This is a genomic window from Nonomuraea gerenzanensis (assembly GCF_020215645.1).
Taxonomy (GTDB): Bacteria; Actinomycetota; Actinomycetes; order Streptosporangiales; family Streptosporangiaceae; genus Nonomuraea; species Nonomuraea gerenzanensis.
In genome coordinates, this window is the sequence record NZ_CP084058.1 from 10,466,261 (window position 1) to 10,522,475 (window position 56,215).

A 56,215-nucleotide genomic window follows, 5' to 3' on the forward strand; every position below is an offset into this window, starting at 1 on the left:
GCCGGCTTCGAGAAGCTGACGCACGTCAAGAGCGTCTCGGGCGACGTCGTGCTGGACGGGGTCAGCGGCGACGTCTCCGCCAACACCGTCTCCGGAGCCGTCGAGAGCCGGGCCATGGACGGCGACCTGTCGTTCGTCAGCGTCTCGGGCGACCTCACCGTCGCCGACGGCACGCCTCACCGGCTGAAGGCCAACACCGTCTCCGGCCGCATCACAGCGGATCTCGCCCTGCGGCCGACGGGTCACGTCACCTTCAACAGCGTTTCCGGTGACATCCTGGTCAGGCTGCCGGAGAACGTGGAGGCGGACGTCAGCATGAGGTCCACCTCCGGCAGGCTGGTCAGCACGTTCGAGGAACTGTCCAACGCGAGCAGCCCCGGCGCCAAATCGTTGTCGGGGCGGCTGGGTGGCGGCATGGCCTCACTGTCGGCCATCACGGTCTCGGGTGAGGTCACGCTGCTCAAGGGAGAGAAGGAATGAGCCCTGTCTTCGGTCACGGCCGGCTCCGGCTGTACCTGCTCAAGCTGCTGGAAGAGAGCCCGCGCCATGGCTACGAGGTCATCCGGCTGCTCCAGGACCGCTTCCTCGGCGTGTACTCGCCCTCTCCCGGCACGATCTACCCGCGCCTGGCCCGCCTGGAGGAGGAGGGGCTCGTGACGCACCAGGTGGTCGAGGGCAAGAAGGTGTTCTCGATCACCGACAAGGGCCGCGAGGAGCTGAACGCCCGGCTCGACGAGCTCGACGACCTGGAGCAGGAGATCTCCGCCTCCGTCCGCGACATCGCCCGCGAGGTCAAGGAGGACGTGCGCGACACCGTCAAGTCGCTGCGCGACGAGCTGACCCGGATGGCCAAGGACGTGCGCACGGGCGCGGCCGAAGACAGCCGGCGGCTGCGCGACCAGCAGAAGGAAGAGCTCAAGCGGCTGCGCGACCAGCAGAAGCGGCAGTGGATGGAGCACGCCTACCACTGGCAGGACGAGGGCGAGCGGATCTCCAAGGAGTGGCGCAGGATCTGGTCCCAGGTCTGGGCCACGCTGGGCGGCCCGCCCTCCAGCCGCGCGGATCTGGATGCCGAGCTGGGTGAGCTGCTCGCCGACTTCGTGGCCCAGGCGCGTGAGGAGGCTTCGGAGGCTCGGTTGACGGTGGAGAAGCTGGCGGAGTTGCGTACGACGTTGGATGACGCGGCGCGCCGCATCCACGACATCCTCGACCGCTGACCTCCGGGGCGGCACCGCGCCCCGGCCCGCCGCGGCGCCGCCACACCGGGGGCGCCATCCCGCCCCCCCGCACCACTACGCCGGCATGCGCTCCATCCGGCGGCGGTGCGAGTTCCGCACCGCCCTCCGGGCGTGGTAGGCGATCGGCATGTACCGCAACCGCTCAGGCAACCGCGGTGTCACCATCGCCACCGCATGCCCGAGATGCCGCAACCGCCGCTCCTCCCTGGCGGTCCACCGCAACCCGAGCTTCTCCCGAACGGCAGGCGGCAGGGTGCCAACGGTGACGAAGTAGTTGAACTCCCCCGCCCCAAACCCAACCGGCGTCCACAACCGCCGCAACGGAGCGGGCAGCCGGGGCGGCGCCGGGGTGCCGCGCATCACCGACAGCACGTCGAGCGCGGTCGCGTGCGCCTCCAGCCGACGGCTGACCATCTCCTCGAAGTACCGCCAGAACGCGTCCAGATCCGCGGGCATCTCCCGCTGGGGCACCCGCAGAATCGCGCCGAGCTGCCGCGACTCGGCATAGAGCCGCCGCTCCTGCGCCCGGGTGAAGGGCGTGCCGAAGTACCGGTTGAGCGCGATGAACCGCTCGAACAACGACAGGTGCACCCACGCCCAGGCCTCGCCGTTCAGCGCGTGGTAGTGCCTGCCCTGCTCGTCCACCCCGCCGATCGGCTTGTGCAGCTCCCTGAGCCGCCGCCCCTCGGCGGGCCCGTCGTCTCCGCCGTAGACCCACTTCTGCACGGAGGCGAGCGTGCGCTCCAGCCGCCCCCACGGGTCGTCCTTGTACGTGGAGTGCTCGGCGACCGCGGCTCCGACGGCCGGATGCATGGTCTGGAGGACCAGCGCACTGCCGGCCACCAGCAGGTTGCGGTACTCGCCGGCGGTGTCCCAGTGCATCGAACCTGGGCCGAAGGGCTCAACGTCCATGACTGCCTCCCGGGTGATACAACCCAATTCCTTTTGTATCACCCAGGAGGGCCGGAAGTAACCCTTCACTTATTCAGACGGTGAAGACGACCTTTCCGAAGATCTCCCCGGCGTGCATCGCGGCGAACCCGTCCCGCGCCTCGGCCAGCGGCAGCACCCGATCGATCACCGGCCGCAGCCCGGTCTGCTCCAGGAACACCGCCAGCCGCCCCAGCTGCTCCCGCGTCCCCATTGTCGTGCCGATCACGGACAGCTGCAGGAAGAAGACGCGGTTCAGATCGGCCGGCGGCACCGCACCGCTGGTGGCGCCGGAGACGACGATCCGGCCGCCGGGCTTGAGCGACTTGAGCGAGTGGTCCCAGGTGGCCTGCCCGACCGTCTCCATCACCGCGTCCACCCGCTCGGGCAGCCGCGCGCCCGGCTCGAACACCCGGTCCGCGCCCAGCTCCCGAGCCCGCTCCCGCTTCTCCTCGGAGCGGCTGGTGGCCCACACCCGGTATCCGGCGGCCCGCCCGAGCGCGATCAGCGCCGTCGCCACGCCGCCGCCCGCCCCCTGCACCAGCACAGTGGAGCCGGGCTGCAGCCCGGCCTTGTCGAACAACATCCGGTACGCGGTCAGCCAGGCCGTCGGCAGGCAGGCGGCGTGCTCGAAGTCCAGCCCGGCGGGCTTGGGCACCAGGTTCCGGCGCGGCACGACCACCCGCTCGGCGAACGTGCCGTCGTACACCTCGGACAGCAGCGAGCGCTTGGGGTCGAGCGTCTCGTCGGCCCCGGTGCCGATCACCGAGTGCACGATGACCTCGTTACCGTCCTCGTCCACGCCGGCGGCGTCGCAGCCCAGCACGATCGGCAGCCGGTCCTGCCTGATGCCGACGCCCTTGAGCGTCCACAGGTCGTGGTGATTGAGCGCGGTCGCCCGGACGGAGACGGTCGCCCACCCGTCCGGCACCTTCGGCTCTGGGTGCTCGCCCAGCGTCAGTCCGGCGAGCGGGTTGTCGGGATCGGTCTGTGTGGCGGTTACGGCGAACATGGCCGCACCTTACTTCAGCCCTCGCCCCCACCCCCGAACCACGCCCACCCCCACCATCACACCGCCCCGCACCGCGCCACGCACCCCGCACCGCTCCGCGCCACCGCACCGCCAAAGCACCGCCGGACCCGCCCTGCCCGCCTTGCCGCTCGCAACACAAACCACCACCCACCCGCCGAGGCCCCGGCAAGCAGCACCCTCACTTCATCGTGACCCGAATCCCAGACATCGCCTGCCTCCGGAACGACGCCGGCCCAGTAGCAGCCACCAGCACATCCCCCCGACAGACCATCTCGCCCCGCCGCCCCCGCCCCTCGATCGTCCCCGGCATCCTGGCCTGCTTCTCACAATCCGGCGTCGGCACCAACGCAACCATCTCCCCCCACCCCACCCCCGAACCACAACTGCGGCCCGATCGGCTCCCCCTGCGCGTACTCCCCCGCCTCCGCGAGCCGCACCCCACCCCGCCCCGTCAGAACGAGATACCCCTCCTTGGTCACCCGCCCCCTGAGATCCCCAGCCAGCGCAGTCCGCTGCTCGAACGTCAGCCCCTGCCCCCGGTCATACATGGCCACCCGCCACGGCCCGAAAGCGAACAACAGCACCTGCCCGTACAGCCCGCTACCGGCCTGCCGCGGCCAGAGCGTCACGTTCGGCCCGTAGCTCCTGAGCGGCCGCCCCCCACGCGTGATCTCGACCTCACCCCCGTAAGGCGCGACGAACTGCCGGAACATGCCGTCCACCCACCCCGCCCTGAACGGCCGCGACCCCATCTCGGCAAGCCCCAGCTCAGCCGGATACCGCACCTCGGCCCGCGCCCCGTCCGGGAACACCACCTGGATGACCTCGTCGCCGCCCTTCTTCCTGGCAGGCACGGTCAGCATGTTGGGCGCGCTGTCGAGCGTCGTCAGCGACCTGATGGCCCCGGGCGTCCGGCTCGCGACAGCCGTCTCCGGCCCTGGCTCGGGCTCCCGGCTGGCGAGCAGGCCGACAACGGGGATCAGCAGGAGCGCCAGAACCACCACCAGCCCGACCCACCGGCGACGGCCGCGCTCGCCTGCCTCGATGACGTCGAACTGGTCAGCCACGACGTTCCTAGCCGAGTAGTGCCGGCTTGCGCCCTTACGTCTCAGTTCAATTGAGCGGCGACCGCCAGCGCAAGCCCTGGAACCTGGCGAAGTCCTTGTCGCAGGTCACGAATTCACAACCGTGCTCGATGGCGAGTGCGGCGAGGTGAGCGTCGGGGATGAGCTTTCTTCGCGCGTTCGTCTCCCGGCACAGTCGGGTGAAGATCTCCCAGTGACGCTCCCCCGGGTGACGACGATGGCGTGCGGCTGGTTGCGCACCTGGTCGGCGAAGGTGAGGATGCGCTCCATGGAAGGCGGATCCTCATGGATGGCCTCGACGCTGAGAACCGTCCGCGTGTGGCATAAAATGTCAACGCCGGAGAGTAGTCATCCGATCACAGGCTTTGCACCCACTTTACGTCACCAGACGGCCACATTGAGCTTGCCATCACTGGACACCCGCACCTCCTCCCCCACCAGTTCCCGCCCCTTCGCCTCCACCAGCAACCCCGGCTCCTCCACCACCGCATAAGCCCGGCCCCCCGGCACATCCACGACCAGGAACCCCTTCTCGGCCACACCGTCCCGCCCGTGCGCCACCGTGTACCCCGCCACCACCCCCACCCCTTCGTACGAGCTCAAGAGCGCGACCTCCTTGCCCACATGCACCGGCCCCGCATCCCCCAGCCGCCCCCCTGGCTCGCTCGACCACACCGCGTACGTGTGCTTCGTCAGATGCATCCCCACCCCGGTCACCAGCCCGTGCCCCGACTGCGCCCGCAGCAGCCCCGCCATCGTCGCCGTCGAGTGCAGCACGTAGTCGCTGGCCGGCCCGCCCGCGTACGGCAGCCCGCCGGTCACGGTCAGCCCGCGCGGGTCCAGCGGGTCGAGCCCGATCGCGTCGCACGCCTGCCGCAGCGCGATCGCGAAGCAGCTGTAGAGGTCCAGCGCGTGCATCTCCTCCAGCCCCAGCCCCGCCCGCTCGAAGGCGGCCTCGGCGGCCTGGGCGATGGCGGGCGAGGAGCCGAGCGCGGGCCGCGTCGCCACCTCCCAGGTGTCCTCCGCGTACGCCCACCCGCGCAGGTACACCCGCCGGTCCGGTGGCACCCCCAGCCGGTCGGCCAGCTCCGAGCTGGCCAGGATGACGGCGGCGGCCTGGTCCACCTCCAGCACGGCCACCGTGTCCCTGGTGTAGGGCCAGCCGACGAAGCGGTCGCCGAGCTCGTCGGGGGTGCGGGCGGTGCGGCGCCAGGCGTACGGGTTCGCGGCGGCGACCTCGGTCATCGGCGCCATGATGCGGGCCCGCTCGCGCATCTCCTCCTCGATCGTGAGCCCGGCCGCCGCCCGCCGCGCGGTCTCCATGATCGGATAGGTGTGCACCGGCAGGAACAGCCCGTGCGCGAGCGCCGACGGGTGCGGCGGCCGCTCCCATCCGTACGGGGGCTTGGGATCGGCGGCGTGGCTCCACGGCACGTGCTCGCCCGCCTTCCGGTGCGCCCTGCGCGTGGCGAGCGCCTCGGCCCCGGCGACCAGGGCGCAGTCCAGCTCGCCCGCCGCGATCGAGGCCGCCGCGGCACCGATGAGCAGCTGCGGAGCCGTACCGCCGACCTTGGAGTAGACCTGGTGGCGCGGCGTGGCGCCGAGGCGCTCTGCCAGGCGGCCGACGGGCGCGTCGTACTGCCAGGAGTCGGTCCAGACGAGCTGGATCGAGTCGAGCCGTCCGACGGGCAGCCGCGCGTCGCTGGCGGCCTCCCGCGCCACGGACTCCCAGAGGTCGAGCGGCTCGGGCCCGGGCTGCTCGCGAATCGTGCGTTGTGCGAGACCGATGAGACAGGGGGTGCGAGGGTCCATGTCACAAGTCAACCAGAACATCGCTCGGTTGATAAGGAGTGGCGTTTGATAATTGGCGTTACCGCTGTGACAAGAGAAATTCAACCCGTACGCTGACCTGGGAAGATGCCAATTCAGAATACATGCGATTTTGCTATCTCTATAACGGAATGGAACCGGACCATGCTTTTTCACGTCGTTTCCTGGCCGCCGGATCGAGCCGTTCATTAACGTTCCGATCGTTTTCCTGGCCCACCGGGGCGCAGTACCCCGCTCTGGGCCGCCGAAAGCTGAGAGGAGCTCCATGTATTCCCGAGCAAGGCGCATCGCGATCCCCCTCGCCGGCCTCGTGGCCATCGGGCTGGCGGCGGGAATGGTCAGCGGATCCGCGGCGACCGCGACGACCGCACCCTCGGACGTCGTCTCCAAGAACTCGGCCACCCCGGCGGAACAGGCCGTCCAGTTCTGGACGCCGGACCGCGTCAAGCTGGCCACCGACCACAATGACGGCCTCGCCCTGTCCACCAAGGGTGTCAAGGGCAGCAACGACGCCCCCGACGGGCCGGCCGGCTCGGTCCCGCCGATCGGTGCCGAGAAGACCACGGCCAAGAAGAGCAAGCACGTCAACCTGCCGAACACGGTCGGCCGCGTCTTCTTCACGCTGCCCAAGGCCGACCCCCGCGACCCGCGGAACTGGCGCTACTGCTCGGCCAGCTCCGTGCAGAGCAAGTACCGCAACCTCGTGGCGACCTCCGCCCACTGCGTGTACGACACCAAGAAGAACACCTTCTACGACAACTGGATCTTCATCCCGTCCTACTGGGACGGCGACAAGGTCTGGAACGGCAAGGCTCCCTACGGCATCTACGCCGCCAAGACGTTCAACGCGCACGACGACTTCGTCGTGAAGGAGGACTACGACTACGACTACGCGTTCGTCAACGTCTTCAACGGCATCAAGGTCAACTGGGAGAAGGTCGACAACCGCTGGAAGTGGACCGTCAAGAACGTCGGCCGCCTCGGCGACAACGTCGGCGGCCAGGGCTTCACCTGGAACCGGAGCACCAAGCTGAACGTGTTCTCGTTCGGCTACCCCGCCGGTGAGCACCCCGACGGCGACAAGCCGTACACCGGCCGCACGATGAAGTACTGCTACGGCAAGACCAAGGCGATGCCCGAGGCCAAGAAGTACAACCTGCAGGAGCACATCGGCTTCAAGTGCTCCTTCACCGCCGGCGCGAGCGGCGGGCCGTTCATCTACAACTACAAGAGCGCGTCGCGCACCGGCTACCTGGTCGGCGTCAACAGCGTCGCGTGGGACACGGACGGCAACGACCGCTACGACCACATCTCCTCGCCGTACTTCAACACCGACACCTACAAGGTCTACAAGGCCGCCGCCAACCGCTGGACCGGCAACTGGCGGTGATCGGCAGCACCCCCGGCCTCGGCTCCCAGGGGAGCCGGGGCCATCCCCTGGACGGAATGCGAGGGTGCGCGCCGACGTGGCGTACACCACTGGAACGAACGAATGCGGCCGCGAATGCACGCGAATTCCCTGTACACAGATCCTCCACAGATACGCGTCTGACCTGCGGAAACGTGACCGACTAATGATCATTTACACGCTTCTGCCGCGTTCGGCTGACGGCATCCTTATGGTTCACGATGCACTCTTGATCAGGTAACGAATCTCTATCCAAGCTGCAATACCGTCTGTACATCTGGAAAAATCCACCCTTACGACCCCAAGAAAGGCATTTCATGATCCCCCGAGCCAGGCACTTCGTGGCCGCTGCCCTCAGCAGCGCGCTGCTGATCGTGCCTGCCTTCACGGGGATCGCCCACGCAGCCTCCGCCGCCGCGGTCGACAGCAAGGTGTACGCCGTCCCGCTGGCCAAGACCATCGCGGAGGTCAAGCGGGTCGCCGACTACTGGAAGCCCGAGCGCCTGCAGAAGACCGATCTGTCCACCCCCGCCACGCCCGGCTCCGGCGCCGCCGCCTCGACGACCTCGTCGGGCGCCGCCGCGGGCCCCGCCGCGCCCGTCGCAGCCGTCAAGCGCACGACCGCCGCGGCCGGCGTCGCCCCCGCGCTGCCCCGCAAGGGCACCGCCGCCAACACCATGGGCAAGGTCTTCTTCCGTTTCGGGGACAAGGAGTACTGGTGCTCCGCCAGCGCGGTCGCGGCCAAGAACCGCAGCGTGGTGGCCACCGCCGGGCACTGCGCCTACGACTCGCGCACGGCCAAGCCCGCCGACTACTGGATCTTCGTCCCGAACCCGGGCCCCAACGGGAGCGCTCCCGACGGCATCTACGTCGGCGCCTCGATCAGCCTGCACGAGGACTGGTCGGGCAAGGGCGACTACGACTTCGACTACGCGTTCGTCACCGTGCACCGCGGCTTCACCTGGGCCGCCAAGGACGGCGCGTACGTCATGCAGGACATCGGCCGCCTCCAGGACAACGTGGGCGGGCTCGGCCTGGAGCTCAACAAGAAGCCCGGCACGTACACCGTCACAGCGTTCGGCTACCCGGCGGGCCAGCAGCCCGACGGGACGCACCCGTTCGACGGCAAGACCCTGCTGAAGTGCCGGCCCGGCAGCACTCGCTACACCGTCGCCCCCGGCCGGGACCTGCAGAAGGGCGTCGAGCTGACGCCGTGCGACTTCAGCCCGGGCGCCAGCGGCGGCCCCTGGGTGATCGGCTACGACGACACCCGCAGGCTCGGCAGCCTGGCCGGCGTCAACAGCCTGACCTGGAACAGGGACGCCAAGGGCCGCTACGACTCGGTGTCGGCGCCCTACTTCGACACCACCACCGGTGAGGTGTACCGACGCGCCGCCGGGCTCACCACCCTGCCAAATGTGACCTAAGTCATAGCAACCATTCGATCACTGGAAGTGATCAGGGGCTTCCAGGTCTCGGTAAGGTCACAGCGCGCTTTGGAACGCTGACAGGATCTACCGGTAATACACACGATCAGAGTCAAAGCTGTAAGTTCCGGGCTGTCCGTTTGCTGAGTTTGAAGGTGCACAACGCGCCTCATGTCAGCGCAACCTGGAGTTACCTTGAAGCGAATCCTTCTTCCCGCCGGCGGAGCCCTCCTGGCCACCGGCCTGCTCGCGAGCGGCCTGTCCGGCACCGCGCAGGCCGACGGCGACGTCGCCCACGACCCCATGGCCCGCAACAACTCCGCCGCCGTCTCCGTCGCCTCCTTCTGGCTGGCCTCCAACGGTGCCGCGCTCCGGTCCGCGACCCAGTACACGTGGGACTCCAACGAGGTGCGGAAGGTCGTCTCCAAGGGCGGCGCCGACCCCGACGGCCGTCCCGGCATGACGGCCCCGACCGGCGAGTCGAAGTCGACCGGCAGCGCCCAGAACATCAACCTGCCCAAGACCGTCGGCAAGGTGTTCTTCGTCGACGGCTCCGGCAAGTTCCGCTGGTGCTCGGGCACCGCCATCCAGTCGAACTACCGCAACCTGGTCGCCACGGCCGGCCACTGCGTCTACGACACCGACAGCAACAGCCCCACGATGGACAAGTGGGTCTTCGTCCCCGGCTACTACCAGGGCAAGGCTCCGTGGGGCATCTACGTCGGCAAGCAGGCCTTCACCCACTACGACTTCGACACCTACGAGGACTACGACCGCGACTACGCGTTCGTCACCGTCTACAACGGCATCACCTCGAACGGCGTCAAGCAGGTGGACCGCAGGGACTTCGAGCGCTTCACCGGCCCGAAGCGCTCCTGGGGCGGCCGCTACTACATCCTGCTGTCCAAGGACGCGGGCCGCCTCGGCGACAACGTCGGCGGCCAGGGCTTCGCCTGGAACCAGCCCACCGGCAAGCCCGTGCGCGCCTTCGGCTACCCGGCCGCCCCTCACCCCGACGGCAACAAGCCGTACAGCGGCGTGACGCCGAAGCACTGCTACGGCAGCACCACCGCCAAGACGGTCGGAGCCTCCTGGCTCAAGATCGAGGAGCACATCGGCCTCAAGTGCGCCGTGACCCCGGGCTACGACGGCGGCCCGTGGCTCCTGAACTACAGCAACGCCAAGCGCCTCGGTTACGTGAACGGTGTCACCAGCACCTTCGCCGACCAGGACGCCAACGACCGGATCGACTACATCACCTCGCCGTACTTCGACGGTGAGACCGCCGCTGTCTACAACGCGGCCAAGAACGTGTGGTCCGGCAAGATCGTGGGCCCGAACGGCGAGCTGTACAAGTAAGCCCTACCAGGGGAAAGGCGAGGGCCTCGGGTGCCGAGGCCCTCGCCTTGTTTTCTGACCAGGTGGCTCACGAAGATCTTTCTTGGTTCAACTGACAGACCGTGTTTGCCTTGTCACGATGGGCGCATGCGTCGCGATGATCTGACGGACGCCGAGTGGGAACGGGTGGCCACCCTCCTCCCCCAGACCGGCCTCCACAGCAACCGGACGACCGACGACCGCACCGTGCTCAACGGCCTGCTCTACCAGGCCCGCACCGGCGTCCGCTGGCGATACCTGCCCGACCGGTACGGCTGCTGGGTCACCATCTACAAACGCCATCGCGCCTGGCTCGCGGACGGCACCTGGCAACGCCTCGCCCTGGCCCTCCACACCGCCGACCCCACCCCCCGCCGAGCCGGCCCGGCCGCCCTGGACCCCATCCGCAGCCACCCCCTGGGCTCCCCCGGCTCACCCCCCGACCCCTCCCCGCTCAAGGACTCAGCGGTCCTGGCCAGCCTCCAGGCCCTGCTGGGGCACACGGTCAAGCCGAAGAACCACTGACCCGAACTCCACCTCTCCACAGCCCGCCGACGACATGTCGGCGGGCCTTTCTCGTGCGCCAGAAGCCCGATGAGACCGGGATTCTGAACGCTCTGAGGCCGAACCTGAAGATCTCCTGTGAGAAACGGGCGAAGTTAGACGGAGTTGGTTCCCATCTGGTTCCTGTGATCTGAGTCACGTTTACCCGACTACTCACAGTGCTCGCCCGCTAACGGCACTTTCGTCCCAGCAGCAACTTCCCCTACATACCCAGCAAAAACATCACGCGACGATCACGACGCGCGAATGTCTCTGACAAGTCACGGAAAGGTAACGGCGACAAGGGTGCCTTCCGGATCACCCAAAGCGGGTTTCACCTGCGGAGATCACCACGCTATGTTCCTTGCTATCCCTTTACTGACGCATGGGACGCAAGTTGCGACCCACGACAGAGCAAGGAGCAGTTCCCTTGAAGCGCATCCTCATCCCCGCCGGTGGCGCCCTCCTGGCCACCGGTCTTCTGGCCGCTGGTCTGGCCGGTACCGCTCAGGCCGACGACACCGTCGCCAAGGACGCGATGGCGACGAGCGCGGCCAACGCCAAGGCCATCGCCCAGTTCTGGGCGGAGAACAACGGTGCTGCCCTCAAGGCCGCTACCGAGTCGAACGTCTGGGACAAGGCTGACGTCGCCAAGCTGCAGAGCAAGGGCGGGTACAGCTCGGACACCAAGCCGGGCTCGACCGCTCCGACCGGCGAAGAGAAGAAGACGACCTCCAAGGTCCAGAACGTCAACATGCCGAAGACCATCGGCAAGGTGTTCTTCGTCAACAGCAAGGGCGAGAAGAAGTGGTGCTCCGCCACTTCGATCCAGTCGCAGTACCGCAACCTGGTCGCCACGGCCGGTCACTGCGTGTACGACACGGCTGCCAACACGGACGTCATGTCCAAGTGGGTCTTCGTCCCCGGTTACTACCAGGGCAAGTCCCCCTGGGGCATCTACGTGGGTAAGCAGGCCTTCACCCACTACGACTTCGACGTCTACGAGGACTACGACCGCGACTACGCGTTCGTGACCGTCTACAACGGCGTTTCCATCTCCGGCAAGACCACCAAGGTCACGCCGAGCGAGTACAAGTCGCACGTCGCCAAGGGCGGCGTCGGCTACGTCAAGGAAACGACGATCACGAAGGAAGAGTTCGAGGCCGGCTACGACAAGTACGGCGAGGCGGGTCCCTTCAAGTCGAAGGTCGCCGACCCCAAGGTCGAGACGGTCGCGAAGCCTGCCGACGTGACCGCGTCGAACGTCGACGACTACATCAAGGGCGAGGGCCCCACCAAGGGTGTCCAGCTCACTGGTGCGGAGGTCTACAAGTCGCAGTACAACGCGGCTGGTACGGGCTTCGACAACGGCGCGAGGTTCGAGCGTCTGAGCACCGAGGTGCCCATCAGCAAGGAGCAGTACGACGAGCTGAAGGCCGCCAAGGGCGACGGCAAGTTCATGGGCGAGGTCCGCGCCCAGCTTGACGCCAACAAGAACGAGATCGCTTGGTTCAAGCAGCAGTTCTTCATCAAGAAGTGGGTCAAGACCACCGTTCAGATGAAGTACTGGGTCGAGGACTACTACGTCGTCGACATCGCCGGCAAGGACGCGGGTCGCCTCGGCGACAACGTCGGTGGCCAGGGCTTCGCCTGGAACCAGCCGACCGGCAAGGCTGTTCGCGTGTTCGGCTACCCGGCCGCTCCTCACCCCGACGGCAACAAGAACTACACCGGCGTGACTCCGAAGTGGTGCTACGGCAACACCACGAAGAAGCTGGTCGGTTCGGCTGCCAAGAAGATCGAGGAGCACGTCGCCCTCAAGTGCGCCATGACCGAGGGCGCCGACGGTGGCCCGTGGCTGTACAAGTACAGCAACGCCAAGCGTCTCGGCTACGTGAACGGTGTCACCAGCACCTTCAACGACCAGGACAGCAACGGCCGCGTGGACTACATCTCGTCGCCGTACTTCGACGGCGAGACCAACACCGTCTACAAGGCCGCCGCGGCCTCGTGGTCCGGCAAGATTGTCTGAAGTAACGGATAGCGACCGGGCATAGCCTGTTCGTTAACCGCTACAAGCGAAGGGCCCGGCATCCTGCCGGGCCCTTCTGCGTTCCGCCCCGAATGTGAAGGCTTTTGGACGCATGGGACGCTCAGACGGTGCCATCAATCAGATGTGATCTGCGTCACACCCTATCGGCAGACGGAACCGAGAGGACGCCTCAGCCCCGAGAGCCACACTGACAACTTCCTTATGTTGATCAGGGCAAACGGCACGGAGGTCGGCTTTCCTCAGCTCCTGCGCATCAGCCACTTAAACATCACAGAACGATCACGACCGGCTTGTCCCATCTTTTCCTCTCAAAGCGGCTACCGGACTTCAAGATCGACACTGTATGTTCCTGGCTATCCCTTTACTGACGCATGGGACGCAAGAGGCGTTCCACGACAGCGCAAGGAGTTACCTTGAAGCGCATCCTCCTTCCGGCCGGTGGCGCCATTCTGGCCACTGGTCTGCTGGCCGCTGGTCTGGCCACCACCGCCCAGGCCGACGACACCGTCGCCTCGGACGTCCTCGCCGCTGAGGCGAAGGCCATCGAGACCCTGGAGTTCTGGACCGCGTCCAACAACGCGGCCCTGAAGAACGCCGTGGCCTTCAACCCCGACGCCCTCGAGGTCTCTCAGATCAAGAGCGGTGGCGGTTACAGCGCGGACACCAAGCCGGGCTCGACCGCGCCCATCGGCGAGGAGAAGAAGACCACCGTCAAGGTTCAGAACGTGAACCTGCCGAAGACCATCGGTAAGGTTTTCTTCGAGGGCCGTGACGGCAAGCTGTACTGGTGCTCCGGCACCTCGATCCAGTCGCAGTACCGCAACCTGGTCGCCACGGCCGGTCACTGCGTCTACGACATCGCCGGCAACGACGAGGTCGTGTCCCGCTGGGTCTTCGTTCCGGGCTACTACCAGGGCAAGGCTCCTTGGGGCGTCTACGTGGGTAAGCAGGCCTTCACCCACTACGACTTCGACGTGTACGAGGACTTCGACCGCGACTACGCGTTCGTCACCGTGTACGACGGCATCGGCGGTGTCCTGAACAAGGAGACCAAGGTCACCCCCAGCGAGTACCGGGCGCACGTCGCCAAGGGTGGCAAGGGTTACGTCAAGGAGACCCCGATCACCGCTGCGGAGTTCGCCGCGGGCTACGAGAAGTACGGCGAGGCTGGTCCGTACAAGTCGGCCGCTGCTGACCCCAAGGTCGAGTCGGTTGCCAAGCCGGCCGACGCTGCGCAGAAGATCGAGGACTACATCGCCACTGGCGTCAACGGCATCAAGCTGGTTGGCGTCGAGGTGACCGAGTCGGTCTACAAGAACGCCACGTCCGGCCTGGACAACGGGCAGAAGTTCGAGCGTCTCTCCAACGAGGTTCCGGTCTCGCAGGAAGAGTACAAGAAGCTCGTGGACGAGAAGGGGGACGGCAAGTTCCTCGGCTCCCTGCGCGTGGTCAAGGACGCCAACGGCACCGAGACCGCTTGGTTCAAGACGCAGTACTACGTCAAGAAGTGGATCAAGTCCACCGCTCAGGTGAAGTACTGGGTCGAGGACTACTTCGTCGTCGAGCACGCCATCAAGAGCGTCGGCCGTCTCGGTGACAACGTCGGTGGGCAGGGCTTCGCCTGGAACCAGCCCTCCGGCAAGTACGTCCGCACCTTCGGCTACCCCTACGGCCCGCACCTGGACGGCAACAAGCCGTTCACCGGTGTGACGCCGAAGTGGTGCTACGGCAAGACCGCCAAGAACGCCCTGCTGATCCCCTCCAAGAAGGTTGAGGAGCAGCAGTCGCTGAAGTGCACCGTCACCGCCGGTTACGACGGTGGCCCGTGGCTGTACAAGTACAGCAACGCCAAGCGCCTCGGCTACGTCAACGGTGTCACCAGCCTCATCGCCGACACCGACAAGAACAACCGCTACGACACGATCACCTCGGCGTACTTCGACGGTGAGACCGCTGCGATCTACAAGGCCGCTGCGGCCGTGTGGTCCGGCAAGCTCGTCAAGTAAGTACCTGACTGATCGTGAACGGCGACTTGTTCGACGTTCAAGAGCAGTAACCAAAGGGCTCGGCATCCAGCCGGGCCCTTTGGCCTTTCTGGTGAGAAATCTGGCGATTGCCCTTACCAGAGTGACCTAAGGGTCGATAGGGTCTTGACACCCTTTTTGACATACTGTGGAGCCTCCCTTTGAAGCGCCTGCTCATCCCCCTCGCCGCCGCCGGCCTGAGCGCCGCCGTACTCGCCTCCCCGGCCACCGCTGCCCCGCACTGGGCGCAGGACGACCTGCAGCCCAAGCCTGCCGACGCCTACGGTGCCGCGGCTTTCTGGCTCGACGCCAACGGAGCCGCCCTTCGCAAAGCGACCCAGTACAACCTCGACTCCAAGGACGTCCCCAAGCTCGTCACCTCGGCCGGCAAGGGCGCCACTGACGGCAAGCCGGGCATGACCGCCCCCACCACCACCGGCAAGGCCACCGCCAGCAAGAACGTGAATCTGCCCAAGACCATCGGCAAGGTCTTCTTCATCGACAAGGCGGGCCACTACCGCTGGTGCTCGGCCACGTCCATCCAGTCCAGGAACCGCAATCTGGTCGCCACCGCCGGGCACTGCGTGTTCGAGAACGGCAAGGACGAGGTCTACCGCAAGTGGATCTTCGTGCCCGGCTACTACCAGGGCAAGGCTCCGTGGGGCGTCTACGTGGGCGCCTACGCCTTCACCGCCTACGACCTCGACACCTACGACGACTACGACGGCGACTACGCCTTCGTCGCGGTGCACAACGGCTTCGCGCTGGCGGGTCAGAAGGAGGTCGTCAAGAGCGAGTTCCACGCTTGGGCCGGTGACAAGTGGGTCAAGCACGAAGAGATCAAGAAGGACGAGTACGACGCCGGCTTCGAGAAGTACGGGCCCGCGGGGCCGTACTGGTCGAAGGACTTCGACGTCACGCCCGAGAAGGTCGCGCACAACTACTCCGGCGAGAAGATCCTGACCAAGGTCGAGGTCACCGAGTCCGAGTACAACAAGGCGCCGAAGGACACCGCCGCCGACGTCAACGGCGAGCAGTACGAGAAGGCCGGCCCGAATCCCATCAGCCAGGAGGAGTACAAGAAGCTCGCGGCTGAGAAGGGCGACGGCAAGTTCCTCGGCAAGATCGAGGTCACCAAGGACGCCAACGGCATCGAGACCTCGTGGTTCGAGACCCGCTACTACGTCAAGCAGTGGGTGAAGGCGGGCAAGACGGTCCGCTACTTCCGTGACCACTACTACATCGGCATCGCCAAGGACATGGGCCGCCTCGGCGACGTCGTAGGCGGCCAGGGCTTCGCCTGGAACCAGCCCCTCGGCCAGCAGGTGACCGTCTTCGGCTACCCCAGCGCCCCCCACCCCGACGGTGACCGCCCCTTCACCGGTGTCACCCCCAAGTGGTGCATCGGCAAGACCGGTACCAAGAGCGTCCAGGTCAACACCTTCAAGGTCGAGACCCACCAGACGCTCAAGTGCTCCATGACCTTCGGCGCCGACGGCGGCCCCTGGCTCATGAAGTACAACAACAGCAAGCGCACCGGCTACGTCAACGGTGTCACCAGCCTGTTCGCCGACAACGACGGCAACGACAGGGTGGACACGATCAGCTCGGCCATCTTCGACGGCGAGACCGCCGACGTCTACAACAAGGCGAACTACGCCGAGACGAAGAAGATCGTCGGCCCCAACGGCGAGCTGCTGAAGTAACCCGCGATGGGCCCGGCAGGACCGGGCCCATCACCGGTGCTCACACGGCGGTCAGCTCACGCGTCCGCCCCCGCAACGCCGCCACGGTCTCACACAGCGGTCAGCTCACGCGTCCGCTCCCGCAACGCCGCCACCGACCGCTCATGCTTGTAAGGCTCCAGCCGCCGCCGCAGATCAGCCGCGTACGACCGCGACCGCACCGACTGAAGCTCAGCCGCCAACGTCAACGCGCTCCCCGCCACCGAGCACGCCTCCTCCAGCTCCCCGCACTGCAGCAGCCCAGCGGCCAGCAGCGACAGGTTGAACATGCGCCCCCGCACGTACCGGGAGTCCATGTCGAGCGAGCGCCGCGCCTGCCGCACCACCCGCTCCCCCTCCCCGAGGTCGCGGAAGCAGTGGGCGAACTTGGCCGACAGGTAGGCCTCGTCGAAGTAGCTGAGCCACTTGGGCTCTTCGGCGGGGTTGCGGGCGTCGAAGGCGCACTCGGCCTCGTGCAGGGAGTGGCCGCAGGAGCGGGCGTCGCCCAGGCCGGCGTGCGCGTGGGCCTCCAGGACGTGCGCGGAGGCCAGGAGTGTCTTGACCCCCGCCGTACGGGCCGCCATCTGGGCGGCTCTGGCGAGGTCGAGGGCGTGGGCCGGCTGGCCCATGTAGATGGCCTGGTGCGCCATGCCGGCCAGGATCTCGCCGCCCAGCGTCTGGTCGTCGGCGCCCCTGGCCAGGCGCAGGGCCTGGATCAGGTAGCGCTGGGCTAGGCCGTGCTGTTCCATGTCGTAGGCCATCCAGCCGGCCAGGCGGGTCAGCTCGGAGGCTGCCGCGGCGAGCTGCCTGCCGGTGGACTCGCCGTACGAGCCGTCCTTGAGGAGGGGGGAGACGGCGGTGTCGAGGTACTTGACCACGGACGACCGGACGCGTCCGCTGCCGAAGCGGTTGTCGAGCTCACCGAACGAGCGGGTGACCTCGTGGATGGCGGCGATGTCGGCGCGGCCCACCCGCCGCGTCCCTGTGCCGCTCGGGCGCCCCTCAGAGGGCGATGTCAGCCAGCGTACGGCTCCAACAGAGCCTGCTCCTATCGCGAACGTCGAGTCGATCAGGAACCTCCGTCTCTCCACATCGGCCCGCCACAGCGCCGTCACGGTCGCGACCCCCTCCTGCCAGGTGTGCGTGAACTCCTGTCCGAGATCGAGGGGTGTGATGACAGCCGGCATGCCCAGGTCCTCTGACGAGACGGGCCTGCCGAGCCGGAGCGCGAAGATCTCGGTGAGCAGGCACGGCACGGGATCGCGCGGCCGCTGACCTCCGATCCATCGCAGGACGGAGCTGTGGTCGTACTTCAGTCCCGGCGTGCCACGTGCGGCTCCCAGATCGTTGAGGCGCCTGGCCAATCCCTTGTGGGAAAACCCCGCCTCTGCGATGAGCTGCTGCAGCAGTCGATTCGGCTCGCGTTCCATCGCTCTCCTCGTCACAGGAGTCGGCGCCCACATCATTACAGAGAGCTACTGTTATAGCACCTTGCGTAAAGGATTTATGGCAGTTCCCAAAGGTCACCCGAACTCCATCCCACACCCCGGGCCCGTTCTGCGCATGATCAGGCGGACCCTGGCTCCTGGACGGGGATCTCAACTACCCGCGAAACGCCCGCGTAACCCGAAAGGCGGAGCGACCTGCCTCAGGACGGCGGAAATGGGTGAGCGCGGGCCGGAAAGGCACCGCGCCCGCCCTGCGGACCACTAGCGGCGCGCGACCCCGTCCGCCCGCGCCTGGGCGGCCACGGCGGCCGTCACGGCGGGCGCGACGCGCTCGTCGAAGGGGCTCGGGATGATGTACGTGGCCGAGAGATCGTCACCGACCACCCCGGCGAGCGCGTTGGCGGCGGCCACCTTCATGTTCTCGGTGATCGCGGTGGCCCGCACGTCGAGGGCGCCGCGGAACACCCCGGGGAAGGCCAGCACGTTGTTGATCTGGTTGGGGAAGTCGGAGCGCCCGGTGGCCACGACCTTGGCGTGCCTGGCGGCCACGTCGGGGTGCACCTCCGGCGTCGGGTTGGACAGGGCGAAGACGATGGCGTCGGCCGCCATGGACGCGATCGCCTGCTCCGACACGGTGGACCCGGACAGCCCCAGGAACAGGTCGGCGCCCGCCAGGGCCTCCTCCGTGGAGCCGGTGTGGCCCGCCCGGTTGGTGTCGCGGGCCAGCGCCTGCTTGACCGGGTTGAGGCCCTCTCTCCCCTCGTAGATCATGCCCTTGGAGTCGGAGACCGCGATGTCGCCGATGCCCGCCTCCAGCAGGATGCGGGTGACGGCGACCCCGGACGCGCCCGCGCCGGCCACCACGGCACGCAGGTCGCCCAGCGACCGGCCGGTCAGGCGGGCCGCGTTCTGCAGGGCTGCCAGCGCGACGATCGCGGTGCCGTGCTGGTCGTCGTGGAAGACCGGGATGTCGAGCAGGTCGCGCAGCCGGTCCTCGACCTCGAAGCAGCGGGGGGCGCTGATGTCCTCGAGGTTGATGCCGCCGAACGAGGGCGCCAGGCGCACCACGGTCTCGACGAGCCCGTCGACGTCGGTGCAGTCGAGGCAGATGGGCACGGCGTCGACGCCGGCGAACTCCTTGAACAGCAGGGCCTTGCCCTCCATGACGGGCATGGCGGCGGACGGGCCGATGTCGCCGAGGCCGAGCACGGCGGTGCCGTCGGAGACGACGGCGACGACGTTGGAGACCCAGGTGTAGTCGTCGGCCAGCGCGGGCTGGTCGGCGATGGCGGTGCAGACCCGGGCGACGCCGGGCGTGTACGCGAGCGCCAGGTCGTCGGCGTCGCGGACGGGAACGGTGGAGCGGATCTCGATCTTGCCTCCCCTGTGCAGGGCGAAGGCCGGATCGAGGTCGGACGTCTCGACGGATGCAGAAGCGGGCGTGGCAGCCACAGCGACCCCTGTAGTCATTGGTAGCGGAAGAAACCTTCGGCGGACGAGCGCGAGCGGGCTGGCTTCGGTAGCTGCCAGGATCCCCTCGCCGGTCGTCTGGTGAGGGGGTTCGGGGGTCACCCGTCTGTCCATAGTGCCACATGCTGAGATGCTGTTCGGTGTCGGTGATGACGCCGTTCTGTTGACGCATCGTTAAACGCCGAATGACGGAGCGCGGCAAAACCCCATCTAAACTGCACAAAACGCAAGTTTCATGGCATTTCACATCGAGGAGGCCGTACATGGCCCTCAGACCCCTGGGCCGCCGTGGGTACGCCGCCGGCGCGCTCGCTTTGACGGCTGCTCTCACGCTGACCGCGTGCGGCAGTGACACGGGCTCCGGCACCACCAGCGCCACCGCGTCCTCGGGCGCGGCCGCGGGTGTCAAGGTGGTGCAGCCCGGCAAGCTCACGGTCTGCACGAACATCCCGTACGAACCCTTCCAGTTCAAGGACGACAGCGGGAAGATCGTCGGGTTCGACGTGGACATCGTCGACCTCGCCGCGAAGAAGCTGGGCCTGACCCAGAACATCGTGGACATCGACTTCGCCGTGATCAAGAGCGGCGCGGCCATGGCGGCGGGCAAGTGCGACGTCGCCGCCGCGGGCATGACGATCACCGACGAGCGCAAGCAGAACATCGACTTCTCCGAGCCCTACTTCGACGCCACGCAGGCCCTGCTGGCCAAGAAGGGCACCGGCGCCACCTCGCTGGAGGACGTCAAGACCAAGGGACTCAAGCTGGGCGCGCAGGCCAGCACCACCGGCCTCGACTACGTCAAGAAGCAGGGCTTCGACCCCACCGAGTACGCCGACTCCGCCAAGGAGCTGCTGGCCCTGCAGGCCGGCCAGGCCGACGTGATCGTCCAGGACCTGCCCGTCGTGCTCACCTGGCTGAAGAAGCCCGACATCGCGGCCAAGTTCGAGATGATCGGCAGCCTCGACACCGGTGAGCAGTACGGCATCGGCCTGAAGAAGGGCGCCGACCCGACGCTGCTGAAGACGATCAACGAGGAGATCGCCGCGGCCAAGCAGGACGGCACCTACGAGAAGATCTACGTGAAGTGGTTCGGCAAGAAGCCTGGCGAGCTGGGCTGACGGATGGCCGACCAGCCGAAGACGGCTGAGCCTGGGCGTGCCAGGCTCAGCCCTCGGAAGAAGCAGCGGATCAGCCGGGGCATCCAGTACGTCGTACTGGCCGCCGCGCTCGTCGCCGTCGTACTGTACGCCGACTGGCCCAGCCTCGCGCAGAACTTCGCCAAGGTCGACGTGGCGAAGGAGGCGCTGCCCGAGCTGTTCACCATCGCGCTGCGCAACACGATCATCTACACGGTGGGCGGGTTCGTCTTCGCGTTCGTGCTGGGCCTGGTGCTGGCGCTCATGCGGCTCTCGCAGGTCCGGCCGTACCGCTGGATCTCGATCATCTACATCGAGATCTTCCGCGGGCTGCCCGCGCTGCTGATCTTCCTGCTGATCGTGTTCCTGCCGCTGGCGCTGCCGGGCTTCGAGGTGCCCGGCGGCACGTACGGACAGGGCATTCTCGGGCTCGGCCTGGTCGGCGCCGCCTACCAGGCGGAGATCTTCAGGGCGGGCCTGCAGGCCGTGCCCAAGGGACAGACGGAGGCGGCCAGGTCGCTCGGCATGTCGGCCACCCGCGCCCAGATCACCGTGGTGATCCCGCAGGCCATCCGCATGGTCATCCCGCCGACCACCAACCAGTTCGTGGCGCTGCTCAAGGACTCGTCGCTGGTGCTGTTCCTGGGCGTGTCCGGCGAGTACGTCGAGCTGGCCAAGTTCGGCAACGACCTGGCCTCCCAGTACGCCAACGCCACGCCCATCATGGTCGCCGGCGTGACGTACCTGATCGTCACCATCCCGCTGGGTTACCTCGCGTCCCGGCTGGAGGGGCGCAAGGGGAGGACGCGATGACCACGCACGCCATCGAGCTGCGCGACCTGCACAAGCACTTCGGCAAGAACGAGGTGCTCAAGGGCATCGACATGACCGTGGACCCGGGCCAGGTGGTCTGCGTCATCGGCCCGTCGGGCTCGGGCAAGTCCACGCTGCTGCGCTGCGTGAACCTGCTGGAGACGCCCACCAGGGGCAAGGTGTTCGTGGAAGGTGTCGAGGTCACCGACCCCGACGTGGACATCGACGCCGTACGCCGCCGCATCGGCATGGTCTTCCAGTCGTTCAACCTGTTCCCGCACATGACGGCGCTGCAGAACGTCATGATCGCTCAGCAGCGGGTGCTGAAGCGCGGCAAGCGGGAGGCGGAGATCGTCGCCCGCGACAACCTCGACAAGGTCGGCGTCGGCGCCAAGTGCGACTCGCTGCCCGGCCAGCTCTCGGGCGGCCAGCAGCAGCGGGTCGCGATCGCCAGGGCCCTGGCCATGAACCCCAGCCTGATGCTCTTCGACGAGCCCACCTCGGCGCTCGACCCCGAGCTGGTCGGCGACGTGCTCACCGTCATGCGCAAGCTGGCGGAGGAGGGCATGACCATGCTCGTGGTCACCCACGAGATGGGCTTCGCGCGGCAGGTGGCCGACCGGGTGGTGTTCATGGACGGTGGCGTGGTCGTCGAGGACGGCGTTCCGGCGCAGGTCATCGGCGACCCGCAGCAGGAGCGCACCCGCACGTTCCTGCACCGCGTCCTGCACCCCGAGGACTAGCCGTCAGGAGGCGGGGCGACCGGGACAACCTCTCCCCGGCCGCCCCGCCGCCCTGCCTCCCCCGGCCCTGCCTCCCCGCCGCCCTGCTTCCTCACCCGAGCGTCGCCCCCGTTCCCCCTGCCGTTCTGCTGTAATGGACCGGCATGGACCTCACCTCTTACGCCGAGTGGGCGGTCCGGCTGGCCAACGATCCTGACCCGCCGCCCGAGCTCCGCCGGCTGCGCGACGAGCTGGCCGCCGTGTTCGACGCGGCCGGCGACGACCGTGCCGTGGCCGAGCGGCTGAACGCCCTGCTGGCGCGCTATCCCGTACGCCCCCAGCTCTCCGACCACGACGGCCACGACTGGCACCTCCACCTGGCCGAGGACCCGGCCGCGACCGCCGTCATGGGCCTGGCCGCGGTCGTCGCCGAGCTGGGCGTGGACCGGCTCGGGCGGTGCCGCGAGCCGCACTGCGGCCTGGCCTTCCTCGACACCTCCACCAACCGCTCCCGCCGCTACTGCTCCCCCCGCTGCGCCAGCCGCGCCAACGTCGCCGCCTTCCGCGCCCGCCGCCGCAACGGCACCTGACAGCCACCTCCGCAACGTCATCCGACGGCCGCCACCGGGCCCGCAGCGGAACAGGCCGTCAGCGCTTGCCGGGAGCCCTGCGCAGCAGCGGCCAGTAACGCAGCACCACGCGCCCCACGATGTCCTGCACGGGCCCGAAGTCCCAGCTGTCCCGCCGCCCGCTGGCCCGCTGGTTGTCGCTCTCCAGCCACCACCCGTCGGCCCCGTGCCACTGCGCCCGCTTGACGATGAGCCGATCGGGATCGTCGGGCAGCCTCGCCACCACGAGATCACCGGGATGCACGGTGGCTCCCCGGCGCACGAGGAGCCAGTCTCCGGGCACCAGCGCGGGCCGCATCGAATCCCCTTCGACACGCACTCTCATCGTCATTGACCCCCTACTCCGCAGGCGTTGGGACCCGAGTAAGGTCGTTGAAGGACCCAAGCTGATTCAGCATCCAGGAAGGATTTTCTGATGCTCGCACGACTGCTACGACCCAAGCATGTCGCTTCCGCACACTGCGACCTGCCCTGTGGGGTCTACGACCCCGCTCAGGCCCGTATCGAGGCCGAGTCGGTCAAGGCGATCATGGAGAAGTACGCGGCCAACGAGGACCCGGTCTTCCGCGCCCGCGCCATCAAGATCAAGGAGGAGCGGGCCGAGCTGGTCAAGCACCACCTCTGGGTGCTGTGGACCGACTACTTCAAGCCCCCGCACCTCGAGCAGTACCCTCAGCTCCACCAGCTCTTCTGGGACGCCACGAAGCTCGCGGGCGCCGCGGGCGCCAAGGGCACCGTGGACGTCGCCAAGGCCGAGGACCTGCTGGGCAAGATCGACGAAATCTCCAAGATCTTCTGGGAGACCAAGGCCGCCTAAAACGGCACATAAGGCTCTGTGCGGTTACCAACCGCACAGAGCCTTTTCCGTAGATGGCGAGTCTGATTCATCCAAGCACCTCTGAAGGGCGGTAAGTTGCAGTCAGCGTCGGATTCGCGAGGAGGAACGTGACCGAGGAAACCGAGACGCGCGCGGAAGGCGTGGCAGGCATCCGTGACGTGGTGAGCATCAGGCTCCCCGCGGCGAGCGCCTACCTGTCTGTGCTGCGTACGGCTACCGCCGGCCTGGCGGCGCGGCTTGACTTCACCCTGGACGAGATCGAGGACCTGCGGATCGCGGTCGACGAGGCCTGCGCCATGCTTCTCAACGAAGCGGTGCCCGGCACCGACCTCACCGCGGAGTTCGAGCTCACCGGGCAGGAGATGCAGGTCAGGGTCGAGGTGGCGACTGTCGGCAGCTCCGCGCCCAAGCGCGACGACTTCGCCTGGATGGTGCTGACCGCCCTGGCCGACGACGTCGACGCGGTGACCGACTCCCCCGATCGCATGGCGATCGTCCTGCGTAAGCGCCGAGGCGCAGCGAGGCCGGCGTGACGGAAAGGACTGGAGCCATGGCCACCAGCGAACACGCCGTGCCCGACAGGGTGCGCGCCCGCATGCTCTTCGCCGAGCTGGCCGAGCTGGGCCCCGAGGAGCCGCGCCGCCAGCGCATCAGGGATGAGCTGGTCGAGCTTCACCTTCCCCTGGTCGAATACCTGGCTCGCCGCTTCCGCAACAGGGGCGAGTGGCTCGACGACCTCACCCAGGTCGCCACCATCGGGTTGATCAAATCCATCGACCGGTTCGACCTGAACCGGGGGGTGGAGTTCTCCACCTACGCCACGCCCACCATCGTCGGCGAGATCAAGCGGCACTTCCGCGACAAGGGCTGGGCGGTCCGCGTGCCGCGCAGGCTGCAAGAGCTGAAGCTCTCGCTGACCAAGGCGATAAGCGATCTGTCCCAGCGCGAGGGCCGCGCCCCGACCGTCGCGGAGCTGGCCTCCTACCTCAAGATGACCGAGGAGGAGGTGCTGGAGGGGCTCGAGTCGGCCAACGCGTACTCCACCGTCTCCCTGGACGCGCCCGACTCCGGCGACGACGACGCCCCCGCGGTGTCCGACTCGCTCGGCATCGTGGACGAGTCGCTGGAGGGCGTCGAGTACCGCGAGTCGCTCAAGCCGCTGCTCGAACGGCTGCCGCCGCGCGAGAAGCGCATCCTGCTGCTGCGCTTCTTCGGCAACATGACGCAGTCGCAGATCGCCACCGAGCTGGGCATCTCGCAGATGCACGTCTCGCGGCTGCTCGCCCGCACGCTGGCGCAGCTGCGCGAGGGCCTGACCGCCGACGACTGAGCCGGTTTTCCGCGCGTCGCCGGCCTGCGGCCCGATGTGCGGAAACGGTCTAGCGGCGCGGCGAACCCGCGTCCGACTCCTGGTCGTCGCCGTAGAGCGCCTGGGTGGTGGGCGGAGCGAGCAGCGTCACCAGCCCCGCCACCGCCACGACGATCAGCGGGATCCCGAGCTGCGGCTGGTCCGAGGTGATCAGCGTGCCGCCGATGGGCACGAGGAAGATCTGCGCCAGCACGGCCGGCGACCTGCCCCACCGCTCGGTCCTGAACAGGCCGCCGTACGCCACCCAGAGCAGCCCGGCCCCGATGAGCAGCCCGAACGCCGCCTCCGCCAGGGCGGTGGTGAGATCGTCTGGTGTCCCGGTCAGGGTCTGCACCGCGACGTAGACCCCGAGTCCGAGCGCGACCAGCCCCTCCAGGGCGACGACCCCGGCGGCGATGAGGAGGGTAAGCGGGCGACCGTTCACGTCCGTACCCTACCTCTCGGGCCGAACGGGCCGGGAAATAGGACGATCGGCCGATAAGTCGGACAAGGCCACCGGCTACGCTGGCGATATGCGCGCCATGCTGCTGGTCAACCCCAAAGCCACGACCACGAACGCCCGTACGCGGGACGTGCTCATCCGCGCACTCGGCGCGGCGGTCGAGCTCACGGTCGAGGAGACCCGCTACCGGGGCCATGCCGCGTCGCTGTCGGCCACCGCGCTGGCCAAGGGCTACGACGTGGTCGCGGTGCTCGGCGGCGACGGCACGATCAACGAGGCCGTCAACGGCCTGCTGAACCCGGTCAACGGCGAGGACCCCGCCCACAGCGCCGACCCCAGCGCCGGCCGCCCCGGGCTGATCGTCATCCCCGGCGGCAGCGCGAACGTCTTCGCCCGCGCCCTCGGCCTGCCGAACGACCCGGTCGAGTCCACCGGCCAGGTGCTGGAGGCACTCAGGGAGGGCCGGCGCAGGACCGTGGGTTTGGGCCAAGCCCTATGGGAGGGGCAGAGCCGCTACTTCACCTTCTGCTCGGGCATGGGCTACGACGCCGAGGTTGTACGCGCCGTGGAAGGCCTCAGGGGGACCGGGCGTAAGGCTACCCCTGCACGGTATGTGAACACGGCTCTGAGGCACTATCTGGCCACGGACAAGCGGCATCCCGCGATGACGGTGACCGGCCCCGGCCTCCCGCCGGCCGAGGGCGTGTTCATGGCGATCGTCTCCAACACCTCACCGTGGACGTACGTGGGCAGCCGCCCGGTCCGGCCCACCCCGTGGGCGAGCTTCGAGACGGGGCTCGATCTGCTCGGCATGCGGCGCATGGGGCCGATGACCCTGGCGAAGGTGATCCGCCACATCCTCACGGAGAGTGACATCCTTCCGTCCGGCCGGCACCTCGTCCAGATGCACGACGAGGCCGAGCTGACGCTCACCGCCGACCGCCCTGTGGCCTTCCAGCTGGACGGCGACTACCTGGGAGAACGGGAAATCGTAACATTCCGGTCTACACCGAACGCGTTACAAGTTCTGGTCTAGTCGGTTACATTCGGTCATTGTGTGACGCATCCGACATCCATAACCGCCAAAACTTCCCGCCAACCCCCTTGCGTGCACTCTCCGTGGCTGACAGGCTCGTTCATGACGTCGGAACGTAGGACCTTTAAACACCCCAGGGTCCTCCGATGAACTGCGGGCAACCCCGGTCCTCACAGGATCCGGGTAATTGTTCGCGCGAGTTAGTGAAACTCTTCACAAAGTAGTAGCCGCACGGAGCCGACCAGAGGCTCCATCTACTAAGGAGTGGACGCATGGACTGGCGCCACCGAGCTGCCTGCCGTGACGTGGACCCCGAGCTGTTCTTCCCGATCGGCAACACCGGCCCGGCACTCATGCAGATCGAGGAGGCCAAGCAGGTCTGCCGTTCGTGCTCGGCCGTCGAGGCCTGCCTGAAGTGGGCGCTGGAGTCCGGCCAGGACGCCGGCGTCTGGGGCGGCCTGAGCGAGGACGAGCGCCGCGCGCTCAAGCGTCGCACCGCCCGGGCCCGCGCCCGCGCCACCGCCTGACGACTCCCCCGCAAGCTCCCCCTGCCGCCTCTCCTGGAGCAGGACCCGACGCCGGCCCGCGACGCAGCAGCGGCGCCGTCGTTCAGCCGGGCGGGAGCGGGATCGACAGGACGACCTCCGTGCCGCCTTCCAGGCGCGGCTCAATGGTGAGCCGCCCGGACAGCTCCCCCTCGACCAGGGTCCGCACGATCTGCAGCCCCAGACTGGTGGAGCTGTCGAGGTCGAAGCCGCCGGGCAGGCCGCGGCCGTCGTCCCAGACGGTCACGTTGAGCCGCTCGTGCGCGGGCTCGACCACCACCTCCAGCCGCTTGGGCCGTCCGTGCTGCAACGCGTTCTGCAGCAGCTCGGTCAGCGCCATGGCCAGCGGCGTGGCGATGAGCGAGGGCAGCACCCCGAACGCCCCCACGCGGCGCGGCGTGACCGCCACCTCCGGCGACGACACCTCCCCCGCCATCGCGATGACCCGGTCGGCGATCTCGTCGAAGTCGACGAACTCCTCGGGCGCGTGCGACAGCGTCTCGTGCACGATCGCGATCGACCCGACCCGGCGCACCGCCTCCTCAAGCGCCTCCCGCCCCTCGGGCACCTGAAGCCGCCTGGCCTGGAGCCGCAGCAGCGCGGCCACCGTCTGCAGGTTGTTCTTGACCCGGTGGTGGATCTCGCGGATCGTGGCGTCCTTGGTCATCAGCTCGCGCTCGCGCCGGCGCAGCTCGGTCACGTCCCTGATGAGCACGAGAGCGCCGATGCGGCCGCCGCCGACGATCAGCGGGATGGCCCTGAGCTGCACGATCGTGCCGCCGGACTCGACCTCGGTCTCCTTGGCCGCGCGCCCGCTGGCCACGATCATGAGGTCCTCGTTGATCGGCTCGTCCGAATAGCACAGCGTCGCGGTGACCCGGCCCAGCTCGGCGCCGACCAGGTCCGCGTGCAGGCCGAGCCGCCGGTAGGCGGACAGCGCGTTCGGCGAGGCGTACGTGACGCGCCCGGCCCTGTCGAGCCTGAGCAGGCCGTCGCCGACGCGCGGCGAGCGCACCAGGATCGGCTCCTCGCCGGAGAACGGGAAGCGGCCCTCCGCCACCATCTGCGCCAGGTCGGAGGCGCTCTGCAGGTAGGTCAGCTCCAGGCGGGACGGCGTGCGGGCCGAGGACAGGTTCGTGGAGCGCTGGATGACCGCCAGGAAGCGGCCCTCGCCGCCCTCGACCGCCCGGCGCACGGGGATGGTCTCCTCGCGGACGGGGACCCCGGTGGACCAGTCGGGGTCGCCCTCACGGCAGATGCGGCGCTCGTTCCAGGCCGTGTCGATCAGGCCGCGCTCGCCCCTGGCCGCCACGGTGCCGACGATGTCGTCGTGGTAGACGGTCGGGCCGGTCGTCGGGCGCATCTGGGCGATCGCGATCCAGCCGCTCTCCCCCAGCAGCGGCGCCCACAGGATGAGGTCGGCGAACGACAGGTCGGCCAGCAGCTGCCAGTCGGAGACCAGCGAGTGCAGCCAGTCGAGGTCCGCCTCGTCGAGCGCTGTGTGGCGGGCTACGAGGTCGCTGAGAGTCGGCACGAGTGCATCATGCGTGCTTTCCCCCGCAACAACCAAACCGACTCCCGGGGAGAGGCGGCAGGACCGATCCGATACGGGACGCCCGGGCAGAGTTCACGCCTGCGGGGGCGTAACACCATACGGTGGCGGGTCAATCTCATATTGTGAGAACCGTCACATGGCCGAAACAGCCGGATCCCAGGATGGGGCGGTGCACGTCGGGCCGGAGGTGATCCCCACGGGCAGGTGGTTCTTCCGCGACACGGCGCGCGGACCGGCCTCGGTTGCGATCGCGCGCGCTGCTGTGGATATCCTTCACAATCAACCTGAGCTGCCCGGATCCGCGTGTGCTCACACCCGTGCGCGCCCGGAGCCTGCGGGCCGCTCCTGCCCGCGGTTGACCGCTCGGGCCAAAGTGAGTTCCGATGATCTCGCGGTGATCAGACCCGCCCTCACCGCCGTGGCAGAAGTGAAGGTGAGAGCGTGACAGACGACAGCCCCCGCGTTCCGAAGTACTACGACGTGAAACGGGCCCTGCTCGAGCTCACCAAGACCCTGCCCCCCGGCACGGCGCTGCCGCCCGAGCGCACGCTCGCCGTGCGGTTCGAGACCTCCCGCACCACGGTGAGGCAGGCGCTGACCGAGCTGGTCGTCGAGGGCAGGCTGCTGCGCATCCAGGGCAAGGGCACGTTCGTGGCGCAGCCCAAGGTGGCGCAGGTGCTGCAGCTGACCTCCTACATCGGGGATCTGCGCACGGCCGGGCTGGAGCCGGACACCAAGATCCTGGAGATCGGCTACATCACCGCCGACGAGCCGCTCGCCCGCCGCCTGGCCATCAACCCGGGCGGGCGCGTGCTGCGCATCCACCGGCTCAGGCTCGCCAACGGCGAGCCGGTCTCGATCGACACCACCCACCTGTCCGCGCGCCGCTTCCCCCGCCTGCGGCGCGAGCTGGAGGTGCACGCGTCCCTGTACGAGACGCTGCACAACGCCTACAACGTCCGGCTGACCGACGCCGAGGAGATCATCGAGACGGTCCTGGCGACCCCCTACGACGCCAAGGCGCTCGGCGTGGACGTCGGCCTGCCGATGCTGCTGCTCACCCGGCACGCCTTCGACGCCGACGGCAACCCCGTCGAGTGGGCGCAGTCGCTCTACCGCGGCGACCGGTACAAGTTCGTCACCCGCCTGCGCCGCCCATGAGCGTCCTGGTCGTCACGGGCACCGGCACCGGTGTGGGCAAGACGGTCGTGACGGCGGCGCTGAGCGCGCTGGCGCTGGCGCGCGGGTCCGCTGCGGCGGTGGTCAAGCCCGCGCAGACCGGGCTGGCGGCCGGCGAGCCGGGCGACGTGGACGAGGTCATCCGGCTGTCCGGCGTCACCACCACCTTCGAGCTGGCCCGCTTCCCGGGCGTGCTGCCGCCCGCCGCGGCGGCCAGGGCGGCGGGAGTGCCGCCCGTGTCGCTGTCCACGGTCGCCGGGCTGGTGCGGGAGCTGGCCGAGAGCAACCGCCTCGTCCTCGTGGACGGCACCGGCGGGCTGCTCGACCGCTACGACGAGGAGGGCGCCACCCTCGCCGACCTCGCCCGCGCCCTGCGCGCGCAGGTCCTCGTCGTCGTACGGGCCTGCCGCGACACCGTCAACCACACCGCGCTCACTCTGGAGTCGCTCGCCCACCACGGCCTCGACCTGGCCGGGATCGTCATCGGCCGGTGGCCGGCCACGCCGGGGCCCACCGCGTGCGGCAGCGTGGCGGACCTGGAGATGCTCGCGGCCAGGCCGCTGGCGGGGGCGCTCCCCGAGGGCCTCGGCGGGCTCCGCGGTCGCCAGGAGTTCGCCGCCGCCGCGCGCGAGGGGCTGGGTGTCACGCTGGGCGGCTCGTTCGACCCCGTGTCCTTCAGGCAGCGCCACAGCCTCTAGCCACTGCCGGGGGTGGGGCTAGCCCCACCATGCACCAGCACACCAGGCCCATTTCGCGGCATCGCCCCCACTACATACCGTTGAGCCATGAAAGTCCCCCGTCCGTGGTCGGCGCGGGCGTGGCTCGACACGGCTCACGTGATGATCGGCTTCCCGGTCGGCGTGCTGCTCGGCGGGCTGACGCTGCTGCTGGCCGTGGCGCCGCCGCTGCTGCGGCGGGCCCTGCCGTGGTTCACCAGGGTGCAGCGCTCGCGGCTGCACGCCTTCCAGGGCGTGCGGATCCCGCCCGTGCCCGCCCCGGCGGGCTGGCGCGAGCCGATGACGTGGCGGCAGATCGGCTACCACCTGCTGTCACCGGTGGTGGGCGTGGCCGGCGCGGTCCTGGTGGCGCTCGCGTGGGGCGGGGCGGTGGTGGGGCTGCTGGCGTTCCTGCCGCCGAAGCTGCAGGAGCCGCCGCTGGAGTTCGCGCTCGACCTCAGGGACAACCGGGTCCAGCTCGCGTTCATGCTGGTGGGGCTGGCATTGCTGGTGCTCGCGCCGTTCCTGGCCCGCGGGATGGCGGCGCTGGACCTGTCGGTGGCGCGCGCGCTGCTCGGGCCCAGCCGTACGGAGCTGGGCCAGCGCATCGAGACGCTGACCGAGAGCCGCGCGGGCGTGATCGACGCGGCCGACGCGGAACGCCGCAGGATCGAGCGCGACCTGCACGACGGCGCCCAGCAGCGGCTGGTCTCGCTGGCCATGAACCTGGGCCTGGCCAGGGCCACGCTGACCGACCTGCCCGAGCCCGCCCGCGAGGCCATCGAGCAGGCGCACGAGGAGGCCAAGCAGGCGCTCAAGGAGCTGCGCGACTTCGTCCGCGGCCTGCACCCCGCCGTGCTCAACGACCAGGGCCTGGACGCGGCGCTGTCCGGCGTGGCGGCCCGCGCGCCGTTCCCCGTCAAGCTGCGCGTCGACATCGAGCGGCGGACCACCCCGACGATCGAGGCGGTGGCGTTCTTCACCGTGTCGGAGGCACTGACCAACATCGCCAAGCACGCGGCGGCCACCAGGGCCGAGGTGAGCGTGCGGCGCGAGCGCGACCGCCTGCACGTGCTCGTCCACGACGACGGGTGCGGCGGTGCCAGGATGGACGGCGGAACCGGCCTGCGCGGCCTGGCCCAGCGCATCGACTCCGTGGACGGGACGCTACGGCTGTCCAGCCCGCTGGGCGGACCGACGACGATCGAGGTGGAGCTGCCGTGCGAGTAGTGCTCGCAGAGGATTCCGTGCTGTTGAGGGAGGGCCTGATCCGGCTCCTGGCCGCCGCCGGCATGGAGGTGGTGGCGGCCGTGGACGAGGCCGAGGGCCTGCTCAGGGCGGCCGAGGAGCACAGGCCGGAGCTGGTCGTCACCGACGTCAGGATGCCGCCCACGCACACCGACGAGGGCCTGCGGGCCGCGCTGGTGCTGCGCCGCCAGCAGCCGGGCCTGGCCGTGCTGGTGCTCTCGCAGTACGTCGAGGAGCGCTACGCCGCCCAGCTCCTCGCCTCGGCCTCGGCCGGGGGCGTCGGTTACCTGCTCAAGGACCGGGTGGCGGACGTGGCCGAGTTCATCGACGCGCTGCGCAGGGTGGCCTCCGGCGGCACCGCGCTGGACCCGGAGGTCGTCGCCCAGCTCCTGCTGCGCGGCAACAGCGACCCGCTCGAACGGCTCACGCCGCGCGAGCACGAGGTGCTCAGGCTGATGGCCGAGGGCCGCTCCAACGCCGGCATCGGGCAGTCGCTGGTGCTCAGCGAGGGCGCCGTCGGCAAGCACATCGGCAACATCTTCACCAAGCTCGACCTGCCGCCCGCCGAGGGCGACCACCGCCGGGTGCTCGCGGTGCTGCAGTTCCTGAAGATCAGGAGCCTGCCGTGAGAGCCCTGTGGCTGGCGGCCGGCGCCGTGGCCACCGTGGTGGCGCTGACGCTGTCCACGGTGGCCCTCTGGCAGGGCTTCGGCGAGGCCAGGACCCCGACGGACGTCACCATGCGGTCCATCCCGTTCGACGGCAGGGAGCTGCGGATCCAGGCCGGCAAGGGCCAGGTGGACCTGATGATCCTGTCGGGGCGGGCGGGTGAGCTGCTCATCCAGCGGGCGCTGCGCTGGACCCGCGACCGCCCCACGGTCACCGAGGACTGGGACGCCGCGTCGGGCACGCTGCGGCTCGACGCCGTATGCCCCGGCCACGACCAGCCGAGGGGGCCGATCTGCCGGGCCGACTACGTGGTGCAGGTGCCGCCGGAGACCACCCTGGAGGCCGGCACCTCCGGAGGCCGGCTCCGGGTGGACGACCTGTTCGGCGACCTGCGCCTGACCACCGTCTCCGGCGACGTCCGCGTCAACGCCCTCGCGGGCGACCTCTGGGTGCGCACCGGCACGGGCCACGTGCAGGGCGACGGCCTGCGCAGCGCGCGGGCCGACGTGGAGGTCGGCTCGGGGGACGTCCAGCTGGCCTTCCGCAGCGCCCCGTCCGAGGTCAAGGCGATCGTGCGGACGGCGGGCGACATCGACCTGTACGTGCCGCCGAATCTGTACGACGTGACGGCCGAGGGCGCCAACACCACCCTCGACGTCAGACGGGCCTCCGGCGCGTCAAGGAAGGTCACCGTGCGGGCCCCCGAGGGCCTCGTGAGCGTGTGCTGCCGATGAAAGACTGTTTACCTCTGTGACTGGTTGGTAAGTTCCCGGCATGGAGTCTGCGAAGCACGCCGGTGACGCCGCTGTCGCCGTGTCCAAGGCCTACGGTGTCGAGACCATGTTCACCCTGTCGGGAGGGCACGTCTTCCCGCTCTACGACGGCGCGGTGCACGAGGGCATGCGCATCCTCGACGTACGCCACGAGCAGAGCGCGGTCTTCGCCGCCGAGGCGACCGCCAGGCTGACCAGGAAGCCCGGCCTGGCCGTGCTGACCGCCGGCCCCGGCATCACCAACGGCGTCAGCGGCGTCGCGACCGCCCACTTCAACGGCTCCCCCGTGGTCGTCCTGGGCGGCCGGGCACCCCAGTCCCGCTGGGGCAGCGGCGCGCTGCAGGAGATGGACCACCCGCCGCTGCTCGGCCCGATCACCAAGCTGTCGTTCACCGCCTCCGCCGCCGACTCCGTCGGCCAGGACGTCGAGGTGGCCTTCCGCACGGCGGTGGCGCCCCACCGCGGCCCCGTCTTCCTCGACTTCTACATGGACCACCTGTTCTCCCCCTCGCCGGTCCACGACGTGAGCACGCAGTCGCCGTCGCCGCTGGAGCCCGACGCCGACGACCTGGCGGGCATCGCGCGGCTGCTGGCCGAGGCCGAGCGCCCGGTCCTGGTGTACGGCTCCGACGTGTGGATGGACCGCGCCGAGGAGGCCGCCCGCGACTTCGCCGAGACGTGGCGGCTGCCGGTCATCCCCAACGGCCAGGGGCGCGGCATCCTGCCGGCCGGCCACGAGCTGCTCGTCACGCGGGCCCGCGGCCTCGCCTTCGCCCAGGCCGACCTGGTGATCGTGGTGGGCACCCCGCTCGACTTCCGCCTCGGCTACGGCTGGTTCGGCGGCAAGGACGGCGCGCCGCTGGCCAGGGTGGTGCACATCGCCGACGCGCCCTCCCAGCTGGCCACCCACATGCAGCCGGCCGCGTCCGCCGCGGGCGACCTGTCCGTGGTGTTCTGGAGCCTCGGCACGGCCTGCGGCGACGCGGGGGTCAAGCCCGACGCGTACGCGTCGTGGGTGTCGCGGCTGTCCGAGGCGGCCGCCGCGGCCATCGCCGGCGACGCCGAGCTGCTGGCCTCCGACTCCGACCCGATCCATCCCATGCGCATCTACGGCGAGCTGAACCGGGTGCTCGACGACGACGCCGTGGTGATCGGCGACGGCGGCGACTTCGTCTCCTACGCCGGCAAGTACGTCGAGCCGAAGCAGCCGGGCAACTGGCTCGACCCGGGCCCGTACGGCTGCCTGGGCACCGGCCTGGGCTACTCCATCGCCGCCCGCCTGGCCAGGCCGTCCTCGCAGGTGGTGCTGCTGCTCGGCGACGGCGCCGCCGGGTTCTCGCTGATGGACGTCGACACCCTCGTCCGCCACAGGCTCCCGGTCGTGATGATCTGCGGCAACAACGGCATGTGGGGCCTGGAGAAGCACCCCATGCAGATGCTGTACGGCTACGACGTGGCCGCCGAGCTGCAGCCGCAGTGCCGCTACGACCAGGTCGTGACCGCGCTCGGCGGGGGCGGCGAGCTGGTGACCAAGCCGTCGGAGATCGGGCCCGCGCTGCGCAGGGCGTTCGACTCGGGCATGCCGTACCTGGTCAACATCGCCACCGACCCGCAGATCGCCTACCCCCGCAACACGACGGGGGTGTGATCAGGACTTCGGCGTGGGCGTCGGCGTCGGGGTGGGCGTCGGCGAGCCGTCCTCGGGGCAGACGCTGTCGACGACGACCAGCGTGACCGTGGTGCCCTTGGTCACCGACTTGCCCGCGCCCGGCGTGCTCGCCTTGACCCTGCCGCAGCGCATGCCGTCGGTGGTGGTGGTCTGGTCCTCGGGGTTGGACAGCAGGCCGGCCGCCTCCACCATGCCCACCGCCTCCGAGTAGCGCTTGCCGATCACGTTCGGCATCAGCACCTTGTTGGTGGAGACGGTGGGGCTGGGCGACTTCGAGGTCGGCGGGGTGGTGGAGGGCGTGCCGGACGGCGACTGCGTCGGCTTCTCGGTCTCCTCCGCCGTCTGCGTGGGCCTCCCCTGCCTGGTGGTGGGGGGCCTGGTCGGCTCCTGCGTCGGCGGCTCGGCCTGGGGCTTGCTGGTCCTGGTGGTGGGCTTGGGCGGCTTGGTGGTCTCCGGGTCGGCGACGTTGGTGGTGGTCGTCGTCGGTTCCGGCGCGCCGAGGGGCATGCCCGTCAGCGCCACGGCGGTGGCGCCCACGCCGAGCACGACCGCCGCGGCGATGCCCGCGATCAGGCCCGTCCTGCGCGGCGCCTTGGCCGCGCGGCGGCTCCCGCGCCGCTCGGAGACCGCCGTGTCCTCGTGCGCCATCCTGGCGCCCGTCTGGTACGGGCCGGCGTCGTGCTGACCGGTCTGCTGAAACTGGCCGGTCTGCTGAAACTGGCCGGTCTGCTGGAACTGGCCGGTCTGCTGGTACTGCTGCCCGGTCTGGGCGTACTGCTGGCCCGTCTGCGGGTACTGCTGGCCGCCCTGCTGTTGCGCGGCCTGCTGGTACTGCTGGCTCGGCTGCTGCTGGGCCTGGGCCATGGTGGAGCCGGTGGCCAGCTCGGGGACGGCGGGCGCCTGGCCGCTGGCGATCGCCCTGGCGGCCTCGCTCATCGCACGAGCGCTGGGGTAACGCCTGGCCGGGTCCTTGGACAGGGCGATCTCGACCAGCGTGCGCACCGACTGCGGAATGTCCTGGGGCAGCGGCGGCGGGGCCTCACGGATGTGCTTGAGCGCGATCGTGACCGCGCTGTCACCGTCGAAGGGCCGCTGGCCGACCAGGCACTCGTAGGCGACCACGCCGAGGGCGTAAATGTCGACGGCGGGCGTCACGGGGGCGCCCTCGGCCTGCTCGGGCGCGCAGTAGGCGGCGGTGCCGAGCACCATGCCGGCGTCGGTGAGCCGGCTGGCGATGTCGGAGCGGGCGATGCCGAAGTCGGTGAGGACGAGCGTGCCGTCGCGCTGCACGAGCAGGTTGCCCGGCTTGACGTCGCGGTGCACGATGCCCTGGTCGTGGACGGCCTGCAACGCCGACGCGGCCTGCGCGATGAGCTCCATGGCCGGCTGCGGCGGGATCCGCCCCAGCCTGCCGAGCAGGCGGTCGAGCGGCTCGCCGTCGACGAACTTCATCACCAGGTAGACGGTGTCGCCGCTGACGCCGTAGTCGTAGACGTCCACCACGCCGGAATGGTTGATCGTGGCCATCGCCCGCGCCTCCCCCTGGAAGCGAGCGACGAAGCCGGGGTCCTCCATGCGGCCGGGGAGCAGCACCTTGACGGCGACGGTGCGTGCGAGCACGACGTCCTCGCCTCGCCACACCTCGCCCATGCCACCGGCGCCGATGCGGGTATCCAGCCGATACCGCCCCGCCAGTGTCGTCCCTTGGGCCACCATGATTCCCCCGCTACCCCCTACGTCCGTTACCCTCTTACCTCGCCCACCCCGCGGATCTCCAAGAAAGCGAAGTTTTGTCGCGGTGAGGTAACACAGTGGTCACGGAACTCAGAGAGTGTACGACTCACCTGACTCACATGCCACTCAAATGCCTCAAGCCGTACAAAGCCTATCCTGGGGCCTTACGACCTGACTTGTCCGCGTTTCCGGGAACTCAGCAGCCACATGAGAGGCTCAAGCCATGACGCTCACGCCAGGTCTCCGTGCCCAACTGCTCATCATGGTCGAGATGGAGGACACCGCGAAGCGGATCGGCAGCGGCGACGTCCCGGTGCTGGCCACGCCGCGTCTGCTCGCGCTGGCGGAGGCGGCGACCGTACGCGCCGTCGAGCGGCACCTGGCGCCCGGTGAGACGTCCGTCGGCACCCGGGTCGAGCTGGAGCACCTGGCGGCCAGCCCGCTGGGCGCGCACGTGCAGGTCGGGGTGGAGCTGACCGAGGTGGACGGCAGGCGGCTGGTCTTCGCGTTCGAGGCCCACGACCAGCACACCGTGGTCGGCAAGGGCACCATCGAGCGGGTCGTGGTCGATCGCGCCAAGTTCCTCGCCCGCGCCATCCGCTGACCACCTGCCAGCAGCCGCCTTCTCGGCTCACACGCGGCCGCGGTCGATCACCCGCGCGAGCGCCTCGACCGCGTGAGGGTCGTACGCGCTGCCCGACGACAGCCGGATCCGCTCCAGCGCCGCCCCGCCACGGTCACGGTCGGTCGAGGGGCCCACGAGGTCGTCGTAGGCGTTGGCGACCTTGATGATGCGGCTCGACAGCGGCGGGTCGTCGGTGATCGGGTCGCACTGCCTGCTGACCACCTCGGCCACCCGGTCGAGCACGCCCGTCTGCCTGATCACCTCGGCGCCCAGCTCGGCGATGCGGCGGGCCTGCTCGGGCTCGGTCAGCACGGTCGCGCCGCCGGGGATCGGGTCGCGTAGCGAGAGCTGGCCGATGTCGTGCATCAGCGCCGCGTACTCCAGCTCCAGCAGCTCCGGCTCGGCCATGCCCAGCTCTCTGCCGATGGCCACCGCCAGGCGGCTCACCCGGCGCGAGTGCCCCGGCTCGACGTAACCGCCGACCTCGGTGACCCGGGACAGCGCGCGGACGGTCTGCAGGTAGGTGGCCCTGATGCCGGCGTACTTGCGGAAGGCCACCTGCGTGACCAGCAGCGGCGCCGCGAACACCAGCAGCGCCACCAGGTCCATGCTGTGCGTGGCCAGGGCCAGCAGCACGCCCGATGAGGCCACGGCGGCGCCCAGCGGGAAGGCCATGTTGATCTCGTCGCGCACGGCCACCCTGAACGCCGTGCGCACCTGCTCCGCGCGCAGCAGCGCGGCGATCAGCACGTCGATCAGCAGGGCGATCGCGATGAGCGTGACCATGACCACGAGCGCCGGCCACCACGTCTGGGTGGGCGGCTTGGTCAGCTCGTAGAGCGGGGTCGCCAGCGGCCGGAACGCGAAGGCGAGCAGCGCTCCGGTGAGCAGCCGCCTGGCCATCGCGTCGAGGCGGGGCGGCCGGCCGACGGCCAGGTGCGGGAGCGCTCCCGCGGTCATGCCGACGGCGATCACGGCCACGACCTGCAGCGCGGAGTGCTCCAGCGGCGTCTGGCTGAGGTCGAGCAGCAGCGTGTAGCCCAGCGCGGCGGCGGCGCCGATCGGCGCGACCTCCCTGTTGCCCGGCATGGTGAGCCTGGCCAGCTCGCCGACCGCGATCAGCGCGCCGAACCCGACCGCGATCTCCGGCCGCTCCAGCCCGACCGCCGCCGTGTGCGCCACGCCCGCCAGCGCCACCAGACCGGCCGCGCAGATGAGCAGGAGCTGGCCGGAGTCGAGGCGGCGCAGGACCGTGTTCAGCGATCGGCTGGTGGTGCGCCTGGCACGCTCTGTGGTGATCATGAGCCGGTCACGACCTGGATGGGCATGGTGGGGTCGTCGTGGTCCTTGATGGTGGCGTCGGCGGCGTCGGGCGGCGGCTGGTCCACCCGGCGCGGCGGCTGCCACGGCTCGCGTTCGAGCGCGCGGATGAAGGCCGCCACCATCACCGGGTCGAAGTGCGTGCCCGCGCTCTTGCGCAGCTCCTCCACGGCCTCGGGCACGGGCCTGGCGCCGCGGTAGGAGCGGTCGGAGGTCATCGAGTCGAACGCGTCGGCCACCGCGATCACCTTGGCGAACTCGGGGATCTCGTCGCCCGCCAGCCCCATCGGGTAGCCGGTGCCGTCGTGCTTCTCGTGGTGGTGCATGATCCCGGCGTACGCCTCGTCGAGGAAGCCGATGCCCCGCACGATCTCCAGCCCGCGCATCGGGTGCAGCTGGATCGCGGCGAACTCCTCCTCGGTGAGCGGCCCGTCCTTCTGCAGCACCTTGGTGGGCACGCCGAGCTTGCCCACGTCGTGCAGCATGCCGGCGTAGCGGATGGCGCGCACCCGCTCCAGCCCCATGCCGACCTCCTGGGCGATCATGGAGGAGGCGTGCGAGACCCGCGTGCAGTGGCCCCTGGTGTAGTAGTCCTTGGTCTCCACGGCCTGGCAGAGCGCGGCGATCGTGGCGTCGTAGGAGCGCTGCTGCGCGTGGTACTGACCGAACGCCCACCGCGCCACGAACAGCGGCAGCAGCACCAGCACGGCCGAGATCGACGCCACGGTGGCCCACAGGCCCGCCACCAGCAGCCCGAACGTCCCGTAGCCCAGGTAGGACAGCAGGAACTGGGCCATGCCGCGCATCGGCACCTCGGTGGCCCGCACCTGGGTGGCCAGCCCGACCATGGTGAGCGTGAGCGCGATGTTGAGCGGCACGAAGACGGCCGTGGCGGCGGCGTACGGGCCGATGAGGTCGTCGAAGGCGTTGACCTCCGGCACGCCCACCCGGCCGTGCAGCGCCTCGTACACGCGGCCCGCCACGAAGCCGCAGATGGCGAACTGCGCACCGTTGAACAGCCGTTTGATCAGCGGCAGCCCGGGCCGCACGCTCAGCACGGCGGTCAGGCCCACCAGCGCCGCGCCCTCGGGGCCGATCAGCACCACGGCGGCGAGCGAGGCGGAGAAGCTCACCGAGACCGCGAACTGCTCCACGTTGAGCAGCGTCGGCATCGACTCGCACACCAGGAACAGCAGGGCCAGCACCAGGAGGATGTCGAGATCCTCGGTGGCCACGGGCGCGCCGGAGACCATCACGCCGCGTACGACGAGAGCGGCCGCCGCACCGATCACGGCGACCAGATAGACCCTTGCGGGCCACGGCAGATCACGCATTGCGGCCCTCCATGGCGATCAGGTCCAGGACACCCCAGGCGGAACCACTCCGCCCATCAGCATGATCACCGGGGTGATCAGCACGACGGCCGTGAGCAGCCGGGCGACCGTAACCTTGAACATCCAGTTGCCTCCACGTCGACTTGTGGGGTTCACGCTACAGAACCCGACGTGGCCGCACGGGCGGAGTCGGAAATCGCAAGCAAAGCGTAATCAAGCCACTACTTCACGCGACGGCTCGCGGCCCACTCGACGGTCTGCTTGATCCCGGTCGACAGGTCGGTGCGCGGCTGCCAGCCGAGCCCGTCGTGCGCGGGCACCGGATCGACCGCCATCGCCGGCAGATCGCCCACGCGCGGCGGCGCGAAGCCCGGCTTGTCCTGGGCGCCCGCCGCGTCGGCGATCAGCGAGTGCAGCCGCCGGTCGGTGGTCTGGATGCCGGTGCCGAGGTTGAAGCGGCGGCCGTTGCCCTCGGAGCCGCACGCCTTGACGAAGCCGTCCACCACGTCGCCGACGTAGACGTAGTCGCGGGTCTGGGTGCCGTCGCCGTACAGGACCGTGGGCGTGCCGTTGAGCAGGGCGTCGGTGAAGATGGCCACCACGCCCGCCTCGCCCTCCGGCGACTGGCGCGGGCCGTAGACGTTGGACAGGACCAGCGTGGTGTACTCGATGCCGTACAGCGCGCGGAAGGTGGCGAGGTAGATCTCGCCGCTGAGCTTGGAGGCGGCGTACGGCGAGCGCGGGTCCGTGGCCGCGTCGCCCGGCACGGGGATCGTCGCCGGGCGGCCGTAGACGGCCACCGACGAGGCGAACACCACCTTGCGCGTGCGCCCCTCGTGGGCCGCGTGCAGCACGGCCGCGGTGCCCTCGACGTTGAGCCTGGCGTCGTGCGCCGGGTCGGTGACGCTCTTGCGCACGCTGATCTGCGCGGCCAGATGGCAGACGACCTCCGGCTGCAGCTCGGCCATCAGCCCGATCAGCGCCGGGTCCCTGATATCCAGCTCGTGCAGCCGGAACCGGTCGCTGCGCGCGGCCTCCAGCAGATTGTCGCGTGAGCCGGACGACAGGTCGTCCACGACGTGCACCTCGTGCCCGTCGGCCAGGAGGCGATCGACGAGATGAGAACCGATGAAGCCGGCACCCCCGGTGACCAGTACGCGCATGGAGGAGATCCTAGTCCGCCAGCTCGGACCTCACCTGCGCGATCCGGGCCAGGACCTTCGAGCGCAGGTCCGCCGGGACGGGGTCGCAGCCGCAGTGCTTGTGCACGAGCGCCTTGATCGCCTTGTCGAGGTCGTACTCCTTCAGGCACGGGCTGCACTCGTCGAGGTGCACGCGGATCTCCGCGACGTCCCCCTCGGTCAGCTCACCGTCGAGGTAGGAGTACACCTTGTCGAGGACCTCGCGACAGTCGGTGTCGTGCGGGTTGCCACAGCTCATTTCGATCCCTCCGCCGGGACCAGGCCACGCTCGCGAGCATAGTCCTCAAGGAGGCCCCGGAGCTGCCTGCGTCCTCTGTGCAGCCTCGACATCACGGTGCCGATCGGAGTGCCCATGATGTCGGCGATCTCCTTATAAGGGAAGCCTTCGACGTCTGCCAGGTAGACGGCGATCCTGAACTCCTCGGGCAGGGCGGCCAGCGCCTGCTTGATGTCACCGTCGGGCAGGTGCTCCAGCGCCTCCACCTCGGCGGACTTCAGCCCGCTCGAGGTGTGGGACTCGGCGCGCGCGAGCTGCCAGTCCTCGATCTCCTCGGTGCCCGACTGCTTCGGCTCCCGCTGCTTCTTGCGGTAGCTGTTGATGAAGGTGTTGGTCAGGATCCGGTAGAGCCACGCCTTGAGGTTCGTGCCCTGCTGGAACTGGTGGAACGACGCGAACGCCTTGGCGAAGGTCTCCTGTAGCAGGTCCTCCGCGTCCGCGGGATTTCGGGTCATCCGGAGCGCGGCGGAGTAGAGCTGTTCGAGATACGGCATGACGTCGCGCTCGAATCGCTCGCTTCGCTGCTCCAGCGTCTCCGCGCCTGTCGCGGGCACCGGACCCACCCCCCTAAGATCACCGGTGGCCGGCTGTGGCGGAACACCGTACTCAGGGGAGGATACCCGCTGGCCCGCGACCACCCGGTCAGCGGGCTGGGGTTCTACCAATGTGAGCATGCTCGTCGCAACACGCCCGCGCCCTTGTCTGTTCCCGCAAGATAGAAGGTACGAAGGACCCGGTGCGGGGAACGTCATACGTACCGGCTGGTAGCCCTTTTTCCGGAACCCAGGAGTCGCGTGTGCTGCCCATTCCGGCCGAGGAACTGAACGGCTCAGGGACGCTCGGGCCGTACTGGACCTTCTACCGCGCCGTCGCCGCCGAACAACTCAACCGATGGCTCCCCGGCGAACCCTCAGTGATCCTCGATCTCTCCGGCGGCCGCGGCAAGTGGTCCGGTCAGGCCGCCAGACTGGGGCACAGGGTGATCGAGGTGCTCGACTTCCGCCGGACCCCCGACGGGCTGTCGCGGCTGCGCGACGCCGACCGCGTCCGCCATGTACGCGCCGACGACCTGGCCTTCCTGCCCGACGCGAGCGTCGACGCGGTGCTCGCCGAGGAACGCGTGATGTCGATCGAGCTGATGGCCGAGTCGGCGATGAACGACGTGGCCAGGGTGCTGCGGCCGGGCGGGCGGGCGCTGGTGTGCGTCGACTCGCTGGTGCTGGGCATGGCGATCCTGGCCGAGCAGGAGCAGTGGCAGCACCTGCGGCAGACCGGCGAGGTCATGCTCGTGCCCTGGCCCGACGGCAGCATCACGCGCTGCTTCAGCAGCGGGCAGCTGCGCGAGCTGCTGATCGGGGCGGGGCTGGAGGTCGAGTGGATGCGCCCGCGCACGGTGCTGTCGCCGTCCACGGTGGACCATGTGCTGAGCTCCGATGCCCGGGCGCTCAACTATCTGGTGCGCACCGAGCTCGAAGCCCAGCCCAACGACGACGACACGGTGGGCATCCACCTGGTCGCCAGCGCCCGCCGTCCCGACTAGGGGCGACTGAGCGGCGGGCGCCCGCCGTCCCGGTTTCGGGGTGATCCGCCGTCTGGGGTGACCCGCCGCGGTCGCCGCGCCGCCGTTCTTCGTGTCCGGCGGCGGCTGTGGCGTGGGCCCCGCGGGCGCTCAGCGGCGGCGCTCCTGCTTGCCCTGGCACTGCACGCAGCGCGCGGCCTCCGGACGGGCCTCCAACCGGCCCTCCGGCACCGGGCTGCCGCAGTCGACGCACCTCCCGTACACGCCTTCGTCGATGCGCTTCAGCGCCTCCATGATCGCCTGGCGTTGCGTCGTGGCCACGGTCAGCATGGCCTGAGCGCGATCGGCATCGGTCAGATCGGAGCCGGCGTCCGCCGCGGAGTGCTCACGTACGGCGACGGGATCCCCCTGGAGGACCCCGATCGAACGGTCCAGCTCCGCGAGCATTTCTTCCAGCCGCTCACGAGCGGTCGTGACGTCCACGAATCCGCACCTCCGGGTAAATGAGGGCAACCCGCGGCTAGGACTCCCCGGATGTCCCGCCCGGTGCAATTAGGGGGCATTTCTGGCGGTGACACCGAGTAGACGGATGCATCGCTTTCCTCACCGGATGCCCACTAACCGCGCTTCTTACACCTTTAGAAAAGCGCGGTTTCCTCCTCCTCAGGGAGAGGTTTGATGAGGTCCGGGCCATTGTTCCGTACGTTGTTGACATCCGTGGACACGGCGTACGCGGTGAGCCGCCCAGGCTCGGCGGGCACCAGCAGCCGCCCCGCCTGCTCGGTGTCGGTGAGCTTGGGGTCGAGCCACTCCGCCCAGTGCTCCTGGTCGATCATCATGGGCATCCTGTCGTGGATGCGGCCGAGCTGGTCCTCGGCGTTGGTCGTGATGACGGTGCAGGTCACGAGCCACTTGAGCGGGTCGTCGTCCTCCCGGGACGGGTCCTTCCAGAACTCGTACAGGCCCGCCATCGCCAGCACCCCGCCGTCGGCGGGATGGATGAAGTACGGCTGCTTCTTCTTCTTTTCGCCCTCGACGGGCATCCACTCGAAGTAGCCGTCGGCCGGCAGCAGGCACCTGCGCTTGGCGAACGCCTGCCGGAACGACGGCTTCTCCGCCAGCGTCTCGGCCCTGGCGTTGATCATCCTGGAGCCGATCGACGGGTCTTTGGCCCACGCCGGCACCAGGCCCCACTTGACGACCCTGAGCTGCCGCACCGCCCGCTCGGCCTCCTTGGGCACGCGGCTCAGCACGGCGTAGACGTTCTTGGTGGGCGCGACGTTGTAGTCGGGGCCGAGCTCCTTGTCGGGCTCGGCGTCCTGCTCGACCTGGAACTCCTCGAGCAACTCGTGCTTCTTGCGCGCCGACGCGTATCTACCGCACATGACCCCACACTGCCACGTCATGCCTCCGACCGCATGCCCCCACCTCCCCACCAGCCCGTCCACAGGCTGCGCCAGCCACCACAGCCGCCCACTCACACGCCACGACGGGCACGCCAGCCGCCCACCCAACACGCTCCTACAGCCACGCCAGCCGCCCACCCAACACGCTGCTACAGGCACGCCAGCGGTTCACCCACAGCAGTGACAGACACGCCAACCCCCATCCGCACACTGCGACAGCCACACCAATCGCCCGTCCACAGGCGGCGGCAGGTCCCGCCACCCCTCCTCCACAGGCGGCGACAGACACACCACCCGTCGTCCACAAGCCGTGACCCCCTCCCCGCCACGACCAGTACTCTTTGACCATGCCCGCTCCGCACTGGCCCGCACCGACGGCGACCACCCCGGTCACCGCCACCGTCCCACTGCCCGGCTCCAAATCGGTGACCAACCGCGCGCTCCTCCTCGCCGCGCTCGCCGACGGCCCGGGAGTCGTGCGCCAGGCGCTGCGCAGCCGCGATGCGGACCTGATGGTGGCGGCGCTGCGAGCCCTCGGCACGACGCTGGTGTCCACGCGCGAGACCTCAGCGGGCGTCGACTGGCAGGTCACACCGGGCCCGGTCCGCGGCGGCGCCCACATCGACGTCGGCCTGGCGGGCACGGTCATGCGGTTCGTGCCCCCGGTGGCCGCCCTGGCCGACGGCCCGGTCTCCTTCGACGGCGACCCGCACGCCCGCAAGCGCCCCATGGGCCCGATCCTCGACGCCCTGCGCTCACTCGGCGCCAGGATCGACAACGACGTGCTCCCGTTCACGATCAGCGGGCCGCTGCCGGGCGGCGAGGTCACCCTCGACGCGTCCGGTTCCTCACAGTTCGTCTCGGGCCTGCTGCTGGCAGCGGCACGCTTCGAGAAGGGCATCACGATCCGCCACGTGGGCCCGCCGGTGCCCTCGCTGCCGCACATCGAGATGACCGTGGAGATGCTGAGAGCGGTGGGCGTCCGGGTCGACGCCGGTGAGCGCAACGTGTGGCGGGTGGAGCCCGGCCCCATCGCGGCCAGGGACATGACGGTGGAGCCCGACCTCTCCAACGCGGCCCCGTTCCTCGCCGCGGCCCTGGTGACGGGCGGCACGGTCACGATCCCCGCCTGGCCACTGCGCACCACCCAGGCAGGCGACGCCCTCCGCGACCTCCTCACCACCATGGGCGCCACAGTCACCCGCACGCAAGCGCCCCCCGCCACCACCTCGGCGACGCCGGGCACCACCGACCCGGCGGGCTCCGGCACCGCCAACCCGACAAGCTTCGGCACCGCCGACTCGGCGAAATCCGGCACCGCCAGTCTGACGGGCTCTGGCTCCAGCAGCCCGGCGGCGTCGGTCACCACCGACCTCGTGGTCACGGGCACCGGCCGGATCACCGGCATCGACACCGACCTGCGTGACGTGGGCGAGCTGACCCCGACGATCGCCGCCCTCGCAGCCCTGGCCTCGACCCCCAGCCGCATCCGGGGCGTGGCCCACCTGCGCGGCCACGAGACCGACCGCCTCGCCGCACTCGCCACCGAGATCAACCGTCTGGGCGGCGACGCCGAGGAGACCGAGGACGGTCTCATCATCCGCCCCCGCCCGCTCCACGGCGGCATCTTCCACAGCTACGACGACCACCGCATGGCCACGGCCGGCGCGGTCATCGGTCTGGCCGTGCCGGAGGTGCAGGTGGAGAACATCGCGACGACCGCCAAGACCTTGCCGGAGTTCGTCCGGATGTGGACGGCGATGCTGGAAGCCCGATGACCTCCGCGATCAGCGCCGCCCGGCACCGTCCCCCGGCGGCTGGTTTCACCCGCAGCACGTCGGGCACTTCGGTGAAGGGCGGCACGTGACAGCGCGCTGCCCGCATGGCGACCAGAAGATCCACCAGCACCACCCCGCCACCCGTCCGAGCCAGGGTGGCGTCCGCGACACCGACACCGGCTACACCTACACGCACACGTCCAGCACCGCCCGCACGTGCCGTCCCTTCACGAGCCCCGTGCAGCGGCGCTCCACAGAGCACGGCGACGCGGCCCCCGCGGGGCACGGCCACGTCGAACGGCCCTCAGCAGGGCGCGACCACGGCGGGCAGCGCTCGACGGGGCCCGGCCACGCCGGCCGGCGCCCTACAAGGCGCGGTGACCGGCGCGTCGCAAGGCACGATCACGGCGACCGACGCACCGCAAGGCACGGCCACGGCGACCGGCTCGCCATGGGGCACGGTGACGGCGGTCGGCACATCACCAGCACAGGCACCACAGCACGAAGCAGGACCATCGGCACCACCGCAGGAAGCAAGACCATCAGCACCACCGCACGAGGCACGACCATCAGCACCACCGCATGGAGCATGACCACCAGAGCAAGACCACCGCAGGGGCCAGCACCAGCACCACTATCAACACAGTTCCAAGCACAGAGGGGAAGCGAGCGCATGGGAGCGGACCGCTGAGAAAGCGGGAGTACGACGAGGACGACGTACGGGTCAGGCCGGGCAAGGGATCCCGCCCCAGGACCCGGATCCGTCCTGCGCACGAGGACGCCGTGGAAGGGTTCGTGGTGGCCGTCGACCGGGGCCGCTACACGACGCTGGTCGAGCCGGAGCGCCCGAAGGGCTCGGCCCAGAAGCGCAAGCCGCCGCAGCGCCGGCTCGTGGTGGCCATGAAGGCCCGCGAGCTGGGCCGCAAGGGCATCGTCGTGGGCGACAGGGTGGCCCTTGTCGGAGACGTCTCCGGCCGCCCGGACACGCTGGCCAGGGTCGTACGCGTGGAGCCGCGCACCTCGATGCTGCGCCGCTCGGCCGACGACACGGACGACACCGACGGCATCGAGCGCCCTGTCGTGGCCAACGCCGACCAGCTCGTCATCGTGACCGCCCTGGCAGACCCGCCGCCGCGGCCCCGCATGATCGACCGGATCCTCGTGGCGGCCTTCGACGCCGAGATCGACACCCTGCTCTGCCTCACCAAGTCCGACCTCGCGCCGCCCGACGAGCTGGTGGCACTCTACGAGCCGCTGGGCGTCTCGCACGTCGTGGTTCACAAGGGCGGCTCGCTGGACGAGCTGCGCGAGCACCTCGCCGGCCGCATCAGCGTCCTGGTGGGCCATTCGGGCGTCGGCAAGTCGACGCTGGTCAACGCCCTCGTCCCGGATGCCAACCGCGCCGTCTCCCACGTCAACGCCGTCACCGGCCGGGGCCGCCACACCTCCACCTCGGCCGTGGCCCTGGAGCTGCCGGAGGGAGGCTGGATCATCGACACACCCGGTGTGCGGAGCTTCGGCCTGGCGCACGTGTCGGTGGAGACGGTGCTGGCGGCGTTCCCCGACCTGGTGGAGGGCACGGTGGAGTGCCCGAAGGGCTGCACGCATCTGGGCGACGACTGCGCGCTCGACGCGTGGGTGGCGGCGGGCAAGGCCGACCCCGCCCGCCTGGAGTCCCTCCGCCGCCTGCTGTCCAGCCGCGAGGGCACCTCGGACGACTCCACAAGCTCCCGCCGCGAGGGCACCTCGGACGACTCCACAGGGTCCGGTCGTGAGGGCACCTCGGACGACTCCACGCGGTCCCTCCGCGAAGGCAACGTGGAGGACCGATCAGGGGCCCACGACGAGGACGCCACCGGCGACACGCCCGCACCCCACCGCGACCCCGTCCAGAACGACGCCTCCTGACGCGCTCCACGGCCTCTGAGCCTTCATCGCCCCGCTCCGAAGCCGACGCGGCTCTCAGTGCCAAACGTGCCGTCACGTCAATCGCCGAGACGCCGCACCACGCGCTACAACGCGACACCGTGAGCGGCGGAGCCAGCGCGCGGGCTACAGCGCCACGCCACGAGCCGTCGAGACGACGCCGCACCACGCGCTACAGCGCGACACCACGAGCCGCCCTGCGCTACAGCACACCCTCGTTGGGCCCAGCACGCCCACACGCCACGCGCTCCAGCCCCTCCCCAGATCCATAACGCGGCGCTACACGCAGAGGCCCAGCCCCGTAGCCACAGGGACGACGCCCGAAATCCCGAACGCACGACCTCACAACCCACCCGCCACACGCAAAGCCGAAGCGCGACAAGTCACTGCCAGGCCAGCTCCCACCACCCGACGGCCCGAAGAGACCCCAACACCTGAAGCAGATCGGTCTGCGTCGTAACACTGCTCCGAACCCTCACCGAAGCCCCACCCCATTCCGCAGCCAACCCCACATCCACATCCTCATCATCAACCCAAACCCCCGGCACCACCTCACGACAAGCATCCAAACGCACATGCCCCTCCACACACCTCTCCCGAGCCCCCACACCCCCCATGGCCCGAACATCAACCTCCAGCGCCTCCCCCCGCGCTGACTCGTACCGAAGCGACAACTCCCCACCAGAGACATTGACGTAAGCAAGCCGATACCCAGGCACCTCCGGCACAACGACAGGAATCCCCGCACGAGCAGCCGCTGCCCCTTGCCCCAACGCGACGACCCACCCCCTCCCCAAAACCCCTGCCAGCCCCAGCACCCCCACCACCGCGACCACGACCACCCGCGTCCGAAGCCGGACCGGCAGCATCGCGGCAGCGGCGAGGGCGAAGCCGAGCGCGCCGACGCCCATGAAGGCCAGTCGACTCCCCCACTCACCCAGGTTCGTGCTGACGGCGGGCGAGACCAGCACCAGCAGCAGCAACAACCCCACAGCGACCGGCCCCATGACCGACATCAGCCACCACCGGGGCAACTTCGCCCAGAGAGACAGCAACATGCTCACGGGAAACGGCCCGACCACCATGACCAGGGCCGCGAGCAGATCCTCCTGCTGCAGTGCCAGATCGGAGAGTGCGTCCTCGGCGAGCCCGATCACGGCCCCCACCAGGGCGGCCCGAAGTAAGACGGACATACCTGAGCATGGCCCATGCTCAGGTGACCAAGTCAAGCGCCGCACCGGAGAGCCGACTACGAAGGCCGAGCGGGCCGGTTCGGCCGGAGGGTCCAGGTGACGGTCAGGGCGGACACCACGGCGCCGTCGGCATTGGTGATCTCCACGGCCACGTCGAACACCGGCCGCTCCCCCGCGTCCAGCTTCGCCACCACCTCATCACGCGAGGCCAGCAGCCGCGCCTCGGCCCGCACCTGCCCCACCGCCACCTTCCGGTACTCGATGGTGGCCGTGGTGGGCAGCGGCACCGCCCGGCTCAGCTGGTCACCGAGCGACGACAGCACGGCGGCCCCCGAGGCGGACTCGGCGAGCGTGAAGAGTACCCCGGCGTGCGGCCCTGACACGTGGTTGTGGAGTTCCGGACGGTCCGGAACGTGGCAGACCGCCCGTCCGTCCGCCACCGTGTCGAAAACGATCCCCAAAGTCCGGGCAAACGGAACTGTATCCAGCAGCAAGCCACCGATATCTACCGACATACCGCACATGCTACTGGCCAGTAACTGGAATGCGAGTTACCAGAAAAGGGGCGTTAGTGACTGATGTTCTGCATAGCCGACACGGTAGCGTGGGCGACCGTGCAGGGTTATAACGATGATCTTCGCCTCGCGCATGTCATGGCGGACGCCGCCGATGACCTGACCATGCGGCGGTTCAAGGCGGTCGACCTGAAGGTCGAGACCAAGCCCGATCTGACGCCGGTCAGCGACGCCGACCGCGCGGTGGAGGAGGCCATCCGGGGCACGCTGCGCCGTGCCAGGCCCCGCGACGCGGTGGTGGGCGAGGAGTTCGGCAAGACCGGGTGGGGCGCCCGGTCCTGGATCATCGACCCCATCGACGGCACCAAGAACTACGTGCGCGGCGTACCGGTCTGGGCCACGCTGATCGCGCTCATGGAGTACGGCAGGGTGGTCGTCGGCCTGGTGTCGGCCCCCGCCCTCGGCCGGCGCTGGTGGGCGGCGGCCGAGGGCGGCGCGTGGACGGGCAAGAGCCTGACCAAGGCGTCCCGGATGCGGGTGTCGTCGGTGTCGGCGCTGGAGGACGCCTCGTTCTCCTACTCGAGCTTCGGCGGCTGGGAGAAGCGCGGCAAGCTCGACAACTTCCTCGACCTCAGCCGCGCCTGCTGGCGCACGCGGGCATACGGCGACTTCTGGTCGCACATGATGGTCGCCGAGGGCTCGGTGGACCTGTCGGCCGAGCCGGAGCTGTCCCCGTGGGACATGGCGGCGCTCACCGTGATCGTCGAGGAGGCCGGCGGCGTCTGGACCGACACCGCCGGCGTGAAGGGCCTGGAGGGCGGCAGCCTGGTCTGCACGAACGGTGTCCTGCACGACGAGGTGATCAACCGCCTCAACGGCACCACGATCAGAAGCTAGCCCCGGGGCCGCAGCAGCCCCGCCCGCGACCGGATGGCCTCGGTGGCGGCGTTCAGCTCCCGTTCATCCTTGATGGTCACATTCCCCTCGTACGTGACCCCGCTCGGCGGGTCGTCGTGCCCCAGCGGATCGGCGTCCCAGAAGTTGCCCCGGAAGGTGACGTTCTCCAGCGGCGGCCCCACATGCAGGACGGACGTGTTGTCGGCGCGCATGACCACGTTCTCCTCGACGATCACCCCGCTGGCCCCGTAGTCGAGGTAGAGCCCGAAGTTGTACGGCGTGCGCGTGTCCACGATCACGTTCCCCCGCACCTCGGCCCCCTTCTCCTGAGGCCCGCTCAAATACACCCCGCCCCCGTCGGCCAGCACCTGCATGGTGCCGGCGGTGAGGTTGCGCAGGATCCTGGTGCCCTCGCCGGGCCCGGCGACGATGCCGCAGTGCGGCACCTCCCCGACCTCGTTGTGCGCGACCACGCAGTCCCGCGTGCCGGTCACGGCGATCCCCGGCGACCCGCTGAACTCCAGCCCGACCCGCCGCACCCGGTTGTCCTCCACGGTGGTCGCCCGGCTGCCGGAGACCACGACGCCACCGGCCGACAGCGTGTCGAACTCGCAGCCGCGCACTCTCAGCCCTTCACCCCCGGAGACGCCCAGCCCGGACGCCCCGAGCCGGGTGAACCGGCAGCCCTCGACCGCCACGCCGGCCGTGTCCTCGAACCGCACACACGCGGGAATCGTGACGGAAGCCGTAGGATACGTCACGGAGGCGCCTTCGCCCAGGACGGCAGTCTCCACCCCGCCGCCCTCGTAGTAGCCGCTCCCGTGGTAGTGCACGAACCCTTCGGGACGGCCGGGCCGCAGCCAGGTGGCGTCCGCGAAAATCAGCCCCCTGAACGCCACCTCCCGCGCCCCCGCGACCCGCACCAGCGTCTCCAGGACCGGCGCGACCACCGTCGTCCGCGCGGGGTCCTCCCCGGGCAGCGGCAGGTACATCAGCACGTGCTCCCCCGGGCGCGACCGGTCGAGCACGAAGGTGCCCGGCTCGCGCAGGAAGCCCGGATCGTTCTCGATCGCCGTCGGCAGCCCGGGGCCGTGGGAGGTGTTGCCCTCCCAGGTCGAGTTGTACAGCTCCATGGCCCAGCCGAAGCCGGGCTGTGCCATGGTGATCACCGTTCTGCCCCCGTCGTCGGCGGCGGCCCCGGCCATCCCCAGCCGCGCCTCCGTCCACGGGTAGACGCCCCGGTACACGAACTCGGCGCCCCGCCAGCCGAGCGGCTCCGCGCTGTCGGTGACGTAGCCGGTCGCGGTCGCCTCCGCCGCTCCCGGCAGGCCGGGGATCGCGGCCCGCGCGGCCCGCCGCCCGTCCACGTAGAGCTGGCGGACCTCCAGGTCGCCGACCTCTGCCAGCCAGACGCCGTCGCGCTCGCGCCACCCGGTGATCGGCCGGCCGCCGCTCACCACCGCCTCCTCCTGCTCGGCGGTGCCGTAGCCGTACGCCTCGTAGACCGTCCCCGAGTCGGCCTCCGTGAGCTCGAACGGCCGGGTCAGCACGTGCGTGCCGGCCCGGAGCCGGACGACCGCCCCGCCCGCGACCTCGCGGGCCGCGGAGCGGGCCCGCTCCAGAGTCCTGAAGGGACGCTCGGCGGAGCCCTGCCAGGAGTCGTCCCCCGCAGGAGACACATGGAACATCTCAGCCACCTCCACCTTGTTTATGCCGTACACATCGGAGTACACCATAAACTATGAGCCATGCCAACGAGCCAGAATCCGGTCGAGCTGTTGTGGCGCGAGGAGGAGCCGGAGCCGCGCCCCGGCCTGAGCGTGGGCAGGATCGTGCGCGCCGCCGTCGAGCTGGCCGACGCCGAGGGCCTGGAGGGCCTGTCCATGCGCAAGGTCGCCGACCGGCTCGGCTTCACCACCATGTCGCTCTACCGCCACGTGCCCGGCCGCGACCAGCTCGTCGAGCTGATGAGCGACGAGGTGATGCGCGAGCACCCGGAGCCGCCGCCGCCCGAGCAGGGCTGGCGCGCCCGGCTGGAGGCCATCGCCAGGCAGGCGTGGGAGATCCGCAAGCGGCACCCCTGGCTGGCCGAGGTGCGCGGCACCCGCCGCCTGCCCGGCCCGCACGCCGTCGCCCACTACGACGACCTGCTCGCCACGCTGACCGGCACCGCGCTCAGGCCGTCCGAGGTGATCGCCGCCGTCGGCCTGCTCGGCCGCTTCGTGGACGCCGAGGCGCTGGTCCTGGTCGAGACGCTGCGCGAGGAGCGCCGCAGCGGCATGTCCGAGCAGGAGTGGTGGGGCGGCCGCGACGACCTGTACGAGCGCCTCGACCGCTACCCCGCCATCACGCACCTGTGGGAGTCCGGCGGCTGGGACGACCCGGAGGACTCCTTCGAGTTCGGCCTGCGCCGGCTCCTGGACGGCATCGAGGCCCTCATCCAGGAGCGTGAGGAAACCCGTGACGAAACCTGCCAGGAGTGCGGCAAGCCGCTGGACCCGGCCGCGTCAGGCCGTCCCCGCGTCTACTGCTCACGCGCGTGCCAGCAGCGCGCCTACCGCAGGAGGAAGACCGGCTAGCCTCCGTAGGAGGAAGACCGGCTAGCCTCCGCACAGGAGAAGGACCGGCTAGAGCGCCAGCACGCGGCGCACCGCACCCATCAGGCTCTCCCGGTAGGACCCGCCGTACAACACCACGTGCACGAGCAGCGGATGCAGCTGGTGCAACGGCACCCGCTGCCGCCACCCCTCCGCAGGCGGCCACTCCTCCCGATAGGCCCCCAGCACCCGATCCAGGTACGGCAGCCCGAACAGCTCCAGCATCGCCAGATCCGTCTCCCGATGCCCGCCATGGGCCGCGGGATCGATCAGCACCCCGTCCCCGCCGGACCACAACACGTTCCCGCTCCACAGATCCCCGTGGATCCGCGCCGGCGGCTCCGGCGGCCCCGCCACCTCGGCGAACCGCTCCACGGCCCGCTCCACCAGCGCGGCGTCGGAGGCAGGCAACCGGGCCAGCCGCAGGAACGGCAGCACCCGCCGTTCACCGTAGAACGACGGCCAGTCGGCGCACGGCGCGTTGTCCATCGGCAGCTCGGCGATGAACCCGGCCCACGGCGCGCCGAAGCCGGGTGCCCCGGCCCGGTGCAGCCGCGCCAGCGATCGGCCGAACCGTTCGGCCGCCGCCGCGTCGGGCCGCTCCTGGCGTACCCAGGACAGCACGAGCCGGTCGGGACCCACCTCGATCACCTCCGGCACCGCGGCGGCCTCGCCCAGCCAGCGCAGCCCCGCGGCCTCCGAGGCGAACACCTCGGAGGCGCCGCCGCTCTTGGCGAACACCTCGCGCCCGTCGTCCAGCACACCCCGCCGCAGCCGCCAGCCGTGCGAGGAGCCGAGATCCTCAGTGACTCTCATCGACCGCGTCGGCGATGTGCTTGGCGACGCCCACGGCGGCGGCCTCGACCAGGCCCAGCACCTCCTCGAACCCCTCCCGGCCCCCGTAGTAGGGATCCGGCACCTCCGCCCCTTCCGGGGCATCCGGGTCGAACGACCGGAACAGCCGCACCTCCACCCCGGCGGCGGCCAGCCTGCGCAGATTGGACAGATTGTCCCGATCCATGGCGAGGACGAGGTCGTAGCGGTCGAACCAGTCCTTGGTGAACTGCCGGGCCCGATGCGTCGAGCCGTCGTAGCCGTGCTCGGCGAGGATCCCCAGAGCCCGCTCGTCCATGGGATCCCCGACGTGCCACCCGCCCGTCCCGGCGCTCTCGACGACGACGCGGTCGCCCAGACCGCGGTCGGCGAGCGTCTGGCGGAGGACGACCTCGGCCATCGGCGATCGGCAGATGTTCCCCATGCACACCACGCACACGCGATAAGTCATAACACCCATCATGAGGGTGACCTGGTGCGTTCACCGAACGTTCACCCTCGGTAGGGGGTCTGAGTCACCTTCGCTGCATACCTTCATGGCGACTAAGGACCAAGTGGGAGGAACCCAACCGTGAAGTATGCAGGCCGGCTCGCCGCCGTCGCCGTCGTCGGCGCGCTCTCGCTCGCTGCGTGCGGCACAGACAACAACGCCGGCGCTGGCAGCACCAGCTCCGCCAGCGCCAGCGCACCCGCCGCGGGCAACGACAACGGTGGCCTGAGTGGCACGATCAACGCCGCGGGCTCCTCGGCCCAGGCCAACGCGATCACCGAGTGGACGAAGAACTTCACGGCCACGAACCCCGGCGTCACCCTGAACTACCAGCCCAGCGGCTCGGGCGCAGGTGTGCAGGCGTTCATCCAGGGCACGGTCTCCTTCGCCGGCTCTGACTCGGCCCTGAAGGAGGACGAGCCCACGCAGGCCAACGCCCGGTGCAAGACCGGCAACGCCATCAACATCCCGATGGTGACCGGCCCCGTCGCGGTCGTCTACAACCTGCCCGGCGTGGAGGGTCTGCAGCTGTCGCCCAAGACGCTCGGCGGCATCTTCAACAGCACGATCACCAAGTGGGACGACGCCGCCATCAAGGCCGACAACCCCAACGCCACGCTGCCCTCCACCCCGATCCAGGCCTTCCACCGCTCGGACGAGTCGGGCACCAGCGACAACTTCACCAAGTTCCTCAAGGCCACCGCCGAGTGGCCGTACGAGCCCGCCAAGGCGTGGCCGGCCGAGGCCAAGGGCCAGGGCTCCAAGGGCTCCGACGGCATCGCCTCCTCCGTCAAGGACACCGAGGGCGCGATCTCCTACGTCGAGCTCTCCTACGCCGAGAACTCCTCGCTGCAGAAGGCCAAGGTCGCCAACGGCGCCGGGGAGTTCGTCGAGCTGACCCCCGAGAGCGCGGCCAAGACCGTCGAGACGGCCGAGATCAAGGGCACCGGCAACGACCTCGCTCTGTCGATCGACTACGCCACCAAGACGCCGGGCGCCTACCCGATCGTCCTGGTGACCTACGAGATCACCTGTGAGAAGGGCCTGCCTGCCGAGGAGTCCAAGGTCGTCAAGGCCTTCCTCCAGTACACCTCCAGCGACGAGGGCCAGGCGGCGCTCAAGGAGCTGGGCTACGCCCCGCTCTCGGGCGGGCTGCTGACCAAGGTCCGGACCGCGGTCGAGGCGATCTCCTAATCCCCGATGGCGACCAACGTACGTACCCGTGACGGCGGGCCGGCCACGAGCCGGTCCGCCTCGCGGCGCAGCCGCGGTGAAGCGCCCTTCCGTTTCCTGTCGACCGCGGCCGGCGTCACCCTGCTGGCGATCATGGCGGCCATCGCCGTGTTCCTCATCAGCGAAGCGATCCCGGCCCTTCAGGCGAACAAGGCGAACTTCTTCTCGGAGCTGACCTGGGAGCCCAACAGCAGCCGCGAGTTCGGCATCGCGGCGCTGGCGTTCGGCACCGTCCTCAGCTCCCTGCTCGCGCTCGTCATCGCGACCCCCGTCGCGGTCGGCGTGGCGCTGTTCATCTCGCACTACGCGCCGCGCCGCCTCGCCGCCCCGCTCGGCTACCTGATCGACCTGCTCGCCGCCGTCCCCAGTGTGGTCTACGGCCTGTGGGGCGTGGCGTTCCTGGTGCC

The 56,215-nt window shown here is 69.6% G+C and carries 53 protein-coding genes and 2 pseudogenes (2 of these 55 cut by a window edge); 32 read left to right on the forward strand and 23 right to left on the reverse strand.

What is annotated here, in order from left to right; translation table 11 throughout:
* Both LCN96_RS48685 and LCN96_RS48690 read left to right on the forward strand, forming a co-directional pair.
* Window positions 1-480, forward strand: partial view of a DUF4097 family beta strand repeat-containing protein gene (locus LCN96_RS48685; protein ID WP_225269199.1) — the 3' portion only. Its footprint begins 324 nt before the window's first position; the window shows 480 of its 804 coding nt (coding positions 325-804); its start codon lies beyond the left edge, outside the window; its stop codon occupies window positions 478-480.
* Window positions 477-1,217, forward strand: a complete 741-nt coding sequence (locus tag LCN96_RS48690; RefSeq protein WP_225269200.1) for a PadR family transcriptional regulator — start codon at window positions 477-479, stop codon at window positions 1,215-1,217. The genes LCN96_RS48685 and LCN96_RS48690 overlap by 4 nt, the downstream gene beginning before the upstream one ends.
* Before the next feature lie 75 nt (window positions 1,218-1,292).
* Here the strand turns inward: LCN96_RS48690 and LCN96_RS48695 are convergent, their stop codons facing one another.
* The 5 genes and pseudogenes from LCN96_RS48695 to LCN96_RS48715 all read right to left on the reverse strand — a co-directional run bounded on the left by LCN96_RS48695 (window position 1,293) and on the right by LCN96_RS48715 (window position 6,098).
* Window positions 1,293-2,150: an oxygenase MpaB family protein gene (locus LCN96_RS48695; RefSeq protein WP_225269201.1), complete on the reverse strand. Its 858-nt coding sequence runs from the start codon at window positions 2,148-2,150 to the stop codon at window positions 1,293-1,295.
* A gap of 73 nt (window positions 2,151-2,223) precedes the next feature.
* On the reverse strand, window positions 2,224-3,180 hold the full coding sequence (locus LCN96_RS48700) for a zinc-binding dehydrogenase (RefSeq protein WP_225269202.1): 957 nt from the start codon (window positions 3,178-3,180) through the stop codon (window positions 2,224-2,226).
* A gap of 344 nt (window positions 3,181-3,524) precedes the next feature.
* Window positions 3,525-4,268, reverse strand: a complete 744-nt coding sequence (locus tag LCN96_RS48705) for a hypothetical protein (RefSeq protein WP_225269203.1) — start codon at window positions 4,266-4,268, stop codon at window positions 3,525-3,527.
* Between the two features lie 46 nt (window positions 4,269-4,314).
* Window positions 4,315-4,479, reverse strand: a pseudogene (locus LCN96_RS57570) (PIN domain-containing protein); the annotation flags it as partial.
* 188 nt (window positions 4,480-4,667) lie between these two features.
* Complete coding sequence (locus LCN96_RS48715) at window positions 4,668-6,098, reverse strand: acetyl-CoA synthetase (RefSeq protein WP_225269204.1); 1,431 nt, start codon at window positions 6,096-6,098, stop codon at window positions 4,668-4,670.
* Between the two features lie 283 nt (window positions 6,099-6,381).
* Here LCN96_RS48715 and LCN96_RS48720 point away from each other — a divergent pair, with 283 nt between their 5' ends.
* The 7 genes from LCN96_RS48720 to LCN96_RS48750 all read left to right on the forward strand — a co-directional run bounded on the left by LCN96_RS48720 (window position 6,382) and on the right by LCN96_RS48750 (window position 16,654).
* Window positions 6,382-7,506, forward strand: coding sequence for a trypsin-like serine peptidase (locus tag LCN96_RS48720; RefSeq protein ID WP_225269205.1), 1,125 nt, complete (start codon window positions 6,382-6,384; stop codon window positions 7,504-7,506).
* Between the two features lie 335 nt (window positions 7,507-7,841).
* Window positions 7,842-8,951 (forward strand): trypsin-like serine peptidase, encoded by a 1,110-nt coding sequence (locus tag LCN96_RS48725; protein WP_263657404.1) that lies wholly within the window; start codon window positions 7,842-7,844, stop codon window positions 8,949-8,951.
* 195 nt (window positions 8,952-9,146) lie between these two features.
* On the forward strand, window positions 9,147-10,310 hold the full coding sequence (locus LCN96_RS48730; RefSeq protein WP_225269206.1) for a trypsin-like serine peptidase: 1,164 nt from the start codon (window positions 9,147-9,149) through the stop codon (window positions 10,308-10,310).
* A 126-nt stretch (window positions 10,311-10,436) separates the two neighbouring features.
* Window positions 10,437-10,853, forward strand: coding sequence for a transposase (locus LCN96_RS48735; protein WP_225269207.1), 417 nt, complete (start codon window positions 10,437-10,439; stop codon window positions 10,851-10,853).
* Between the two features lie 448 nt (window positions 10,854-11,301).
* Window positions 11,302-12,903, forward strand: a complete 1,602-nt coding sequence (locus LCN96_RS48740) for a trypsin-like serine peptidase (RefSeq protein ID WP_225269208.1) — start codon at window positions 11,302-11,304, stop codon at window positions 12,901-12,903.
* A 434-nt stretch (window positions 12,904-13,337) separates the two neighbouring features.
* Window positions 13,338-14,930 carry a trypsin-like serine peptidase gene (locus LCN96_RS48745; protein ID WP_225269209.1) on the forward strand — a complete coding sequence of 531 codons (1,593 nt, stop codon included), beginning with the start codon at window positions 13,338-13,340 and terminating at the stop codon, window positions 14,928-14,930.
* Between the two features lie 179 nt (window positions 14,931-15,109).
* Window positions 15,110-16,654, forward strand: coding sequence for a trypsin-like serine peptidase (locus tag LCN96_RS48750; protein WP_225269210.1), 1,545 nt, complete (start codon window positions 15,110-15,112; stop codon window positions 16,652-16,654).
* An 89-nt stretch (window positions 16,655-16,743) separates the two neighbouring features.
* Here LCN96_RS48750 and LCN96_RS48755 read toward each other — a convergent pair whose 3' ends face one another.
* Both LCN96_RS48755 and LCN96_RS48760 read right to left on the reverse strand, forming a co-directional pair.
* Window positions 16,744-18,102, reverse strand: coding sequence for a hypothetical protein (locus LCN96_RS48755; RefSeq protein WP_225269211.1), 1,359 nt, complete (start codon window positions 18,100-18,102; stop codon window positions 16,744-16,746).
* A gap of 279 nt (window positions 18,103-18,381) precedes the next feature.
* Window positions 18,382-19,590, reverse strand: a complete 1,209-nt coding sequence (locus LCN96_RS48760; protein WP_225269212.1) for an NAD(P)-dependent malic enzyme — start codon at window positions 19,588-19,590, stop codon at window positions 18,382-18,384.
* Between the two features lie 263 nt (window positions 19,591-19,853).
* On the opposite strand from LCN96_RS48760, the gene LCN96_RS48765 reads away from it, so the two are divergent.
* From LCN96_RS48765 to LCN96_RS48780, 4 genes are all read left to right on the forward strand, one after another.
* Window positions 19,854-20,708 (forward strand): ABC transporter substrate-binding protein, encoded by an 855-nt coding sequence (locus LCN96_RS48765; protein ID WP_225269213.1) that lies wholly within the window; start codon window positions 19,854-19,856, stop codon window positions 20,706-20,708.
* Window positions 20,709-20,711: 3 nt separating this feature from the next.
* Window positions 20,712-21,539, forward strand: a complete 828-nt coding sequence (locus LCN96_RS48770) for an amino acid ABC transporter permease (protein ID WP_225269214.1) — start codon at window positions 20,712-20,714, stop codon at window positions 21,537-21,539.
* Window positions 21,536-22,282, forward strand: a complete 747-nt coding sequence (locus tag LCN96_RS48775) for an amino acid ABC transporter ATP-binding protein (protein WP_225269215.1) — start codon at window positions 21,536-21,538, stop codon at window positions 22,280-22,282. Before LCN96_RS48770 ends, LCN96_RS48775 begins: the two co-directional genes overlap by 4 nt.
* Window positions 22,283-22,425: 143 nt before the next feature.
* Window positions 22,426-22,851, forward strand: coding sequence for a CGNR zinc finger domain-containing protein (locus LCN96_RS48780; RefSeq protein WP_225269216.1), 426 nt, complete (start codon window positions 22,426-22,428; stop codon window positions 22,849-22,851).
* A 58-nt stretch (window positions 22,852-22,909) separates the two neighbouring features.
* On the opposite strand, the gene LCN96_RS48785 is transcribed toward LCN96_RS48780, so the two are convergent.
* Window positions 22,910-23,221, reverse strand: coding sequence for a S24 family peptidase (locus LCN96_RS48785; protein ID WP_225269217.1), 312 nt, complete (start codon window positions 23,219-23,221; stop codon window positions 22,910-22,912).
* Between the two features lie 84 nt (window positions 23,222-23,305).
* On the opposite strand from LCN96_RS48785, the gene sodN reads away from it, so the two are divergent.
* From sodN to LCN96_RS48800, 3 genes are all read left to right on the forward strand, one after another.
* Window positions 23,306-23,707: a superoxide dismutase, Ni gene (gene sodN / locus LCN96_RS48790; protein WP_080045348.1), complete on the forward strand. Its 402-nt coding sequence runs from the start codon at window positions 23,306-23,308 to the stop codon at window positions 23,705-23,707.
* 128 nt (window positions 23,708-23,835) lie between these two features.
* Complete coding sequence (locus LCN96_RS48795) at window positions 23,836-24,261, forward strand: ATP-binding protein (protein WP_225269218.1); 426 nt, start codon at window positions 23,836-23,838, stop codon at window positions 24,259-24,261.
* Window positions 24,262-24,278: 17 nt separating this feature from the next.
* Window positions 24,279-25,058, forward strand: coding sequence for an RNA polymerase sigma factor SigF (locus LCN96_RS48800; protein ID WP_171074665.1), 780 nt, complete (start codon window positions 24,279-24,281; stop codon window positions 25,056-25,058).
* 49 nt (window positions 25,059-25,107) lie between these two features.
* Here the strand turns inward: LCN96_RS48800 and LCN96_RS48805 are convergent, their stop codons facing one another.
* Complete coding sequence (locus LCN96_RS48805; RefSeq protein WP_225269219.1) at window positions 25,108-25,521, reverse strand: hypothetical protein; 414 nt, start codon at window positions 25,519-25,521, stop codon at window positions 25,108-25,110.
* Between the two features lie 88 nt (window positions 25,522-25,609).
* Between LCN96_RS48805 and LCN96_RS48810 the strand changes: the two genes are divergently transcribed.
* Window positions 25,610-26,575, forward strand: a complete 966-nt coding sequence (locus LCN96_RS48810; RefSeq protein ID WP_225269220.1) for a diacylglycerol/lipid kinase family protein — start codon at window positions 25,610-25,612, stop codon at window positions 26,573-26,575.
* 272 nt (window positions 26,576-26,847) lie between these two features.
* On the forward strand, window positions 26,848-27,102 hold the full coding sequence (locus LCN96_RS48815) for a WhiB family transcriptional regulator (RefSeq protein WP_225269221.1): 255 nt from the start codon (window positions 26,848-26,850) through the stop codon (window positions 27,100-27,102).
* Window positions 27,103-27,184: 82 nt separating this feature from the next.
* On the opposite strand, the gene LCN96_RS48820 is transcribed toward LCN96_RS48815, so the two are convergent.
* On the reverse strand, window positions 27,185-28,654 hold the full coding sequence (locus tag LCN96_RS48820; RefSeq protein WP_225269222.1) for a PAS domain-containing sensor histidine kinase: 1,470 nt from the start codon (window positions 28,652-28,654) through the stop codon (window positions 27,185-27,187).
* A gap of 462 nt (window positions 28,655-29,116) precedes the next feature.
* On the opposite strand from LCN96_RS48820, the gene LCN96_RS48825 reads away from it, so the two are divergent.
* The 6 genes from LCN96_RS48825 to LCN96_RS48850 all read left to right on the forward strand — a co-directional run bounded on the left by LCN96_RS48825 (window position 29,117) and on the right by LCN96_RS48850 (window position 34,907).
* Entirely contained in the window at window positions 29,117-29,836 is a 720-nt protein-coding gene (locus LCN96_RS48825) for a GntR family transcriptional regulator (protein WP_225269223.1), read from the forward strand.
* The gene (bioD, locus tag LCN96_RS48830; RefSeq protein WP_225269224.1) at window positions 29,833-30,552 is read left to right on the forward strand and encodes a dethiobiotin synthase; all 720 of its coding nucleotides are present in this window, start codon (window positions 29,833-29,835) and stop codon (window positions 30,550-30,552) included. Before LCN96_RS48825 ends, bioD begins: the two co-directional genes overlap by 4 nt.
* Window positions 30,553-30,639: 87 nt before the next feature.
* A complete protein-coding gene (locus tag LCN96_RS48835; RefSeq protein WP_225269225.1) occupies window positions 30,640-31,800 on the forward strand; it encodes a sensor histidine kinase in 1,161 nt (386 codons plus the stop codon).
* Window positions 31,791-32,447 carry a response regulator transcription factor gene (locus LCN96_RS48840; RefSeq protein WP_311132113.1) on the forward strand — a complete coding sequence of 219 codons (657 nt, stop codon included), beginning with the start codon at window positions 31,791-31,793 and terminating at the stop codon, window positions 32,445-32,447. Before LCN96_RS48835 ends, LCN96_RS48840 begins: the two co-directional genes overlap by 10 nt.
* Entirely contained in the window at window positions 32,444-33,220 is a 777-nt protein-coding gene (locus LCN96_RS48845) for a DUF4097 domain-containing protein (protein ID WP_225269226.1), read from the forward strand. The genes LCN96_RS48840 and LCN96_RS48845 overlap by 4 nt, the downstream gene beginning before the upstream one ends.
* A 40-nt stretch (window positions 33,221-33,260) precedes the next feature.
* Window positions 33,261-34,907 (forward strand): acetolactate synthase, encoded by a 1,647-nt coding sequence (locus tag LCN96_RS48850; protein ID WP_225269227.1) that lies wholly within the window; start codon window positions 33,261-33,263, stop codon window positions 34,905-34,907.
* Here the strand turns inward: LCN96_RS48850 and LCN96_RS48855 are convergent, their stop codons facing one another.
* Window positions 34,908-36,644: a protein kinase domain-containing protein gene (locus LCN96_RS48855; protein ID WP_225269228.1), complete on the reverse strand. Its 1,737-nt coding sequence runs from the start codon at window positions 36,642-36,644 to the stop codon at window positions 34,908-34,910.
* A 241-nt stretch (window positions 36,645-36,885) separates the two neighbouring features.
* On the opposite strand from LCN96_RS48855, the gene LCN96_RS48860 reads away from it, so the two are divergent.
* Window positions 36,886-37,266, forward strand: a complete 381-nt coding sequence (locus LCN96_RS48860; RefSeq protein WP_225269229.1) for a thioesterase family protein — start codon at window positions 36,886-36,888, stop codon at window positions 37,264-37,266.
* Between the two features lie 27 nt (window positions 37,267-37,293).
* Here LCN96_RS48860 and LCN96_RS48865 read toward each other — a convergent pair whose 3' ends face one another.
* The 5 genes from LCN96_RS48865 to LCN96_RS48885 form a co-directional block, all read right to left on the reverse strand.
* Complete coding sequence (locus tag LCN96_RS48865) at window positions 37,294-38,589, reverse strand: HD-GYP domain-containing protein (protein ID WP_225269230.1); 1,296 nt, start codon at window positions 38,587-38,589, stop codon at window positions 37,294-37,296.
* Window positions 38,586-39,941, reverse strand: coding sequence for an HD-GYP domain-containing protein (locus LCN96_RS48870; RefSeq protein ID WP_225269231.1), 1,356 nt, complete (start codon window positions 39,939-39,941; stop codon window positions 38,586-38,588). The genes LCN96_RS48865 and LCN96_RS48870 overlap by 4 nt, the downstream gene beginning before the upstream one ends.
* A 221-nt stretch (window positions 39,942-40,162) precedes the next feature.
* Window positions 40,163-41,104, reverse strand: a complete 942-nt coding sequence (locus LCN96_RS48875; RefSeq protein ID WP_225269232.1) for an NAD-dependent epimerase/dehydratase family protein — start codon at window positions 41,102-41,104, stop codon at window positions 40,163-40,165.
* A 10-nt stretch (window positions 41,105-41,114) separates the two neighbouring features.
* On the reverse strand, window positions 41,115-41,381 hold the full coding sequence (rsrA, locus tag LCN96_RS48880; RefSeq protein WP_225269233.1) for a mycothiol system anti-sigma-R factor: 267 nt from the start codon (window positions 41,379-41,381) through the stop codon (window positions 41,115-41,117).
* Window positions 41,378-41,983, reverse strand: coding sequence for a sigma-70 family RNA polymerase sigma factor (locus tag LCN96_RS48885; RefSeq protein ID WP_043624264.1), 606 nt, complete (start codon window positions 41,981-41,983; stop codon window positions 41,378-41,380). Before LCN96_RS48885 ends, rsrA begins: the two co-directional genes overlap by 4 nt.
* 233 nt (window positions 41,984-42,216) lie before the next feature.
* On the opposite strand from LCN96_RS48885, the gene LCN96_RS48890 reads away from it, so the two are divergent.
* Entirely contained in the window at window positions 42,217-42,960 is a 744-nt protein-coding gene (locus LCN96_RS48890; protein WP_225269234.1) for a class I SAM-dependent methyltransferase, read from the forward strand.
* A 129-nt stretch (window positions 42,961-43,089) separates the two neighbouring features.
* Here LCN96_RS48890 and LCN96_RS48895 read toward each other — a convergent pair whose 3' ends face one another.
* Together LCN96_RS48895 and LCN96_RS48900 are read right to left on the reverse strand one after the other, a co-directional pair.
* Window positions 43,090-43,422, reverse strand: a complete 333-nt coding sequence (locus tag LCN96_RS48895; RefSeq protein ID WP_225269235.1) for a TraR/DksA family transcriptional regulator — start codon at window positions 43,420-43,422, stop codon at window positions 43,090-43,092.
* A gap of 155 nt (window positions 43,423-43,577) precedes the next feature.
* A complete protein-coding gene (locus LCN96_RS48900) occupies window positions 43,578-44,324 on the reverse strand; it encodes an SOS response-associated peptidase (protein ID WP_225269236.1) in 747 nt (248 codons plus the stop codon).
* 368 nt (window positions 44,325-44,692) lie between these two features.
* Between LCN96_RS48900 and aroA the strand changes: the two genes are divergently transcribed.
* Both aroA and rsgA read left to right on the forward strand, forming a co-directional pair.
* Window positions 44,693-46,123, forward strand: coding sequence for a 3-phosphoshikimate 1-carboxyvinyltransferase (gene aroA, locus LCN96_RS48905; RefSeq protein WP_225269237.1), 1,431 nt, complete (start codon window positions 44,693-44,695; stop codon window positions 46,121-46,123).
* 687 nt (window positions 46,124-46,810) lie between these two features.
* Window positions 46,811-47,842, forward strand: a pseudogene (rsgA, locus tag LCN96_RS48910) (ribosome small subunit-dependent GTPase A); the annotation flags it as partial.
* A gap of 590 nt (window positions 47,843-48,432) precedes the next feature.
* On the opposite strand, the gene LCN96_RS48915 reads toward rsgA, so the two are convergent.
* Together LCN96_RS48915 and LCN96_RS48920 are read right to left on the reverse strand one after the other, a co-directional pair.
* The gene (locus tag LCN96_RS48915; RefSeq protein WP_225269238.1) at window positions 48,433-49,206 is read right to left on the reverse strand and encodes a hypothetical protein; all 774 of its coding nucleotides are present in this window, start codon (window positions 49,204-49,206) and stop codon (window positions 48,433-48,435) included.
* Between the two features lie 92 nt (window positions 49,207-49,298).
* A complete protein-coding gene (locus LCN96_RS48920; RefSeq protein WP_225269239.1) occupies window positions 49,299-49,757 on the reverse strand; it encodes a DUF4442 domain-containing protein in 459 nt (152 codons plus the stop codon).
* A gap of 63 nt (window positions 49,758-49,820) precedes the next feature.
* Here LCN96_RS48920 and hisN point away from each other — a divergent pair, with 63 nt between their 5' ends.
* Window positions 49,821-50,654 (forward strand): histidinol-phosphatase, encoded by an 834-nt coding sequence (hisN, locus tag LCN96_RS48925; protein WP_397351822.1) that lies wholly within the window; start codon window positions 49,821-49,823, stop codon window positions 50,652-50,654.
* Here hisN and LCN96_RS48930 read toward each other — a convergent pair.
* A complete protein-coding gene (locus LCN96_RS48930) occupies window positions 50,651-52,342 on the reverse strand; it encodes a right-handed parallel beta-helix repeat-containing protein (RefSeq protein ID WP_225269241.1) in 1,692 nt (563 codons plus the stop codon). The genes hisN and LCN96_RS48930 overlap by 4 nt on opposite strands.
* Window positions 52,343-52,402: 60 nt before the next feature.
* Here LCN96_RS48930 and LCN96_RS48935 point away from each other — a divergent pair, with 60 nt between their 5' ends.
* Window positions 52,403-53,233, forward strand: a complete 831-nt coding sequence (locus LCN96_RS48935; RefSeq protein WP_225269242.1) for a TetR/AcrR family transcriptional regulator — start codon at window positions 52,403-52,405, stop codon at window positions 53,231-53,233.
* A 48-nt stretch (window positions 53,234-53,281) separates the two neighbouring features.
* Here the strand turns inward: LCN96_RS48935 and LCN96_RS48940 are convergent, their stop codons facing one another.
* A complete protein-coding gene (locus LCN96_RS48940) occupies window positions 53,282-54,067 on the reverse strand; it encodes a fructosamine kinase family protein (protein ID WP_225269243.1) in 786 nt (261 codons plus the stop codon).
* A complete protein-coding gene (locus LCN96_RS48945; protein WP_225269244.1) occupies window positions 54,054-54,536 on the reverse strand; it encodes a low molecular weight protein-tyrosine-phosphatase in 483 nt (160 codons plus the stop codon). Before LCN96_RS48945 ends, LCN96_RS48940 begins: the two co-directional genes overlap by 14 nt.
* A 120-nt stretch (window positions 54,537-54,656) precedes the next feature.
* Between LCN96_RS48945 and pstS the strand changes: the two genes are divergently transcribed.
* The gene (gene pstS / locus LCN96_RS48950) at window positions 54,657-55,769 is read left to right on the forward strand and encodes a phosphate ABC transporter substrate-binding protein PstS (RefSeq protein ID WP_225269245.1); all 1,113 of its coding nucleotides are present in this window, start codon (window positions 54,657-54,659) and stop codon (window positions 55,767-55,769) included.
* A 6-nt stretch (window positions 55,770-55,775) separates the two neighbouring features.
* Window positions 55,776-56,215, forward strand: the beginning of a protein-coding gene (gene pstC / locus LCN96_RS48955) for a phosphate ABC transporter permease subunit PstC (RefSeq protein ID WP_225269246.1). 541 nt of this gene lie beyond the right edge of the window; the window shows 440 of its 981 coding nt (coding positions 1-440); it begins with the start codon at window positions 55,776-55,778; the stop codon falls past the right edge of the window.

What these genes read in the sequence shown, in the direction of transcription:
- LCN96_RS48690 (WP_225269200.1), top strand. Translation starts at nt 477, where the DNA reads ATGAGCCCTGTCTTCGGTCACGGCCGGCTCCGGCTGTACCTGCTCAAG.
- LCN96_RS48695 (WP_225269201.1), bottom strand. Translation starts at nt 2,150, where the DNA reads ATGGACGTTGAGCCCTTCGGCCCAGGTTCGATGCACTGGGACACCGCC.
- LCN96_RS48700 (WP_225269202.1), bottom strand. Translation starts at nt 3,180, where the DNA reads ATGTTCGCCGTAACCGCCACACAGACCGATCCCGACAACCCGCTCGCC.
- LCN96_RS48715 (WP_225269204.1), bottom strand. Translation starts at nt 6,098, where the DNA reads ATGGACCCTCGCACCCCCTGTCTCATCGGTCTCGCACAACGCACGATT.
- LCN96_RS48720 (WP_225269205.1), top strand. Translation starts at nt 6,382, where the DNA reads ATGTATTCCCGAGCAAGGCGCATCGCGATCCCCCTCGCCGGCCTCGTG.
- LCN96_RS48725 (WP_263657404.1), top strand. Translation starts at nt 7,842, where the DNA reads ATGATCCCCCGAGCCAGGCACTTCGTGGCCGCTGCCCTCAGCAGCGCG.
- LCN96_RS48735 (WP_225269207.1), top strand. Translation starts at nt 10,437, where the DNA reads ATGCGTCGCGATGATCTGACGGACGCCGAGTGGGAACGGGTGGCCACC.
- LCN96_RS48755 (WP_225269211.1), bottom strand. Translation starts at nt 18,102, where the DNA reads ATGGAACGCGAGCCGAATCGACTGCTGCAGCAGCTCATCGCAGAGGCG.
- LCN96_RS48760 (WP_225269212.1), bottom strand. Translation starts at nt 19,590, where the DNA reads ATGACTACAGGGGTCGCTGTGGCTGCCACGCCCGCTTCTGCATCCGTC.
- LCN96_RS48765 (WP_225269213.1), top strand. Translation starts at nt 19,854, where the DNA reads ATGGCCCTCAGACCCCTGGGCCGCCGTGGGTACGCCGCCGGCGCGCTC.
- LCN96_RS48770 (WP_225269214.1), top strand. Translation starts at nt 20,712, where the DNA reads ATGGCCGACCAGCCGAAGACGGCTGAGCCTGGGCGTGCCAGGCTCAGC.
- LCN96_RS48775 (WP_225269215.1), top strand. Translation starts at nt 21,536, where the DNA reads ATGACCACGCACGCCATCGAGCTGCGCGACCTGCACAAGCACTTCGGC.
- LCN96_RS48780 (WP_225269216.1), top strand. Translation starts at nt 22,426, where the DNA reads ATGGACCTCACCTCTTACGCCGAGTGGGCGGTCCGGCTGGCCAACGAT.
- LCN96_RS48785 (WP_225269217.1), bottom strand. Translation starts at nt 23,221, where the DNA reads ATGACGATGAGAGTGCGTGTCGAAGGGGATTCGATGCGGCCCGCGCTG.
- sodN (WP_080045348.1), top strand. Translation starts at nt 23,306, where the DNA reads ATGCTCGCACGACTGCTACGACCCAAGCATGTCGCTTCCGCACACTGC.
- LCN96_RS48800 (WP_171074665.1), top strand. Translation starts at nt 24,279, where the DNA reads ATGGCCACCAGCGAACACGCCGTGCCCGACAGGGTGCGCGCCCGCATG.
- LCN96_RS48810 (WP_225269220.1), top strand. Translation starts at nt 25,610, where the DNA reads ATGCGCGCCATGCTGCTGGTCAACCCCAAAGCCACGACCACGAACGCC.
- LCN96_RS48815 (WP_225269221.1), top strand. Translation starts at nt 26,848, where the DNA reads ATGGACTGGCGCCACCGAGCTGCCTGCCGTGACGTGGACCCCGAGCTG.
- bioD (WP_225269224.1), top strand. Translation starts at nt 29,833, where the DNA reads ATGAGCGTCCTGGTCGTCACGGGCACCGGCACCGGTGTGGGCAAGACG.
- LCN96_RS48835 (WP_225269225.1), top strand. Translation starts at nt 30,640, where the DNA reads ATGAAAGTCCCCCGTCCGTGGTCGGCGCGGGCGTGGCTCGACACGGCT.
- LCN96_RS48850 (WP_225269227.1), top strand. Translation starts at nt 33,261, where the DNA reads ATGGAGTCTGCGAAGCACGCCGGTGACGCCGCTGTCGCCGTGTCCAAG.
- LCN96_RS48855 (WP_225269228.1), bottom strand. Translation starts at nt 36,644, where the DNA reads ATGGTGGCCCAAGGGACGACACTGGCGGGGCGGTATCGGCTGGATACC.
- LCN96_RS48860 (WP_225269229.1), top strand. Translation starts at nt 36,886, where the DNA reads ATGACGCTCACGCCAGGTCTCCGTGCCCAACTGCTCATCATGGTCGAG.
- LCN96_RS48865 (WP_225269230.1), bottom strand. Translation starts at nt 38,589, where the DNA reads ATGATCACCACAGAGCGTGCCAGGCGCACCACCAGCCGATCGCTGAAC.
- LCN96_RS48870 (WP_225269231.1), bottom strand. Translation starts at nt 39,941, where the DNA reads ATGCGTGATCTGCCGTGGCCCGCAAGGGTCTATCTGGTCGCCGTGATC.
- LCN96_RS48875 (WP_225269232.1), bottom strand. Translation starts at nt 41,104, where the DNA reads ATGCGCGTACTGGTCACCGGGGGTGCCGGCTTCATCGGTTCTCATCTC.
- rsrA (WP_225269233.1), bottom strand. Translation starts at nt 41,381, where the DNA reads ATGAGCTGTGGCAACCCGCACGACACCGACTGTCGCGAGGTCCTCGAC.
- LCN96_RS48900 (WP_225269236.1), bottom strand. Translation starts at nt 44,324, where the DNA reads ATGTGCGGTAGATACGCGTCGGCGCGCAAGAAGCACGAGTTGCTCGAG.
- aroA (WP_225269237.1), top strand. Translation starts at nt 44,693, where the DNA reads ATGCCCGCTCCGCACTGGCCCGCACCGACGGCGACCACCCCGGTCACC.
- LCN96_RS48920 (WP_225269239.1), bottom strand. Translation starts at nt 49,757, where the DNA reads ATGTCGGTAGATATCGGTGGCTTGCTGCTGGATACAGTTCCGTTTGCC.
- hisN (WP_397351822.1), top strand. Translation starts at nt 49,821, where the DNA reads ATGTTCTGCATAGCCGACACGGTAGCGTGGGCGACCGTGCAGGGTTAT.
- LCN96_RS48930 (WP_225269241.1), bottom strand. Translation starts at nt 52,342, where the DNA reads ATGTTCCATGTGTCTCCTGCGGGGGACGACTCCTGGCAGGGCTCCGCC.
- LCN96_RS48935 (WP_225269242.1), top strand. Translation starts at nt 52,403, where the DNA reads ATGCCAACGAGCCAGAATCCGGTCGAGCTGTTGTGGCGCGAGGAGGAG.
- LCN96_RS48940 (WP_225269243.1), bottom strand. Translation starts at nt 54,067, where the DNA reads ATGAGAGTCACTGAGGATCTCGGCTCCTCGCACGGCTGGCGGCTGCGG.
- LCN96_RS48945 (WP_225269244.1), bottom strand. Translation starts at nt 54,536, where the DNA reads ATGACTTATCGCGTGTGCGTGGTGTGCATGGGGAACATCTGCCGATCG.